Source organism: Oceanicella actignis (genome assembly GCF_008124525.1).
Taxonomy (GTDB): Bacteria; Pseudomonadota; Alphaproteobacteria; order Rhodobacterales; family Rhodobacteraceae; genus Oceanicella; species Oceanicella actignis.
In genome coordinates this window covers 504733-561869 of record NZ_VNHJ01000002.1, presented here as the reverse complement: position 1 = coordinate 561869, position 57137 = coordinate 504733, and the positions used below count along the sequence as shown (strand labels likewise).

The following is a 57137-nucleotide window of genomic DNA, read 5'->3' as shown; positions in this document are numbered from 1 at the left end:
CCCGACACGCCCATCGCCGACGAGCGCCAGGGGCTCGACATGCTCTATTCCTCGGGCACCACCGGGCGGCCCAAGGGCATCAAGTGGCCGTTGCCCGACGTGCCGCCCGGCCGGCGCGACATGCTGATCGACCTGCTGACGGGACTGTTCGGCTATGGCCCCGAGACGCGCTACCTCAACCCCGCGCCGCTCTATCACGCCGCGCCGCTGCGCCATTCGATGGTCGCCATCAAGGCCGGCGGCAGCGTCTTCGTGATGGACCGCTTCGACCCCGAAGAGGCGCTGCGCCTGATCGAGGCCCACCGCATCACCCACAGCCAGTGGGTGCCGACCATGTTCGTGCGGATGCTCAAGCTGCCGCCCGAAACGCGGGCGCGATACGACCTTTCCTCGATGCGCATGGCGGTGCATGCCGCGGCGCCCTGCCCGATCGAGGTCAAGCGGCGCATGATCGAATGGTGGGGCCCGATCATCCACGAATACTATTCGGGCACCGAGAACAACGGCTTCACCGCCATCGACAGCGCCGAGTGGCTCGCCCATCCCGGATCGGTCGGGCGCGCGCGGCTGGGCGTGATCCACATCTGCGACGAAACCGGGCGCGAGCTGCCGGTCGGCGCCGAGGGCGAGGTCTATTTCGAAAGCGGCCAGCCCTTCTCCTATCACAACGACCCCGAGAAGACCGCCGCCAGCCGCAACGCGCAGGGCTGGACGACGCTGGGCGACATCGGGCGGCTGGACGAGGAGGGCTACCTGTACCTCACCGACCGCAAGTCGTTCGTCATCATCTCGGGCGGGGTGAACATCTATCCGCAAGAGATCGAGGATGCGCTGGTCGGCCACCCGGCGGTGATGGACGTCGCCGTCTTCGGCGTGCCGAACGAGGAATTCGGCGAAGAGGTCAAGGCGGTGGTGCAGCCCGCGCCGGGCCACGCGCCGACGCCGGAGCTGGCCGAGGAGCTGATGGACTGGTGCCGGGCCCGGCTGTCGCGGATCAAGCGCCCGCGCAGCATCGAGTTTCGCGAGCGCCTGCCGCGCACGCCCACGGGCAAGCTCTACAAGCGCCTTCTGCGCGACGAATACCTGCGGCGCGGCTGAGCGCGGGGCGGCGCCCGCGATGGCGCGCCCCCGCAAGGCCGCACGTCGAGCGCCGATCGCCGGGCGGCGTCCGGGCGGCGTCGAGGATCGCGCGGGCTTGCCGACGCGCCTCGCGGACCCCGGCGCGCCTCGCGGACCCCGGCGCGGCTCGCGGCCCCCGGCGCCGCCCCGGCGATCGCCCCCGCCGCCGGGCACCGCCGCGCGGCAATCGCCGCCCCCGCCCCGGCGCCGCCGCGCGAAGGGCGCCGCCCGTGCGCCCGTCAGCCCCCGCCACGCCTCGCGCCGCGCGACGGGCGCCGGCCTTGCGCCCGTCAGCGGCAGCCATCCGCCGCCGGGCGCCGGAGCCCTGACGGCCGCCTGTTCGGAGCGATCGCGCGCGGTCCGCGCCGCGGCGGGGGCCTCCTCCGCGCCGGGCTTGCGCTGCGCGCGCGGCGCAGTAGCATGCAGGCCATGCTGGAGGTAAGCCACAACGGTTGGCTCGTCATCGCCGCCTTCGCCGTGGCGCTCATGGCCGGATTCACCGGCCTTTCGCTGACCCGGGGCGCCTCGGCGCTGCCGCCGGGACGGCGCAAGCTGGTTGTGGCGCTTGCCTCGGCGATTCTGGGCGGCGGCATCTGGTCGATGCATTTCGTCGCCATGCTGGGGCTGCAGCTGCCCATCCTGTTCTACTACGACGCGCTGGTCACGCTGATCTCGGCGCTGGTGGCGATCCTGGTCGTCGGGGTGGCGCTGCTGATGCTGCATTTCCTGCCGCGCACGCCGCGGGTGATCCTGGGCGCGGGGGCGCTGGTCGGCCTTGGCATCGTCGCGATGCACTTCATCGGCATGGAGGCGATGCGCATCTGCCGCGCGGTCTACGATGCGTGGGACGTGGCGCTTTCCTCGGCCGTCTCGGTCGCGCTGTCGGCGGCGGCGATCGCGGTCGCCTATGGCGCGCGCACGCAGCGCAACATCCTGCTCGGCGCCGTGTGCTTCGCGGCGGCGGTGGCGGCGATGCACTTCGCCGCGATGTCGCTGACCGATTTCGCGGCGACGGGCAAGGCCGCCGCGGCCGGCCCGGCGCTGTCGAACGAGGCGCTGGCGATGGGCGTGACCCTGGCGGTCTTCGTGATCTGCGGCGGCTTCGTGCTGACCGGGGTCAGCTTTTTCGAGCCCAGAACGCAGAGCGCAGCCCCAGCCGAAAACGCCGCCCCAGCCGCGCAGCCGGGGCAAGCCGGGCAAGCCGCCCCCATCGCCGCGCCCCCCGCCCCATCCGCCGCGCCCCCCGCGCCCGAGGACGAGCCGCCGGCGCCCGCCGCGGACCCGCCCCCGATCCTGCCCGGCGTTCCCTACGAGCGCGAGGGGCGGACCCTGTTCGCCCCGCGCGAGCGCATCGCCGCGGTGCGCGCCGAGGGCCACTACACCATCCTCTACATGGACGGCGAAAAGCTGTTCTGCCCCTGGTCCATCGCCGAGGCCGAGGCGCGCCTGAAGCCCTCGGGCTTTCTGCGCGCCCATCGCAGCTATCTCATCAACCCCGCCCATGTGACCCGCTTCGAGCGGACGCGCGACAAGGGGTTGTGCCATCTGGGGGGCGCGCCGGGGCTCGAACGCGTGCCGGTCAGCCGCTCGCGCCTGCCGATCGTGCGCGAGGCGCTCGGGGTCTGATCCGCAGCTCGTGCGCGCATTGCGCAACTCGTGCAGCCATCCGCGCAGCCCGTTCGGCCGCCGTTGAGCGCGGCGCCGCCTGCGCGCTGGACTCTCGGGCATCGAGTCGCCGCACGGGGCGGCCGATCCAGGGAGGACACGAACATGATACCAGCCGGGTTCGAGTATCACCGGCCGACGGATGTGGCGTCGGCGGTCGCCATCCTCGGCCGGCACGGCGACGAGGCGCGCGTGCTGGCCGGCGGGCACAGCCTGATCCCGATGATGAAGCTCAGAATGGCCGCGCCCGCCCATCTCGTCGACCTGCGGGGCATCGCCGAGCTCGGGCGGATCGAGATCGGCGACGACGCCGTCGTCATCGGCGCCATGGTCGCCCAGCACGATCTGATCGCCCATGAGGGGCTGGCGCAGGCCCTGCCGATCATCCGCGAGGCGGCGCTGCAGATCGCCGACCCGCAGGTGCGCAGCATGGGCACGATCGGCGGCAACCTCGCCAACGGCGATCCGGGCAACGACATGCCCGGGCTGATGCAGTGCCTCGACGCACGCTTCGCGCTGGTCGGCCCCGGCGGCGAGCGCGAGGTCGCGGCGCGCGAGTTCTACGAGTCGGCCTACTTCACCGCGCGCGAGGACGACGAGATCCTGACCCGCGTCATCGTTCCGCGCCCGCCGGCCGGCGCGGGCTGGGCCTATGAGAAGATCAAGCGCAAGATCGGCGACTACGCCACCGCCGCCGCCGCGGTGATGCTGGGCGAGGGCTTCGCCTCGGTCGCCATGACCAACCTCGCCGACACGCCCGTCTGGTGCGAAGCGGCGGGCCGGGCGCTGGCCGCCGGCGACGTCGAGGGCTGCGTCGCCGCCATGCTCGAGGCCATCGACCCCGCCGAGGACAACCGCGGCCCGGTCGCGTTCAAGAAACATGCCGCCGCCGCGGCGCTGCGCCGGGCGATCGCGCGCGCGCAGGCGCGCCGCGCCTGAGGGAGGACCAGATGTCGAAGATGCACGTCAAGCTCAAGGTCAACGGCCGCCAGGTCGAGGGCCTTGCCGAGCCGCGGATGCTGCTCGTCCACTTCCTGCGCGAAGAGCTCGGGATCACCGGCCCTCATATCGGCTGCGAGACCAGCCATTGCGGCGCCTGCACGGTCGACATGGACGGCCGCTCGGTCAAGTCCTGCACCGTCTTCGTCGCCCAGGCCAACGGCGCCGAGATCGTCACGGTCGAGGGGCTGACCAACCCCGACGGCTCGCTCGGCGTCATCCAGGAGAAGTTCCGCGAGCATCACGGCCTGCAATGCGGCTTCTGCACGCCGGGCATGATCACGCGCGCGCACAGGCTCTTGCAGGAGAACCCGAACCCGACCGAAGAGGAGGTCCGCTTCGGCATCGCCGGCAATCTGTGCCGCTGCACCGGATATCAGAACATCGTCAAGGCGATCATGGCGGCGGCGGCCGAGCTCAACGCCGCGAAGGAGGCCGCGCAATGACCGACCAGACCATGACCCCCGAAGAACGCGCCGCCAGCCTCGAAGGCATGGGCTGCCGGCGCAAGCGCGTCGAGGACGTGCGCTTCACCCAGGGCAAGGGCAATTACGTCGACGACGTCAAGCTGCCCGGAATGCTGTTCGGCGCCTTCGTGCGCTCGCCCTACGCCCATGCGCGCGTCAAGAGCATCGACGCCGAGGCGGCCAAGGCCCTGCCCGGCGTGGTCGCGGTGCTGACCGCCGCGGATCTGGCCCCGCTCGGGCTGCACTGGATGCCCACGCTGGCCGGCGACAAGCAGATGGTGCTGGCCGACGGCAAGGTGCTGTTCCAGGGGCAGGAGGTGGCCTTCGTCGTCGCCGAGGACCGCTACCTCGCCGCCGACGCCGTCGAGCTGGTCGAGGTCGAATACGAGGAGCTTCCCGTCGTCACCGACCCGTTCAAGGCGCTCGAGCCCGACGCGCCCGTGCTGCGCGAGGACATCAAGGACCAGAAGGAAGGCGCCCACGGCCCGCGCAGGCACCACAACCACATCTTCACCTGGGAGCAGGGCGACCGCGACGCGACCGAGAAGGTGCTGGCCGAGGCGGACGTGACGGTCGAGGAGATGATCCACTACCACCGCACGCACCCCTGCCCGCTCGAGACCTGCGGCTGCGTCGCCTCGATGGACAAGGCGACGGGCAAGCTCACCGTCTGGGGCACCTTCCAGGCGCCGCATGCGATCCGCACGGTGGTGTCGCTGATCTCGGGCATCGCCGAGCACAACATCCGCATCATCTCGCCCGACATCGGCGGCGGCTTCGGCAACAAGGTGGGCGCCTATCCGGGCTATGTGTGCTCGGTCGTGGCCTCGATCGTCACCGGCCGGCCGGTGAAGTGGATCGAGAACCGGATGGAAAACCTCATGTCCACCGCCTTCGCCCGCGACTACTGGATGAAGGGCAGGATCGCGGCCACGAAAGACGGCCGCATCACCGGGCTGTGGTGCCATGTGACGGCCGATCACGGCGGCTTCGACGCCTGCGCCGATCCGACCAAATTCCCCGCCGGCTTCTTCAACATCTGCACCGGCAGCTACGACATCCCGACGGCCTATCTTTGCGTGGACGGCGTCTACACCAACAAGGCGCCGGGGGGCGTCGCCTATCGCTGCTCGTTCCGCGTCACCGAGGCGGCCTATTTCATCGAGCGCATGGTCGAGCTGCTGGCGATCGAGCTGAACATGGACGCCGCCGAGCTCAGGCGCATCAACTTCATCCGCAAGGAACAGTTCCCCTATGCGTCCGCGCTGGGCTGGGAGTATGACTCGGGCGACTATCACACGGCCTGGGACAAGGCGCTCAAGGCCGTCGACTACGAGGGGCTCCGGCGCGAGCAGGCCCGGCGCATCGAGGACTTCAAGGCCGGCCGGACGCGCAAGCTGCTGGGCATCGGCCTGTCGCATTTCACCGAGATCGTCGGCGCCGGACCGGTCAAGAACTGCGACATTCTCGGCCTTGGCATGTTCGACAGCTGCGAGATCCGCATCCACCCCACCGGCAGCGCCATCGCCCGGCTCGGGACGATCAGCCAGGGACAGGGGCACGCCACGACCTTCGCGCAGATCCTGGCCAGCGAGCTTGGCATCCCCGCCTCGGACATCACGGTCGAGGAAGGCGACACCGACACCGCCCCCTACGGGCTGGGGACCTACGGCTCGCGCTCGACGCCGGTCGCGGGGGCGGCCACGGCCATGGCCGCGCGCAAGATCCGCGCCAAGGCGCAGATGATCGCGGCCTGGCTGCTCGAGGTGCATGACGACGACCTCGAATGGGACGTGGACCGCTTCGTGGTGAAGGGCGCGCCCGAGCGCTTCAAGACCATGAAGGAGATCGCCTTCGCCGCCTACAACCAGGCCATTCCGGGGCTCGAGCCGGGGCTCGAGGCGGTCAGCTACTACGACCCGCCCAACATGACCTACCCCTTCGGGGCCTATGTCTGCGTCATGGAGATCGACGTGGACACGGGCGAGTGGAAGGTGCGCCAGTTCTACGCGCTCGACGACTGCGGCACGCGGATCAATCCCATGATCATCGAGGGGCAGGTGCATGGCGGCCTGACCGAGGCGCTGGCCATCGCCATGGGGCAGGAGATCGCCTATGATGAGATGGGCAACGTGAAGACCGGCACCTTGATGGACTTCTTCATCCCCACCGCGTGGGAGACGCCCAACTACGTCACCGATCACACGGTCACGCCCTCGCCCCATCACCCGATCGGCGCCAAGGGCGTGGGCGAAAGCCCCAATGTCGGCGGGGTTCCGGCCTTCTCGAACGCGGTGCACGACGCCTTCCGCGCCTTCGGGCTGCGCCAGGCGCACATGCCGCACGACCACTGGCGCATCTGGCGCATCGCCGAAAACCTCGGGCTGCACGGCTGATCCCGGCCCGCCGGCCCGGCGCCTGCGCGCCGGGCCGATCCGCCCCGGCGCGCCGCGCAAGGGCAATGGAGGACGACGCAAGTGAGCATCGCGACGCTTCAGACGGCGCTGGCCCGCCAGGGCTACGTCGCCGACGACCGGCTGGCCATGGCGCTGCACCTGGCGCAAAGCCTTGGCCGGCCGCTGCTTCTGGAAGGCCCCGCCGGGGTGGGCAAGACCGAGGTCGCCCGCGCCATGGCCGGGGCGATGGAGACCGAGCTGATCCGGCTTCAGTGCTACGAGGGGCTCGACGCCAGCCACGCCATCTACGAATGGAACTACCAGCGCCAGCTTCTGGCCATCCGCGCCGCCGAGGCGCGCGGCGGCCTCGACGAAGCGGCGCTGTTCTCGGAGGCGTATCTGATGCGCCGCCCCCTGCTCGAGGCCATCAGCCGCGAGAAGCCCCCCGTTCTGCTCATCGACGAGATCGACCGCGCCGACGAGGAATTCGAGGCCTATCTGCTCGAGATCCTCTCCGACTTCCAGATCACCATTCCCGAGATCGGCCCCATCCGCGCCCGCTCGCGGCCCCTGGCGATCCTGACCGCCAACGGCACGCGCGATTTGTCGGACGCGCTGCGCCGGCGCTGCCTTTACACCTTCATCGACTACCCCGACCGCGAGACCGAGCTGGCCATCCTGCGCGCGCGCATGCCGGACATCGAGGCCAGGCTGGCCCGCCAGATCGTCGGCGTGGTGCAGGCGCTGCGGCGCGAAGAGCTGGAAAAGACCCCCGGCGTCGCCGAGATGCTCGACTGGGCCGCGGCCCTTGCGGGGCTTGGCGTCAACGACCTTGCCCGCGCGCGCGAAGAGGTCCAGGCCACCCTCGTCTGCCTGCTCAAGACCGCCGCCGACGCGACCGCCGCCCCGCCCGAGGTGATGGACCGCCTGATCGGAAAGGTGGCCTGATGCGCGCCACCCGCTTTCCCGCCCGCGCCGAGGGGATCGCCGACCGCATGGCCGGCTTCATCGCCCATCTGCGCATGAACGGGCTGTCGCTCGGCCCGCGCGAGACCATCGACGCGCTGGCCGCGCTTGCGGCCGTCGAGGCGACCGACGCGGCCCAGGCGCGCATGGCGCTGGCCGCGCTTCTGGCCGGCGACGCCGAGGAATGGCGCCGCTTCGACCAGTTGTTCGACGCCTACTGGTTCAACGACGGGCGCGCCCGCACGCGCAACGCCCCCGCGCCGCGCCCGCGCGCGCAAGCCGCGCGGCCGAAGCTGTGGCAGCCCCATTTCGAGCAGCGCCAGGACGACGGCGCCGGCGCCGAGCCGGACGAGGCCGACGGCGGCGCGGGCGACGCGCAGGGCGCCGAGGGGCGCCTCGTCGCCACGCGCGCGCAGAACCTTCTGCGCCGCGACCTGCGCGAACTGATGGACGAGGAAAGCCTGGCCCGCGCCGAGGCCGCCGCCCTGGCCCTGGCCCGCGCGATCCGCGACCGGCTGTCGCGCCGCCGCAGGGCCGCCGCGCGGGGTCAGGCGCTGGACATGCGGCGGATCATGCGCAAGAGCCTCGCGCGCGGCGGCGAGCCGCTGGAGCTGCACCGCCGCGCCCGCCCGCCCCGACCCATGCGGATCGTGGCGCTGCTCGACGTTTCCGGCTCGATGAGCGTGCATGCCCGCGTCTTTCTGGCCTTTCTGCGCGGGCTTGTGGGCGCGGCCGACGCCGACGCCTATCTTTTCCACACGCGGCTGATGCGCGTCACCGACGCCCTGCGCGATCACGACACGCTGCGCGCGGCGTCGCGGCTTTCGCTCATGGCCGAGGGCTTCGGCGGCGGCACCGACATTTCCGGCTGTCTCGAGCGCTTCATGCAGGGCCACGGCGCCCGGGCGCTGGGCCGCCGCACGCTGGTGATGATCGTCTCGGACGGCTACTGCACCTCGCCGCCCGAACGCCTCGGCGCGGCGATGGCGCAGCTCAGGCGCAAGGCGCGCCGCGTGGTCTGGCTCAACCCGCTGGGCGGCTGGCGCGAGCACGCCCCCGCAGCGCGCGCCATGGCCGCCGCCCGCCCGCATCTCGATGCCGCGCTGCCCGCCAACACGCTCGAGGCGCTGGCCGCGCTGGAAGACGAATTCTCGCGGCTGTGAGAGGGAGGACCCCATGCCCCGCCAGGACATCTTCGACGAGATCATGGCGCTGCGCCGCAAGGGCGCGCCGTTTTGCGTGGCGACGGTGCTGCGCACCGCCGACGCCACTTCGGCCAAGGCCGGCGCCAAGGCCGCCGTCACCGCCGAGGGCGCGATCATCGGCCATCTCGGCGGGGCCTGCGTGCAGCGCGCGGTCCGCGCCGCCGCGGCCGAGGCGCTCGAGCGCGGCGCGCCCAGGGTGATCCGCGTCAACCCCTCGGACAAGGTCGTGGGCCTGGCCGATCCCGACGGCGTGCAGACCTTCAAGAGCGGCTGCCCCTCGGGCGGGACGGTGGACATTCTCATCGAGCCCTGGCGGCTGCCGCCGCGCCTCATCGTGTTCGGCGACGGGCCGATCGCCGCCGCCCTGCGCGAGCACGCGGCGCTTGCGGGCCTGCGCGCCCTGGGCGGCGAGGCGATCGGCGAGGCCGAGGCGGGCGATTTCGTCGTGGTCGCGACCCAGGGCGCGGGCGACGGCGACGCGCTCAGGGCCGCGCTGGAAAGCCCGGCGGCCCATGTCTCGATGGTGGCGAGCCGGCGAAAGGCCAGGGCGCTGTGCGACAAGCTTGCCGCCGCCGGCATGGAGCGCGCGCGCCTCGAGCGGCTCAAGTCGCCCGCGGGCCTCGACATCGGGGCGGTCGATCCGCACGAGATCGCCGTCTCGATCCTTGCCGAGGTCATCGCCTGGCGCAACGCCGCGGGAAAGGCCGCGGCGCGCGGCGAACGCACGGCCTGACCCGGCGCCGCGCAGGCGCCCGACACGACCGCGCCCACCCTCGCGCAGCCGGCGCCGAACTTCCGACGGCCTTCGGCCTTGAGCGGCCCGCGCCGCCGAAGAAAACGAAAGCCGGATGCGGCTCCCGCCTCGCCGACGCGCGCTCGGGCGCCCATGCCGGCGTCAAGGCTGACGCGGCGCACGCCGCCGTTGAAGTCGTCCGCGGCCGGCGCGATACTGCCGCCGGATCGGAATTTCCGTCGAAAGGCCTGGTCTTGGCGCCGCGCATGCTGTCAGCTCTGAGCCTGCTTCTGACCTGTCAATTGGCGGGAGAGCTGGTCACGCGCGGCGCCGGTCTGCCGATGCCGGGGCCCGTCGTCGGCCTGGCCATGCTGTTGGCCTTGCTGGTCGCGAGGCCTTCGCTGATCGAAACGATCCGGCCGACGGCGGCGATCACTCTTGCGAACCTGTCGCTGTTCTTCGTGCCGGCCGGCGTCGGCGTCGTGGCCAATCTCGACGTTCTGTCGGCGGACTGGCCGGCGATCCTCGCGGTTCTGGCGCTCTCGACCGTGCTTGCGATGCTGGCCGCGGTCGGCGCATTCCTGGCCGCGCTGCGGCTTTTGCGGCGAGACGAGGCATGAGCGGCTCGCCCGCCTTGTGGAGCTACCTGGCCGCGGCGCCGCTGACCTGGCTCACGGTCACGCTTCTTGCCTTTCTGGGCGCTTCGATCCTGTCCCGCGCCCTGCGCCATTCGCCCCTGGCGAACCCCGTGCTCGTCTCGGTGTGCATCATCGCCACGGTTCTGTGGCTTGGCGGAACCGACTACGACAGCTATTTCGAGGGCGCGCAGTTCATCCACTTTCTGCTCGGCCCCGCCACGGTCTCGCTGGCGGCGCCGCTTTTCGACAATCGCGGCACGATCCGCCGCCTCGCGGCGCCGATCCTGCTGGCGCTGATCGTGGGTTCGTCGGTCGCCGTCCTTTCCGCGGTTGCGCTCGCGCAGGCGTTCGGCCTGCCCGAGCCGGTCATCCTGTCGCTGAGCCCCAAATCCACCACCGCCCCGGTTGCGATCGGCATATCCGAGGCGGTGGGCGGCATTCCCGGCCTGACGGCTGTCCTGGTCATCCTGACGGGGGTCATCGGGGCCGTGATCGTCACGCCGCTGATGAACCTGCTGCGCATACGCGACTGGCGGGCGCGCGGATTCGCCGTCGGCGTGGCTGCGCACGGGATCGGCACGGCGCGCGCGTTCCAGGTCAACGAAACGGCCGGGGCCTATGCCGGCGTCGGCATGGCGTTGAACGCGTTGCTGACCAGCCTGCTCGTGCCGCTTTTGGTGTCGTGGCTCATCTGAAACGGTCGCGCGACCACGGCCAGCGCCGCCCCGACATGGGCCAGCCCGCCCGCGCCTTGCGCCGCCCCGCCGCTTGCGCAAGCGCGCGCAAGATGCGCCGCAGGAAATCCGCGCCGGCTGCCCCGCATCGCCTTGCGCGGCGACGGGCATCGCCCAGCGCCCCGGTCGCCGGAACCAGCTTTCCTGCGAGGCGTCTTGCGCCGATGGGCCTGACGGGCCGAGATGAACCGGCCTGGCGCCAAAATTGACGCACAGACAAGTAATCAATTAAAATTATATTTTATAGTTCTTTTTGCTTGCCATGCACCGGCTTTCTTTCTGCATCGAAATCAGGGAGACGGTCGGATGTTTGGGCTCAAGGGAAACAAGAAGCGCAATTATCGCAGCAATTTGACCGCCGGAAATGCCATGGGTCGCTGGCTTCGGCCAGGCCTGGCGGCGGCGGTCTTCGCGGCCGGCGCCTTCGGCGCGCTCGGCCCCAGGAGCGCGGCCAATGCGCAAGAGCTGAACGACCTGCTGCGAGGCGGCGTCGGGATCATTCTTCAGGAGATCGATCGCCAGCAAAGGATCAATCGCCGACAACAGACCGAGAAGCCGGCGCCCAGAGCCAGAAAGGCGCAAGAGCAGCGCCAGCCGGACGCCGCGCGCTCCGGCGCGGATCGCGCCACGGTGGCGCGAATCCAGGCGCAGCTTGCCGAACTGGGATACGATCCCGGTCCTGTCGACGGCGCGATGGGTCCAAGGACCCGCAGGGCCATCATCGCGTTTCAGCGAGACAATGGGCTTGCCCGGACGGGCGCCGCGAACAAGGCGACCGCAGCGGCCGTGCAGACGGCTTACAATCTCGCATCGCGCGCCGGCAAGCCTTCGGCGGGCGCTGCGGCGCTTGGCCCGAGCTTCGATTGCACGCGCGCGGCCACGCTGTCCGAACGCGCCATATGCGCCGATCCCCGCCTTGCCGCGCGCGACCTTGAACTGACGCGCCTTTACGGCGATGCGATCGCCGGCGCCGGGGCCGCCCGCGCGGGCGCCCTTCGCGCCGAGCAGCAGGCGTGGCTGACGCGACGCGACCGGTGCGGCGCCGACGCTTCGTGCATCGGCATGCGGATGGAAGAGCGGATTGCGACGCTGGCCGCGACGGCCGGCGTCGGCGCGCAGGCGTCGCGGCCAGGCGGCGCATCATCGACGGCCCTGACCGCGCGCGGCGCGTCGGCCGTTGGCTCCGATGCGAACGCCGAACAACCTTTCGCCGCCTCCAGCGACTACGCAGCCGCCGTGGCGCTCGCTCTTCAGGACCACGCTCGGGCTTACCTTGATCTCGGGCCCGCCGCGGTCATCGACCACAAGCTGGCGACCGCGGACCCGGCGACCTGCGCCTCGCTCGCCCGAGAGATCGAGGCCATGGCCGCCGACGCCTTCCTTGCGCGCGCCACGCTCGATCGCTGGACGCCGGAGTTCCGGTCGGCGCTCGCCGCCGCTTCGGCCAAGCCGAAGAGGGCGACGCATGTCCTTCATGTGAGAAGTTCTCTCGGGCCCTACGATTTCGCGTCGTCGGGATTTCCGATCAACAATGCGCCCTTCCTGGGGGCCGCAGACACCAGGTTGCGCGCCGTCAGGATGCGCCTTGCCGAGCGTGACGCCGAGGCGCCGCCCTGCACCAAGGCCGGCAGTTACGCGATCGGCCGGATCCTGCAATCTCTCGGAGAATCAGGCGCGAGGCTGAACAGAACCCGCCTTCCCTACCTCGAAGCCAGCATCGAGCCGCTTGACGCGAAAGCGTTTCTTCCGATGGCGCCTGCGCAGGCGCAGGCCCTTGTCGAACGATACCGGGCCAGTTCGGCGGCGCCGTTCGTCAACATCGCGTTGGCGGTCGAGCTTGCGGGACCCGTCAATCCCTTCGCCGCCTTGCCCGCCAGGGTTCTGGCCGTGCGGATCCACGACGGCCAGACCGGCGCCCTGCTGCACGAGGCGTCCCCCGAGCCGCCCGCTCCGCAAGACGGCGTGGCGGAGGGCACGATCCGCGATTACGCGTTGATCGCATTCCGCTCCGATCTCGACGCATACCGTCGCGCGCCGGAGTTGAACGGCCTCGTGCTCGAAGCCGCCGACAACGACGAGGAGACATGCCGGCGAACGCGGGGCATCATCAGATCCAACGACCAGTTCGCGATCCGCGACCACCTTGCGCAGGCGGCCAGGCGTTTCGAGGCGGCCTTGCCCGAGATCGAAGCGGCGAACGGTCCCTTTGAACGGGAGTTCGCGATCGAACGCCCAATGCCGCTCGGCCAATACGACTTCGCGCGGCAGGCCTTCACGTTCGAATGGTCGAGCTGGATCCAGGGCGTCGTCGAGCCAGGCGCGTTTGCGCTTGCGGGCGACGTCGTCACCGGCTGCAAGATGAACCTGCTCGGCATCACGACGCTGGCGGCGCGCCACCTGGCGCGGCTGAACGGCGGCGGCGGGGGCGGGCAATGGCTGAACCTGGACGGGCTGCATGTCCGCCACGACGGCGCGCCCTGGGCCGCGACGCTGCCGATCGCCGAGGACAAGGCGCGCGCGATCCTGGCCGCCGGCGTGCGCAGCGTCGCCGTCGTCGCGCGGGTCAGGTTCGGGCCGCGCGAGACTCAGGGCCCCGGCCCCCTTCCCGGCAAGATCGTGTCGGTCGAATTCCGCAGCGCCGAAAGCGGCGAGACGCTTGGCGTCGTCCGGCGCCCTGACTCCACGCCGCAAGAGGATGCCGCCGTCCCGGCGCAAGGCGGCGTCCAACCGCTGACGCCGGAGCTTGCGACACGCATGGTCCTGCCGCTGATCTCCCGGATCGATGACGAGGCGCGCGTCTATCAAAGGCTCGAACACGCCGTAAGACAGGCGCAATCCTTGATCGCCTCGGGGCGGCCGCCGTCCGACCTGCCGCTCCCGCTTTCCGAGATCCGCGACCGCCCCCCTGCGGTCGTCGTGTCGCGGCATCGCGACGCCCTGCTGGCGGCGCTCGGCAAGGCGAGCCTGCGCCTGCCCATGCAGGTCTCGCTCCGCTCGACGACCTCGGCTCATTACACCGCGCATGACGGCAAGCTGAAGGTCCACTACGGACCGCCGGCGGCCTGGCAATCGCAGTCGGGCGCGAAGGACGGCAGGATCTTCGTTCCGGCGATGCTCGATTTCGGCGCCCGACGCGCCGCCCAAGATCGGCCGCCCCTCTTCGGCGCGTTCGTCGCGGACGGGCTGTTCCAGACCGCATTCCTTCTCGACAAGACGCTGCGCGAAGACGTCCTCGACCTGCCCGTGGAAGAGGCGGTCCGCCGCGGCTTCGGAGGCGGCGCACGCAGGGACGAGATCGAGGCGGAGGTCATCCTCGACGTCGCCGATGTGCGGCTTGCGGAGGCCGGCGTCGCCATCATCGAAGCCGATCTCAAGCGGGTCGTGCTCCGCTGGAAGTCGGACGGCGCGGTCCTTGCCGACTTCGATTTCTCGACGCGGCCGACCCAGGCCGAAGAGCAAGCCGCCAGCGCGCCTCGTTCGGCGGCCGAGCTGCCGCTGTCGCCACCGCCGCCCGGCGCGCCGATGACCGCCGAGATCACCGACCTTCTGCACGTCAGGATGCTGCCCGAGAGTCTCGATGATCGTCACTACACACGGATGATGCTGTCGCGGCATTCCTATGAACGCCGGCTGTCCCAGCGCGGGCAGGAGCCGGAATGGGGCAGGTTCTTCGTCGCGGCCGACGACCGGCTCGACGCCGATGCGGTCGCGGCCCAACTGCCGACCTTCAAGGCATGGACCATGGCGCGGGCCAAGGCCGTTCCGACCCGCCTGACCGTCAATCTGCCTCTGCATGCCGGGATTTCGAGCTTCATCCGGCGTGGAGATTCCGGCGCGCAGCTGAAATCTGCGTGCCGCAACATGGCGCGGAGCCATCAGGCCGGAACCCGCAAGGCCGTGGCCGGCGCCATGCTGTGCGATTACCTGCGCAAGGCGTGGAACGTTCCGGACGATCACCTCTTTCTCGAAGCCGACGCCCCCTTCGCGGGCGCGCGGACGCCGTCTCGGCCGCGCGGCCCCCGCGGCGCGTGCGGCGGCGATTTCTATTGCAGGAACATGGCGGACGCGATGAAGTTCGCCGGCCTCGTGGAAACCGACGCATACGGACAGGTCATCATGCCGACCGATCTCGTCCGGCTTGACCGGACGCCGCGGATCGATCCGCAGCGCCACGGGACCCTGCCCGGCGCTTCGCTGTCCATCGAGCTGGAGATCACCGGCGTCGAACAGCTCGAGACCTGGCCCGACACCGCATGGCAAGCCGCCATTCGCGCCGCAAGGCCCTTCGCCATGAACGCCGGCATCGACCGAGGCTTTCGCGGCCTCTTCGCCGAAGGCGAGCGCCCCCGCGCGCCGACGGGAGCCCTGCGCTGGGAGGCGAAGGCCCTGTCGGCGCGGATCATCGACCGGAGCGGCGCGCTGGTCGAGGAGCTTGCGCTGGCGCCGCCTCCGCCATTGCCCCTCGACGCGCTGAAGGAGGCCGAGCCGCCCCGGGCCGATGCCTGGGACGTCGTCGGGCTGACGCTGGGGATGCCATTTTCCGAAGCCGAGGCGGCCATTCGGAAAAGGTTGCCCTCGGGCGAGGTTCTGACGGCGGATCGCGCGATGCAGACGAAGGCGATCGCCGGCGCGCCCGAGCCGTATTCCTCGGGCAAGCTTTTCGTCTCGGACGACGAGACCGAGTTGATCGCCATCTACAACGAGCCGCCCGCGGCCCCCGACCGGGTCATGGCGATCTGGCGGATGCTGCGCCTGCCGGCGGGAACGATCGACGCCGCTTCGTTGAAGACCCAGCTCGAGGGGAAATACGGCGCGCCCGTCGAGACAAAGGCCAACGGCCACGGCCGCATATCGTTCATCTGGTCGGCCTTCAAGCCGGAGGGCGGCTGTCTCGACATTTCCATGAGTCATCAGACCGGGATCTGGGCCTTCGAAAGCGGCGCGTCCCAAAGGGGGGCGTTCGTCGAGAACCGCTATTTCCCGGGTCCGGGATCGTATCGGCTCTCGAGTTTGGGCGAGCAGGCCGCCACGAACGGCGCAGCTGCGTTAAGCCAGCTGGAGTCGGAGCTGCGCGGCGCGTGCGGTCCCGGCCTCACCGTCGAGATGCGGACCCGCCCCGCCTCAGGACCGACCTCAAGACCCGAGGATGTCGGAATCGAGATCATCTTCGTCCTGCAGGACCCGAAGACCTACGGCCACGCCTATCTCAAGACCCTCCGCGCAAAACCGCAAGGCGCCGCGCCGCCAGCGGAAGGGGAAGGACGTTCGAAGATCGAGCTTTGAACGACCCGCAGCAGGACGGACGCCTATCGAGAGCGAGTGCGAGAAGGGGGTTTTCCTCGCTCGGGGGCGAGCGAGTCACGGGGCGTCGACCTCCAGCCCCCCGGATCGACGCCTTGCCCCGGCGCCGCGCAGGACAGCGACGGGGCCCAGGGGCGGCCGTCGCGCCGCCAGGCGGTCAACCCTCTGATCGTGGAGGAAGCGGCGTGAGCCGCTGGCGCGCCATGGCCGAGCGCGCGATTGGGCGCTCGGGGGAAGGCGACGGGGTTTTTGGGGTTTTTGGGGGTTTTGAACATCGGGGAAGGCGCCGCCAGCCGCGCGCCCGATCGCGCCTGGGGGGGGTGAAATCCTGCAAGCCTTGCCCGAGAAACCAGCGCCCCAAGCCGCCTTCGCATGAACGGCGATATTTCGCTCGCTCCTTGCCCCGCCCGCAAAGCGCCTCGGACCTCCCATCCATGGCGGCGCCCCAAGGCCGATTTGGGCCGCGACCCCTCGCCGGCGCTGCTTCGAGGCGCAGCAAATTGCGGAAACGCTTGTGGGAACGGTGCTCGAAGATTCCGCGTACGCTATTGATTTGGTGAAAAATTTTCGGCGCTGCGGCGGTGGGTTGGGGACTGAAAACGAAAATTCGTTACCAATCAGATACATGGACTGTGTATGTGGCGGTCCGGCTCGGCCCCGGCGCGGACGCCCTCCAACCCTTGGCGGGCGCGCATCATCTCGGCCGCGGAGGCTTCGCCTTGGGGGCCGCCGCCGGCGAAGAAATCGGCGGCGGCGAGCACGATTTCGAAACCGTCGCCCTGGTCAATGCAGGCCAGATAACGGCGCAATGCGGAAGGATCCGGGAAGCGCATAACATGCCTCTCGATTGAAATAAATGCTATGACAGTATAACATGATCTTCTGTATCTTGTATTTCGCAGAACGTTCAATTTATATTCATAAGTAGGCTCTTCGAGGCAAGGATTGCATGAAACCCTCAAGTCGCCGACAGAACGAACTCCGGCGAGTTTTGAAACGCGCTCGCGCCGCGCCGCTCGGGCGCGGGCCCGCGCCCGAAGCGATGTTCGAGTCGGCCGCGGTCGGCCCGCGCCCCCCGCCCGTGGACGAGGATTTCGCCCGCGCCTCGCTCGAGGTCGCCGAGGCGGCGATGCAGGCCGACGACGGCATCGACCCGGCCGACCGCGCCGCGGCGCTGGACGCGGCGCGCCGCGCCTACCGGCGCATCGCCGTGGAGGGGGCCGCGCCCGCCGGGCCCGACATCAGCGCGCTGGAGGCGATCCAGATGTTCGACGGCTCGCGCCCCGCCATCGCGCTGGACGGCGACGAGATCCCGCTCGACGATCCCGCGCTCGGCGACTGGCAGGGGGCGGCGGTGATTCACGGCGCCGAGATCGCCCGGCTCGCCGCGGCGGCCTGCCTGATCTCGTCCGGGGACGAGGCGCTGGGGTCGGGATTTCTCGTCGCCGACGGGCTGATCATGACCAACCGCCACGTCCTGGAGGCCACAGCCGAGGAAACCGCCGGAGGCTGGCGCTTCGCGCGCGAAACGACGGCCGCGTTCTCGTCGGCGGACCAGCGCGCGGTGACGGCGGTGGAGATGGCCGGCCCGAAGCCGATCGGCATCGGCATCGACTTCTCGCGCCTCGACATGGCCCTGCTGCGCCTGGCGCCGCGGGCCGCCGGCCTGGCCGATCCGCCGCCGGCGCCGCCGACGCTGGACGTCTCGGGGGCCTTCGGCGCGCCGCCGGCGCTGGCCATGGACGCGCGGGTGTGCACGGTCGGCTTCCCGATCGCCATCCGCGATCTTTCGGTCGAGGCGCAGAGCCTGAAGCTGTTCCGCGGCAAGCTCGGCCGCAAGTGCTGGGCGCCCGGGCTGATCGACGCGATGCCCGTCACGATGCCCACCGACCGGCGCAAGGAATGGATCTTCGGCTACGACGCCTCGACGCTGCCGGGCAATTCGGGGTCCTGCGTGGCGGACCTGGAGCGCGCGCCGCGGCTGGCGCTCGGCCTGCATATCGGCGGCGTCACGCAGGCGGGCAACTTCGCCCATTCGATCGCCGCCGCCCAGAACCACCTGCGCGCGCACGGCCTGCGCTTCGACGCCGGGGAGCCGGGCGGATGAGCCCCGACGGCGGCGCCGCGACGACGGTCGGTCCGACGGACGCGGACTGGCCGGCGCTGCGCGGCAGTCTGGTGGCGGGCGTCAGCCCCGACCAGCCGGCCGGCGCGCTTGAACGGCTGTTCCGCGACGCCCAGACCGAACGCGAGGGCGGCGCGCCGAGCCTGTCGCTGACGGTGCTGCGCGCGGGCCGCCCGACCGACGAGCCGGTCGCCGCGCGGATCGGCTTCGCGCTGGACCAGGCGCGCGCGCTGGGCTTTCTCAACGCTTTCGTGTTCGAGCTCAGCCAGCGGGTCAGCGTCTCGCCCGCGTTCTTCGAGATCGCCCGCCAGCTCAACGATACCGGCCGGCCCGAGGACCGCTTGCGGCTCGAGGCGCTCTCGGACGTGTTCGTCGGCTTCGACGAGCCCGACCAGATCATCCGCGGGATGCAGCTGGGGCGCACCAACACCTGCCTGATCGAGGTCCGCGGCGACGCCGGCGCGAAGCGCGGCACCGGCATCCTGATCGCGCCGAACCTGGTGCTGACGACCTTCCACACCTTCGCCGGCTCGGGCTGCCTGATGAGCGTGCCGAACCCGGACGGCGGCCCGCCCGGCTGGAAGGCGGCGCCGGGCGCGCGCGCCAACGTGACGGCGACCTTCAACCACTCGCGCGACTTCCGCTACGGCGCCCCCTCGATCCGCAACGGCCGCAAGGTTCCGCTGGCCGAGGACTGGCTGGTGTCGGCCAGCGGCTCGGACGGGATGGACCCCGATCACCTGGACTACGCGATCCTGCGGCTCGAACAGGCGCCGCCGGCCTTCCCGCGCGGCTTCGAAACCGCCCGGCGCGGCTTTCCCCGGACGGAGGCGGACCGCGCCCGCATCCACCTGTTCCAGCATCCCGAGGGCGCGCCGCTGCGGGTCGCCGCCGGCTCGGCCTCGCGCGTCGTGGACGAGCTGGCGCGCATCGGCCACAACGCCAACTCGCTGCCGGGCGCCTCGGGCGGGGCCTGCACGGACCGCGAGTTCCGCGTATTCGCCATCCATCAGGGCGCCGTCGACGACGCGCCCGGCGGCGAGCAGGCGTTCAGCGCGGCGCTGGGCAACAGCGTCAACGTCGCGGTCCCGATCCACGCCATCCTCGATCACGCCGGGGAGCTGCCGCGCGGCGCCGTGGCCGCCTCCGAGGCGCTGTTCGTGGCGACCCCCGAAGGCCGCCGCCCGCTGATCGGCCGGGCCGTCACCAAGGACTGGATCGGCGACGCGCTGCGCCCGGAGGGCAAGCGGATCCTGGTGGTGACCGGCGAGACAGGCGTCGGCAAGAGCTTCACGGCGCGCATCCTCGAGGCGATGCTGCCCGACGAGGATCACGAGATCCGGGTGCTGCGCGAGAACGACCGCTTCCACGTCATGGACCCGATCGCGCTGGCCGGCCTGCTGCTGCGCGACGAGGCCGCCGCCGCCGCGCTGCCGCGCCATGCCGACAGCGGGATGACCGTCTCGCAATGGGCGCGCGGCCCGCTGATGGAGGCGTTCTCGCGCGCCATGCGCGCGCGGCTGGGCCGGCCGCCGAGCGCCGGCGGGCGGCCGCTGTGGCTCGTGCTCGACGATCTGGACAAGGCCACCATCGCCGAGACCGGCGGGCTGCGCGATTTCCTCTACGCGCTCTACCGCGAGGCGGCGCAGGGCGACGACGACTGGTTGCGCGTGGCGCTGCTGGGCTTTCGCGGGGATTTCGGCGCGCTGCCCTCGCAGGGCCTCGAGTGGGAGGAGGTCACCGAGGTCGCCCAGCCGGACATCGTTCACTGGCTGCGCACGCTCGACCTCGCGCTCGGCCATGAGGACGACGCGGCCCGCCGCAGCGGGCGCAACAAGCTGGCCCGGATGATGATGCAGCTCGCCCGGTCGATCCCGCCGGGGTTGAGCCGGATCGCGCATGTGGCCGAATTCCTAGGCGTGTCGGTGCTCAGCTACGCCGATATCGACGGGACGGGAGGATGATCGCGTGTCGAATGTGAAGGCGTTCCAGAGCGCGTTTCAGTCGCTGATTTCCGAGCTTGCCAAGGGCAAGATCGGCGCCGGCGCCGTGGCCGCGCGCATCGCCTCGCTGGCCGCGGCCGCCCCCGATGCCGGGGCCGATGCCGGGGCCGAGCCCGAGGCCGGGGCGTCATCCGAGGTGCCGGCCGGGGCTGCGGCCGCCCCCCGCAAGACGCGGCGCGAGGACGCCGCGCCGCGCGCCGCGCCCCCGCTCGCCGACGGCGGCGCCCGGCGCAAGGCCGCGCCACCCAGACACGGCCGCGCGCGCAAGGCCGCCGCCCCGCCCGACGCGGCGCCCGGCTCCGAGCCCGGCCCGCTGATGCGCGCGGCGGCGCTGAGCGGCGCGTTTCTGCCCGAGGATCTGCGCCCGCTCGGCGGCGCGCGCGCCGATCCGGCAGAGGAGATCGCCCTGCGCTCCGCCTGCGCCGCGGTCAGCGCGGGCGGAGAGATCCGGCTGATCCTGCCGCCCGACCGGCGCATGGCCGTGCTCGCCGCGCTGCGCGACGCGGGAACGCTCGCACAGGCGGTTCGCGCCGCGCGCAGGCGGCGCGAGGCGGACCCGGAGCGCGACCCGCTCGGGCGCGAGCTGCTCGCCTTTCTCTCCAGCCACCCGCCGGTCGCACGCAAGGCCGCGGCGCCCGAGTTCCCCGCCGACGACGACCGGCTCGCGCGCCGGCTCGAGGTCGCCGAGTGGTTCGAGACGGCAGATGGCGGCTGGCCCGACAGCATGAGCACCGAGTCCGAGGCGCTGCGCATCGAGGCCGCCCGGCGGGCCGAGCGCGCCTCGCTCGAGGCGCTGGCCGAAGGGTTCCGCGGCCGCCGCAGCGACCAGCTCAAGCTCGCCGGCTTCCTTCGCCGGCGCGTCGCGGTCAACGCGCCGCCGCCGCCCATCCTGGCCGTCACCGGCGGGCCGGGGAGCGGCAAGTCGGCCCTGCTGGCGAAATTCGCGCTCAACCTCGCCGAGCGGCCGCGCGCCGAGGACTGGGCCGTCATCCGGATGGATCTCGACGATCCCGCGCTCCAGTCGGCCGACATCTCGGCGATGAGCTTCGAGCTGACCCGCCAGCTGGGCCATGCCCGCCCGGCGCTGGAGGCGGACCTGTCCGCGCTGCGCCGCGACGCGCGGGCCGAGCTGGGCGCCTTCGTTTTTGCCGACGCGGCCCAGCGCACCCTCGGCCGCGCCGCCGCCTACCGCGTGTGCGGCCGCCTCATGCGGGCGCTGTCCGACGCGCTGACCGCCTGCGGGGCGGCCGGGGCGAACAGCCCGCCGGTGCTGCTGCTGCTCGACTCGCTCGACGCCGCGCTGCGCGGCTCCGCCCCGTCGGAGCAGGACCTGCGCGCCGGGCGGGAGCTGCGCCGCTGGCTGACCGATTTGACCGAAGCCGCCGGCCTCGAGCGGCTGCGGGTGGTGATGTTCGGCGCCGGGCTCGACCATGCCGCCGAACCGCCCCTCCTCGCCGCCGAGGTGATGCGCCTCGCCCCGCTCGACGCGGAGGACGCCGCCGCGGTGATCCGCGAGGAGGCGCAGCTGCCCGAGGCCAAGGTGCGCGAGCTGGTCGCCCAGCTTCCCGGCCGCGCCGACGCGCTGAGGCTGGGCGCGCGGCTGGCGGCCGGGGTCGCGGCCCGCGCGAAGAACGCCGGCCCCGACGGCGCCCCCGACGCCGCCGCGCCGGAGGTTCCCGACGGGCCCGCCGCGGCCTATGACCTGCAGATCGTGAGCCTGCCGGGGCGCGAGCTGCGCGCGCTGGCCGCGCTGGCGCCGGCGCTGCGCCGGGTCTGGCCGGGGGTCCTGCGCAGCGCGCTGGCGCCCGCGGCCGGGCTGGGCATGCCCGACGACGCGCGCGCCGCGGAGCTGTGCGCGCGTCTGGCCGACGAGGACTGGCTGATCGCCGGTCCGGCGCCCGGCGGCGGGCTGGCGCTCAGGCGCGACCTGCGGCGGCTGGCGCTGCCGGTGCTCGAGGCGGACCCGGCCCGAGCCGAGCGGATGCGCATGATCCATGAAAGCGCGATGGCGCTCTACGAGGCCGGCCCCGAGGAGATCGCCCCCGAGGACGCCGAGGCCGAAGCCCTCTACCACCGGCTGATGGCCCGCCCGCTCGACGCGGAGACCCGCGCGGCGCTGCGGCGCGGCAGCGGCCGGCTGATCCGCGACGCCGACGACCTGCCCGACCCGGCGCGCGCGGCGCTGCTGCTCGCCGCCGGCCGGCCGATGAGCAACCGGCTGGCGCGGGCGCTGACTGGACGCAACCGCGCGCGCTTTCTCGACGCGCGCGGCTGGGAGCTGGTGAACGAGGACCGTCCCGGCGACGCGCTGGAGCTGCTCGCCGACGGCGAGCGCGCGGCGCCGGCCATCGCGCGCGGCTGGATCGGGCAGGCGCGGCTCGACCTGGGCGACTGGGACCCGGCCGCCGACGCCGACGAGGTGCGCGAGGCGGACCTGGCGGCCATGCGCGGGGCGGAGCCGCCGATGCTGTTCCGCGAGGGCGCGCCGCTTGTCCGCCGCCTGATCCTGGGCGGCGCGCCGGAGGCCCCCGAGCGCGCGCTGGAGCTGCTGCGCCGTCTGCTCGACCAGCCCGAGGCGCGCTTCGCCTCGCCGGCGGCGCGGGCGCGGCTGACCGGCGCGCTGCGGCTCGCCCTGGTGGCGCGCGGCGGCGCCCCGATCCCGACCGACGGCCCCGAGAAGGCGCTGGTGAGCGCCGCGCTCGCCGTCTCCAACCTCGCGCGGCCGGGCTCGGACGGCGCCTCCTCGGCGGCGGTGGTCGAGGCCGGCCAGACGCTGCTGCTGCTGATCGCCGCCGGGGCGCAGGGCCTGCTGCATCCGCTCCACGCCCGCGCCTATGCCGAGCCGGACGGCCCGCCGGCGCTGCGCGCCGCGCTCGCGCCCGGGCAATTCTCTCCCGACCCGGCCTGGATCTCGGGCGTCGGCGCCATGGGCGGCCCGGTGGACTGGAAGCGGCTCAAGCAGGACCCCGCCCCCGAGACCGGAGAGCTGCTCGGGCCGATCGCCCGCCGCTGGGCGCGGCGCGCGCGCGGCGCGCCGATCGTCATCGACGCCGCGGCGCTCAACCCGGGGCAGGCCCATGCGCTGCTGCGCGCCTCCTCGCCCGAACTGCACGCGCCGGCCCGCCACGCGATGGCGGCGGCGACGCCCGACCGGGCCGCCTACGCCGCGCTCGCCGACGCGATGGCGCCGCGCTGGCCGGTCGCGCCCGCCGATCTGGCGCCCTCGGTCTTCGCGGCCGCCGCGGCGCGCGCGCCTCTGCGCGGCCTGTCGGCGATGGTCGAATACGCGGACCGGTCGAACATGCTGCCGCAGCTTCTGGAGGAGGCCGCGCGCCAGGCCGACGCGCGCGGCGCGCGCGGCCCGGCCGCGGCGCTGCGCAAGACGCTGGCCGCGCTCGAGCGGTGGAGCGCGCCCTTCGGCCCGCCGGACCGGCCGGCCTCCGATCCCCTCTCCGCCCCGACGCAGGGCGCCTCCGAAAGGTACCTGACATGAAAACGGTCGTCTTCGTCCCCGGCATCATGGGCAGCAAGCTGTTCTTGGGGGCCGAACAACTCTGGCCCCCGACGGTTCTCGAAACCCAGTTCGGCTACAAGCGCGTGGACAGGCTTCTCGACCCGGCCGTGCGCCACGGAAAGATCATCCGCAAGGTCTGCATCGTCGATTTCTACGGCTCGATCCTGAGCTTCATCGAGGGGCTCGGCTACACCGCGAACGGCGCGGACAAGCGGCTGATCCGCTTCCCCTACGACTGGCGTCTGGACCTCGAAGACCTGGCCGAGCAGCTCGCCGACCGGCTCGACCGGGCCCATGCCGACGGCGCGGGCGAGATCCTCCTCGTCGCCCATTCCATGGGCGGCCTCATCGCCCGGCTGGTGTTGGAGACGGGCCGCTACGCCGGCCGGCCCTGGTTCCGCGACGTCTCGCTGTTCGCCGCCCTGGCGACCCCGCACCAGGGCGCGCCGCTGGCTCTCGCCCGGGTGCTGGGCATCGACAGCACGCTGGGCATCTCGGCCGCCGATTTCCGCCGGATCGCCTCGGACCGGCGCTACCCGTCGGGCTACCAGCTTCTGCCGGCGCCGGGCGAGGCGGCCTGCTGGGACCAGTCGGACCCCGAGCTGCGCCCCGTCGACATCTACGACCCGCGCAACGCGCGGCGCCTGAACCTGGATCCGGCGCTGCTGGGCCGGGCGCGGTTCGTCCATGACAGCCTGAACGCGGGCGCCCCGCCGGCCCATGTGCGCTACTTCTACTTCGCCGGCACCGGGCACCGGACGCCGACGCGGGTGAACGTGCGCAGCCAGCCCGACGGCGCGATCCCGCACGGGTCCATCGTCATGACCCGCACCGAGGACGCCGGCGACGGCACCGTCCCGGACTGGAGCGCCCTGCCCCGCGCCGGGCAGCGTCAGACCGTGGTCGGGGAGCATGCCTCGGTGTTCACCGGCACGCCGTTCCTCAACGTGTTCTCGCGCCTGCTGGGCGGTCCGCCGGTCTCGGCGCTGGAGGCCGCTCCGGGCGTCGTGCCGGCCACGCTGTCGGTGGACATGCCGGTGCAGAACGCCTTCGTGCCGGTGGACCTGGTGGTCTCCGCGCCGGGCGGGCTGCGCGTGCTGAACGGCGCCATCACGGCAACGCCGCTGGACGACGAGGGCGCGCCCAAGGGCCCCGCCGAACAGATCGCGGCGCTGCGCTACGAGGGGCCGAGGGTGACGCGGCTGCGCCTGTCGCTGCCCGGCTTCGAGGATCGCGGCGTCTACCGCGTGGAGCTGACCGGCGACGGCATCGAGGCGGCCCCGGTGACCTTCGCGGTCGCCCGGATCGAGGAGCCGGCGACAGCCCCGCCCGACGCGAACTGACGCGATCTGACGCGATCTGACCGGGCCGCCCCTTTCGCCCCCGTCCCCGGCCCCGGCGGCGCCTCCCCGGCGCGCCGCCGGGGCCGGGCCGCCCTGCGGCGGCGCGAACGTCACGCGAGGCTTGCGCCGGGCCGCGCCGATCCCTTTGTGTGAGGGCGCGGCCGACTCGACGCTCCGGCCGCGTCGGCACGGAATGGGCGCGGCGCATGACGCGGCACGAGAACAAGGTCGATGACGCCCGAACCGGGCCCGATTCAGGGACTGATTCCCGGGCCGATTCCGGGGCCGCATCCGCGGCCGCGGCCGCCGAACCCGGCTCCGGGACCGCGGGCGGCTGGCTGCGCGAGGCGCGCCGTCGGCCTCGCCCGCCAGATGCGCTGGTCGTTCCTGCCGCCGCTCATGGTCTTTTTCGCCGCCGGCGTCTCGGGGCTGACCGCGGTCGTCGGCGCCTTCTTCGTCAAGGAGCAGCTCGACCTTTCGGCCGCCTTCCTGGCCGAGATCGCGTTCCGGGCCGGGCCGCCCTTGGCGCTGAAGATGCCGCTGGGCCACCTGGTGGACGTGTTCTGGCGGCGCTCGTGTTCCTCGGCGCCGGGCTGATCGCCGCCGCGCTGGCGACCATGCATCAGCTGAACGTCGACATCGACGCCATGGAGGCGATCGCCCCGGCCGGCGCATGGTACGTGCTGGCCGCGCTGCTCTCGCCGATCGGCTACGTCATTCAGGACACCGTCGCCGACGCCATGACCGTGGCGGCGGCGCCCGTCGTGGACGCCGGCGACCGCCCCCTGCCCGAGGCGCAGATCAAGGTCCAGCACAGCACGATGCAGACGCTGGGGCGCGCCGCGATCATCTTCGGCCCGGCCGTCGTCGCGCTGCTCAACATCGCCGTGTTCGACGGGGTCGAGACGATGAGCGCCGCGCAGAAGACCGCCGCCTATGCGCGCATCTAAGCGATGGCGATCCCGGTCATTTCGGTCAAGGGCGTCGTGCTGGGCTGGGCGCTGACGCGCCGCCGGATCGCCGCGCTGCGCGCCCGGGGCGTCCCTGCCGACGAGGCGGAGCGGCGCGTCAACCCCGCCGCGGCCGCCGGCAAGGCCGACTGGCGGATCCTCGCCGGCGGCCTCGGCTTCGCCGCCTTCACGGCGACCGCGGTCCTGAGCGACCCGCCCTAGAGCGGAAGCCGACCTGATTGAATCGCAGGGGATTCCTTTCGGGAGATGGGTCTGTTTCAACTCGGGGGCTGGGTCTGATTCAAGATGTCCGCCGGGCGAGGAGGCCGGCGGACATGTCAAAAGCCCTTTCTCTTGATTTGCGAATCCGCGTCCTGAACGCCGGGACCGATGGCGCCAGCCACCGTGAAGCCGCCGCCCGGTTCGGCGTCAGCCCGGCTAGCGTGAGCCGATGGCGGACGCTCGAACGCCGCCAGGGCGACGCCCTCCCCGGCCCTCTGGGCGCCGCCCGCCGTTCCGCCCGCGTCGAGGCGCAAGCCCATCTGATCAAGACGCTGCTGGTCGCGCCGCCGGACATCACCGTGGAGGAGCTGCGCGCCATGCTGGCCGAGCACGGCCACGCCTTCAGCTACGGCAGCACGCTGCAGCGGTTCTTCCGCCGCCACGGCATCACGCGCAAAAAAGACGGCGCACGCCGCCGAGCAGGAGCGGTCCGATGTCCTGAAACGCGGGCAGGCGTGGTTCGACGGCCAGCTCGACCGCGATCCCGACCACCTCGTCTTCATCGACGAGAGCAAGCCATCGGAACGCCATCGGTCCGAGCCCGATGGCGAGCGGCCAAGAACGAACATGGCCCGCACACACGGCCGCTGCCGGCGCGGCGAGCGCCTGCGCATGAGAGTCCCCCACGGACACTGGAAGACGACCACCATCGTCGCCGGCCTGACCCGCCGGGGCATGGTTGCGCCCTTCGTGATCGGCGGCCCGATCAACCGCGACGCCTTCGAAACCTACGTCGCACGCGTGCTGGTTCCCGAACTGCGGCTCGGCGACGTCGTCGTCATGGACAACCTCTCCAGCCACAAAGGAGCTCGGGTCCGCGCCCTGATCGAGGCCGCCGGCGCCGAGCTGCGCTTCCTCCCGCCCTACAGCCCGGATTTCAACCCGATCGAGAACGCCTTCGCCAAGCTCAAGGCGCTTTTGCGCAAGGCTGCCGAGCACAACGTCAAGAACCTCTGGACCGCCATCTGCCGCATCGCCGACGCCTTCACACCAGACGATTGCGCCAACTGCTTCAGCGCATGTGGCTACGATCCAGACTGGTAGGATTCCGCTCTAGCCGCGCTCAACGCGCTCTGGCAGGGCGAGCCGATCCGGCGCACGCGGGCCAGTGATGATCACGCAACGCTCCATGGCAGGCGGCTGGCCATCCACCTGATGGTTCAGCCGCGCGTGGCGCGCAGCTTCATGGCCGATCCGCTGACTTCTGAATCGGGCTTCCTGCCGCGGTTCCTGATCAGCGAGCCGCCTTCCACCATCGGCGCGCGCATGCACGCGAACGCGCGCCATGACCGGGCGGCGATCGAAGCCTTCAACCGGCGGCTGGCGGAAATCCTCGAACGGCCCTTGCCGATGGACCCGGAAACACGGGAACTTGAGCCGCGCACCCTGGCGCTCACGCCCGAGGCGCGGGCGCTGCTGATCCGCTTCTCGGACGCCGTAGAAGCGGCGCAGGCGCCCGGCGGCGATCTGGCGAACGTCACGGGCTACGCTTCCAAGGCGGCGGAACAGGCGGCGCGGATTGCCGGCGTGCTGACCTTGTGGCGCGACCTCGATGCCGAGGCGGTGACGCTGGCCGACATGGCCAACGGCATTGCGCTGGCGAAATTCTACCTCGGCGAGGCCACGCGGCTGTCGGAGGCTGCGCTGGTTTCCCGGGAAATCGACCATGCCGAGGCGCTGCGGCGCTGGCTTCTCGAAAGCTGGGCCGAGCCTGAAGTGATGGTGCGCGACGTGGTGCAGTTCGGGCCGGGCAAGCTGCGCGAAAGCCAGAAGGCGCGCAAGGCGCTCACGCTGCTGGCCGGGCACGGCTGGCTCGTCCCGCCAAAGCCGGGAACCGTGGTGCGCGGCGCCGCTCGCAAGCAAGCGTGGCGCATCGTGAGGGCTGGGGGCGATGTGGTTTGACGTGACCGCCGCGCTTGCCGAAATCGCAGGCCGACCCCCTGCTACACTTGCTACTTCTGCTACACCGGCCCGTTTTGTAGCAGGTGTAGCAGATGTAGCAGGGTGGCAGGCGCGGAAACGGGAGCCCGCTGATAGGGCCGCGCCTGACATCGTCCACGATCCGTTCGACGAACGAGCGGCGGTGCGCGAATTCGACGGCGGTCTGAGCCGCGAAGATGCCGAGGCGCTGGCGGCGGAGGATGCCGCCCGCGCCCCAAGCCCGCCCGTGGATCAGCTGCGCGCGGCGGCGATGCCCGAGACGCCCGCGCTTGACCCCGAGGGCCTGCCCTTCGCGGCCTGCTCGGCCTGCGGCGGCGGCGAATGATGGAAGCCCGCCGCGCGCCCGGCCCAGGGGCCCGGCTGGCGCTGCGCGTCCTGCGACCCGCCCAGCCCCGGGCGGACGCGCCGCGCCTGTTCGGTTCCCACGCGCAACGGGCCGCCAAAGCCCGCTCCTTGCCCCCGCCCGCAAAGCGCCTCGGACCTTCCACCCATGGCAGCGCCCCAAGCCGACATGGGCTGAGACCCCTCGCCGGCGCTGGGTCGAGGCGCCGCAAATTGTGGGAACGGTTGCGGGAAGGGCTCTCGGGAATTCCGTTTAATTTATTGATTTCAAGACGTATTTTTTAAAGTTGTGGCGGAAGGGGTGGGATTCGAACCCACGGATGCTTGCGCATCAACGGTTTTCAAGACCGCCGCATTCGACCGCTCTGCCACCCTTCCTGAGCCGGCAGGATTTAGGCCTTGCCGGCTTGCGCGTCAATCGACCAGCGCCCAGCGGCCGTGCACGCGCACGCTCAGCGTGCGCTCGCCGGGCATGACGGGCGCGGCGCCGTCGGCCATGGCCGCCTGCATGCGCATCATCGGACGCGGCTCGCCGCTTTCGGAAAGCTCCTGCACCGGGCCAAGCCGCGCGCCGGCGCTTGCGGCCATGATCTCGGCGCGGCGACGGGCGTCCTCGACGGCCAGGGCCAAGGCTCGGCGCCGCGCGTCTTCGGCCTCGGAACTGTCGAAGGCGACGCTCGAGATCGCGTTGCCGCCCGCCGCGGCCGCCGCCCCGACCGCTTGGCCCAGGCGGCTCAGATCCGTCACGTTGACCCGCAGCATGTTGCGCGCGCGATAGCCGACCACGCGCGCGGGCTCGTCCGCGGCCGGCGCGCGCCGCATCACCGGTCCCAGCGAGATGTCCATGGTCGCGATGTCGGCCGCGGGCACGCCGACATGCCGCAGCGCCGCGATCACGCCGGCCGCGGCGGCCGAAACGGCCTCCATCGCCTCGGCGGCGGTGTCGCGCATTTCCTCCACGCCGATCATGATCGAGGCGCGGTCAGGCGCAAGCGACACGACGCCCACGCCCTCGGCGCTGACCGAGCGCATCGCGGGCTCGGCCGCGGCGGGCGCGGCAAGCGCAAGCGCCGCCGAAACGGCAAGGCCGCCCAGCGCGGCGGAAAACGGGACGAGAGAGCGGCGCGGACTGGACATCGGACCTCCTTGCGGCGAGCGGATCGGCCGAGGCGGCGCCCCGGCGCGCGCAGTGTGCCGCGATCGGCGCCGCGCGGGCAAGAGGGCTGGGCCGCGGCGCCTGCGCCAAAGCGCGCTTCGCCGCGTGGGCGGCGCCTTCGGATGGCGCGCGGGATGCGCCGCCCGAGGGCCGGCGCGCCGCAAGCAGCCCTGACGCCCGCCCCCCTCCGGCGACAGCCAAGAAACGGCGCCGGCGAAGCGCGGAGCGACTCGGTTGCGCACACCTCGCGCGGGAGAAACGCGCCCCGGAATCAACGCCGATGCGCCCGGACGCCCGGCGCGCCCCGCAGGCTGGTCCGCCCTGAGCTTCGCACGCATGGGCCGCAAACTGCCCCGACCCGCCGACAATGCGAAGGAGCGGCGCCTCGGCGCGCACAAAGGCGGCAGCCATCGGCGCGCCTGGTGGCCGGGCGAGGCGCGTCTTGTCCCGCGCGGGGCGATCGCGCACGGCCCTGCCCCGCGCGCCCCGGCCGGGCGGAGCGGCGCAAGAGCGGCGGCCATCGGCGCGCCTTGTCTTGCGCGGGGCGATCGCGAATGATCCGACCCTGCTCCGCGCCCCCCGATCAGGCGCCCCAGGCCGTGCGCAGCGCCTCGCGCCGCATGGCCAGCCAGAGCAGCGAAACCAGCGCCGGGCCGCTGTCGACGCCGCCGGCGCGCACCAGCGCCATGGCCTCGTCGAAGGGCATCGTCATGGCGCGGATGTCCTCGCCCTCTTCGGCCAGACCGTGCACGCCGCCGGCCCCGCCCAGATCCGCCTGACCGACGAACGAAGTCACCTTCTCGGCCAAGACGCCGGGCGAGGGGTAATAGGCGCCGACCCGCTCGAGCGCGCCCAGCTCCAGCCCCGCCTCCTCGCGCGCCTCGCGACGCGCCACGTCCTCGTCGCGCTCGTCGCGATCCACGCGGCCGGCCACGACCTCGAGCGGCCAGGGGTCGCGGTCGCCGCGCAGATGCGGGCCGGGGCGCCACTGGCTGACCAGCAGCACCAGGTCGCGCCGCGCGTCATAGGGCAGGACCGTCACCGCATCGCCCGAGCTGACCGCCGCGCGGCGCAGCGGCGCCGACATGCCGCCGCCATGGGTGGGATGCGCGATCTCGAGCTCCTCGACCGCGATGTAGGAAGCGTAGGGGATGCGCCGCGACAGGACCCGCACGCGATCGCGGCCCAATCCGGCGGGCCTTGGGGCGCCCTTCTCGCGCGCCGCGCGCACGCGCGCCAGCGCGCGGTTGCGGATGCCGGGCCAAAGGGCGGGATCCGACCAGTCGGCGCCGCGCTCGTGCAGCTGCATGATCTCGCGCGCGCATTCCAGCAGCGCGGGCCGCGGACCGTCGCGCCAGGCCTCGAAGGACCAGGTCCCGGCGGGGGTCAGGGCCTCGCGCGGGAAGCAGGTCAGCGCGGGGCGCGTCCCGCCCGGAGCGGCGGTCAGCTCGACCTCGACCTCGCGCAGCACGAACTCGTCGTCATCCTCGAAGAAGCGGATGCGCGCGATCTCGTCCGCGTCGAGCCCATCCAGGAACACGCCCGGCACGCGCGCGCCCGCGCGCGGCAGGGCGATGGGGAAATCCTCGCCCTTGACGGCGCGCAGCTCGTGATCGGCGAGCGCGGCGGGGATCAGCTCTTCCTCGGCGACGGTTCGGCCGAGCACGACCGACAAGAGCTCGGCGTCGCGAAGCGAGCCGTAGAAGAACATGGCGAAGCGCGGTGCGGTCATGGGCGGCTCCATCCTTGCCGGGGGGCGACGCCGGGCGGGGCGGCAGCGCGCCGCTTAGCACGCGCGCGCGGCGCTGCAAACCCGTCAGAGCATGGGCGCCAGCAGCCGCGCCAGGGGCGCGCCGGCCCGCACCCAGGCGGGCATCGACGCCAGCCCCTGATCGAAGGGCATGCAGCGCGCCATGTCCTGTTCCAGCATGCGGGCCGCCGCGCGCGCCGCATCGGCGTCGAACAGGATCGCCGTGACCTCGAAATTCAACCGGCACGAGCGGTTGTCGAGGTTGATCGAGCCGATCGAGGCGAAGGATTCGTCCACCACCGCCACCTTCTGATGCATGAAGCCCTCGCGCCAGCGCAGGATGCGCACGCCCGCGGCGCGGGCCTCGTCGAAGAAGGCGAAGGCCGCCAGCCAGGGCAGCCAGTGATCGGGATTGGCCGGCGCGATGACGCGCACATCCACCCCGCGCAGCGCCGCCAGCTGAAGCGCGCTCAGCACCGCCTCGTCCGGCACGAAATAGGGCGTGGCCAGCCACACGCGCTCGCGCGCCGCCTCGATGGCGTTGCAGAAATAGAGGCTGCCGGTGTCGAGCGGGTCGGCCGGCCCCGCGGGCAGGATCAGCGCATCGGCGCCGTCGGGGTCGGGGGCGGCGCGCCAGTCGAGCTCGAGCGTCTCGCCCGTCGCCCATGCCCAGTCCTCGGCGAAGACCAGCTGCAGCTGCGCCGCCGCCGGCCCGCGCAGTTCAAGATGCGTGTCGCGCCAGGGGCTGAGCGGCGGGCGGCGGCCCAGATAGGCGTCGCTCACGTTCAGCCCGCCCAGAAAGCCGACGCGCCCGTCGGTCACGACGATCTTGCGGTGGTTGCGGAAGTTGATCTGCCAGCGCGTGGGCAGCGGATGCAGCGCGTTGAAATCGGCGAAGCGCACCCCCGCCGCGCGCAGCTCGGCCAGGTAGCCCGCGCCCAGCCCCGAGCTGCCGATGGCGTCGTAGAGCAGATGCACGCGCACGCCCTGGCGGGCCTTGCGCGCCAGAAGATCGCGGAAGGCGCGGCCGATCTCGTCGTCCTCGATGGTGTAGAAGGCCGCCAGAACCACCTCGCGCGCGTCCTCGATGGCGCGGAACATGGCGGCGAAGGTCTCTTCGCCGTCGCGCAGGATGCGCCAGGCGTTGCCGTAGGTGACGGGCATGCCGGCCAGGCGCTCGAAGGCGGCGGCGTGATCGCCCGCGCGGCGCGGATCGCGCCAGAGCGCGGCGCGCGGGCCGGCCTGGCGGGCGCTTTCCTCGTCCACATGGCGGCGCGCGGCGCGGCGCAGGCGCGCATATCCGCTCATGCGCCGCCGGCCCAGCACCATGTAGGCCGGAACCGCCGGCACCGGCGCCAGGATCAGGAACAGCACCCAGCCCACCGCCCCCTGCGGCGTGCGGGCCGTGCGTACGGCCGAGATCGCGCACAGCCCCGCCGCGCACCACAATAGCGCCAGACCCAGCAGCGCAAGAGCGGTCTCGCTCATGTCCCGCCCCCGGCCACGGGCGACGCGGCGTGGCGCGCGCCTTCGGCGGCCGCCTCGTGCGCGCTTTCGTCGTCGTCCTCCGGGGCGTCTTCGAACGCGACGTCGGCCCACACCGGCAGATGGTCCGAGGCGCGCAGCGCCGCGGCCGAGCGGTGCACCCCATGCGCGGCAAGCCGCAGCCCCCGCCCCAGCAGCACGCGGTCGAGCGGCGCGATGGGGGCCGAGGCGTGAAAGCTGGGCAGCGGCGGCGCCGGGCGCAGGCGGCGCTCGAGCACCGTCAGGCAGCCGCCGGCGGCGCGCCATTCGTTCAGGTCGCCCATCAGCGCCTCGGCCGATCCGTCGGCCCGGGACTCGAGCTGCGCCAGAAGCGCCGCCGCCTGCCGGCGCCGATCGGCCGGGCGCAGGCCCAGATGCGCGGCGGCCAGGCGCAGCCGTCGCCCCTCGACCAGGGCGTCGACGATCAGCGCGCCGCGCGGCTCGAGCGAGGGCAGCGCCGTCGGCGCGACGTTCAGCGCCTGCGCGCGCGCGCTCAGCAGCACGACGTTGCCGTGCCAGCCCAGCCCCGCGCCGCCTTCGTCGACGCGCACCGGCGCCAGCCCCGTCTGTTCGGCCAGCGCGTCGGGATCGAGCACCGCCGCGCGTTCGCCGAAGCGGCGGTCGGCCTCCTGCAAGGCGACGATGTCGGGGCGCAGCTCGGCCAGCACCTGGACGATGCGTTCGGGCCGCCGGCGCCAGTCAAGGCCCACGCCCTTGCGGATGTTGTAGGTCGCGAGGCGGATCATGCTGCTCCTGCATCGCCGCGCGCCGCGGCCCCGTGCGATCCTAGCGCGCGGCCGCATGCGGGCCAAGCGCGCGAAAAGGCCCCGCCGGCTGGGCCGGCGGGGCCGTTCGGGATCGGGCCGGGGCGACGCCCCGCCGCGCGGCTCAGGCCAGCGCCGCCTTGGCCTTGGCGACGACGGCGCCGAAGGCCTCGGGCTCGTGAATCGCCAGATCGGAGAGCACCTTGCGGTCCACCTCGATGCCCGACTTGGTCAGACCGGCGATGAAGCGCGAGTAGGTCATCTCGGGATCGACGGCGCGCACGCCGGCGTTGATGCGCTGGATCCACAGGGAGCGGAAGTTGCGCTTGCGCGTCTTGCGGTCGCGCGTCTGATACTGAAGCGCCTTGTCCACCGCCTGCTTGGCGACGCGGACGACGTTCTTGCGGCGGCCGGAGTAACCCTTGGCGGCCTTGCGGATCTTGGCGTGGCGGGCGTGGGTGGTGACGCCGCGTTTCACTCGGGACATGTTCTCGCCTCCTCAGATCAGCGCGCGTAGGGCAGGAAGCCCTTGACGATCTTCGCGTCCGGCTCGCTCAGCACGGCGGTGCCGCGGGCGTTGCGGATGAACTTGTTGGTGCGCTTGATCATGCCGTGGCGCTTGCCGGCCTGGGCGGCGACCACCTTGCCGGTGGCGGTGACCTTGAAGCGCTTCTTCGCGCTCGCCTTGGTCTTCAGCTTGGGCATTTCGCTCTCCGTCGTCAGAGTGATTCCAAAGGCGACACGGCAGCCCATTCCGGCCGGCCGCCCCGTTCGGAAGCGCAGTGTTTATCCGCTATCGCCGGCGAAGGCAAGGGCGCCTCACGCCCCGCCCGCCGGCGCCGTCAGGGCGCGGAGGGCGGCCTCGAGCGCGGCGGCCAGCCGATCGGCCCCGACGCCCGCGGGCGAGAGGGCCTCGGCCCACAGCAACAGCGCCGCGCCCGCCAGGGCCAGCGCCGCGCCGCCCGCCGAGAACCCGCCCTCGCGCGCCATCGCCAGGTGCCGCCCCGCGCCCAGCGCGACCAGAAGAAGCCCCACGACCGCCAGGACCGACCATGCGCTCATCGCCTTCCTCCCGCGGGGACGGCGGCCGCCGTCACTCGGGCTCGCCCTCGTAGATCAGCTTCTCGCGCACGGGGGCGACGCGCAGGATGTTGGTCGAGCCGGGCGTGTTGAACGGGATGCCGGCGATGACCACGATGCGGTCGTCGTCCGAGGCGAAGCCGCCCGCCCGCGCCGCGCGCGCGGCCGAGACCACCGCCAGCTTGAAGCGCTCGACCTCGTGCGTGTGCACGCAGTGCAGCCCCCACACCAGGCTCAGCCGGCGCGCGGTCGCGAAGAAGGGCGTGAGCACGATGATCGGCACGCGCGGGCGCTCGCGCGCGGCCAGCAGCGCGGTCGTGCCCGAATGGGTGAAGCAGCAGATGGCCTTGACCGAGACGGTCTCGGCCACCTCGCGCGCGGCGGCGGTGATGGCGTCGGCCACGCGGGTGCGCGCCTTGGGGCGGCCGGCCTCCATGGCCTTGCGGTGATAGGGGTCGCGCTCGACCTCTTCGGCGATGGCGTTCATGGTCGCCACGGCCTCGACCGGGAACTCGCCCGCCGCCGATTCGGCCGAAAGCATGACCGCGTCGGCGCCCTCGTAGATGGCGTTCGAGACGTCGGTCACCTCGGCGCGCGTGGGCACGGGCGAGTGGATCATGCTTTCGAGCATCTGCGTGGCGACGATCACCGGCTTGCCGGCAAGGCGCGCGGTCTCGATCAGGCGCTTCTGGATGCCGGGCACCTTGGTCAGCGGCAGCTCGACGCCCAGATCGCCGCGCGCGACCATGATGCCGTCGGCCTCGGCGATGATGCCGTCGATGGCCTCGACGGCGGCGGGCTTCTCGATCTTGGCGATGATGCCCGCGCGACCGCCCAGCAGGGCCTTGCCCTCGACGATGTCCTCGGGGCGCTGGACGAAGCTCATCGCCACCCAGTCGACGCCCAGCCGGCAGGCGAACTCCAGATCCTTGCGGTCCTTGTCCGTCAGCGCCGCCAGCGGCAGCACCACGTCGGGCACGTTGACCCCCTTGCGGTCCGAGATGACGCCGCCCTGCTCGACGATCATGTCGGCCGAGCTTTCGTCGCAGCGCTCGACGCGCAGGCGGATGGCGCCGTCATTGACCAGAAGCGTCGCGCCGGGCTTGAGCGCGGCGAAGATCTCGGGATGCGGCAGGCGCACGCGCGCGGCGTCGCCGGGCCGGTCGTCAAGGTCGAAGCGGAATTGCGCGCCGTCCTCGAGCGTGACGGGCCCGTCGGCGAAGGTTCCGCAGCGCAGCTTGGGCCCCTGGAGATCGGCCAGGATGGCGATGGGGCGGTCCAGCTCGTGCTCGATCTCGCGGATCAGGCGGTGGCGCTGGGCGATTTCCTCGTGGGCGCCGTGGCTCATGTTCAGCCGGAACACGTCGGCGCCGGCCAGGAACAGCTCGCGTATGGTCTCGCGGTCCGACGAGGCCGGTCCGAGGGTGGCGACGATCTTGACGTTTCTGCGACGGCGCATGGAGAACGCTCTTTCCTTGATGTCTGCGGGTGGGCGGCGAACCTACATCTAACCAAGGGCGCCGCGGAAGTCTCGGCTTGCGAAAGCAATTTCGTTGCGATCTGCACGCCGGGCGGCTCAGATGCTTGCCCTTGCGTCGGGCCCGCCGCGGGCGGCGCATTGAAACCCCGCCCCCGCCCGGCTATGAACGGCCCGCGCCCCGCCGGCGCCGCGAGCGGAGCCCCCATGCCCACCGACCCGGCCTTCGAAATCGCCAATCCCGACGGACGCCCGGACGTCCTGCTTCTGTGCGACCACGCGTCGAACCGCGTCCCGCCCGAAGTGTGCGGCGGCGATCTGGGCCTGCCGCCCGAGGACATGGCCCGCCACATCGCCTATGACGTGGGCGCGCGCGGCGTGACGCTGGAGCTGGCGCGGCTGCTGGACGCGCCGGCGGTGCTGTCGACCTTCTCGCGGCTGGTCATCGACCCCAATCGCGGCGAGGACGACCCGACGCTGATCATGAAGCTTTACGACGGCTCGGTCATTCCCGGGAACCGGCATGTGGACGGAACCGAGACCGCCCGCCGCCTGAGCGACTGGCACCGCACCTATCACGACGCGATCCGCGCGCGCATCGCCCGCGCCGAGGCGGCGGGCGCGCGGCCGGCGCTGATCTCGATCCACTCCTTCACGCCGCAGCTGCGCGGGCGGGCGCCGCGCCCGTGGCATGTGGGCGTGCTGTGGGACCGCGATTCGCGGCTGGCGGCGCCGCTGCTCGAGCTGCTGCGCGCCGAGCCCGACCTGTGCGTGGGCGACAACGAGCCCTATTCGGGCCAGCTTCAGGGCGACTGCATGTGGACCCATGGCACGCGCCGCGGCCTGCCCCACGCGCTGATCGAGATCCGCAACGACCTGATCGCCGACCCCGAGGGCGAGCGCGCCTGGGCGCGGCGCCTTGCGCCCATCCTGCGCCGCGCGCTGGACCGCGCCGCCGCTCCGGCATAGCCTGCGGCCGCGGCCCCGCCGCCCCCCCGAGCCGGCCCCGAGCCGGCCCCGAGCCGGCCCCGCGCCGGCCCCGCGCCGCCCGAACCAAGGAGACCGCCGATGGACAACCAGACGCGCACCGAGCTTGAAGCCGCCGCCTTCCGCCGACTCGTGCAGCACCTGCGCGAGCGTTCGGACGTGCAGAACATCGACCTGATGAACCTGGCGGGCTTTTGCCGCAACTGCCTGAGCCGCTGGTATCAGGAGGCCGCCGAGGCCCGCGGGCTGGCGATGACCAAGGACGAGGCGCGCGAGATCATCTACGGCATGCCCTATGAAGAGTGGCGCGCGCGCCATCAGACCGAGGCCGGCGCCGACAAGCTGGCCGCCTTCGAGCGCAACCGCCCGCGCGACCACTGAGGCGCCCGCCCCGGCCGGTCGTCCGGTCCGCGACGCCCCCGCGCGCCGTTGCCGCGCCCGCCGCGCGGCGCTATGGTCCGCGCCATTTTCGCGTCCACGCCCCAATCGGAGCATGCCATGATCGAGAACATCGACGACGACAACTTCTCGCGCACCACCGTCGCCGCGGACCAGCTGCGCGCGATCGTCGAGCGCATCGAGCGCCTCGAGGACGAGAAGAAGGAGGTCGCCGCCCAGATCAAGGAGGTCTACGCCGAGGCCAAGGCCAACGGCTTCGACACCAAGACCCTGCGCAAGGTAGTGTCGCTGCGCAAGAAGCGGCCCGAAGAGCGCTCGGAGGAAGAGGCGATGCTGGACCTCTACCTGTCGGCGCTGGGCATGCTGCCGGGCTGAGGGCGGCGGCGGCGCATCGGGGCGCGAGCCGGCGGCGCCTGAACGCGCGCATCGGCGCGGCGTGAAGCGCGCCGCAAGCGCCGGCGGCCCGGCGCGCGGCCCGAACATTCCCCGAAAATCCCGCCGCGCGGCCCACGGGCGCCGCCGACCGCCCCCACCCCCGTGAACGCGGCCGGGCGCAAGGGGCCGCGCAAGCCCGACCGCGCAAGCCCGATCACGCAGGGCCGATCACGCGGGGCGGACCCGGGGCGCCCGGCGACGCGAATCGGCGGCGCGCTTGCCCGCGGGGCTGATTCGCGATATGGGGCGCGATCCCGGAACGGCGGCCGCCCCGCAGGCGGCGCAGATGGAGAACGCAGATGCAGCGCGGCATGATCCTTGGCGCGGCGGCCATGACGCTGATCGTGGTCGCCTCGAACATCCTGGTCCAGCACCTGTTCAACGACTGGCTGACCTGGGGCGCCTTCACCTATCCCTTCGCCTTCCTCGTCACCGACCTGACGAACAAGACCCTTGGCGCGGCCACCGCCCGGCGCGTGGTGCTGGCGGGGTTCGTCGCGGGGGTGGCGTGCTCGTTCGTCGCGGCCGGCTTCGACGCGACCACCTTCCGCATCGCGCTCGGCTCGGGGCTGGCGTTCCTGAGCGCCCAGCTGCTCGACGTGTCGGTCTTCGACCGGCTGCGGGCGGGCTCGTGGTGGCGCGCGCCGCTGGTCTCGTCGCTGTTCGGCTCGGCGGTGGACACGCTGATCTTCTTCTCGGTCGCCTTCTCGAGCGCGTTCGCGTTCCTCGACCCCGCCGACAACGTGTCCTGGGCCAACGCGGCCACGCCGCTTCTGGGAGCGGGCCCCGAGGCGCCGCTGTGGGCCTCGCTGGCCGCGGCTGATTTCGGCGTCAAGCTGGCGCTCGCGCTGGTGGCGCTGGTTCCCTTCCGCCTGGCGCTGGGGCTGCTGCGCGCCGCGCGCGCCTGACCACGCGCCGCCGCCCTCGCGCCCCGGCGGCCGAGGGCGGCGCGCCCGCGCCATGATCCGCGTCACCGACCATATCTCGATCGCCGAGTGGGAGCTGACCGAAAGCTTCGCGCGCAGTTCGGGCCCCGGCGGGCAGAACGTCAACAAGGTCGAGACGGCGGTCGAGCTGCGCTTCGAGGCCCAGCGCTCGCCCCATCTGCCGCCCGACGTCAAGGCCCGCCTGCGCCGCCTGGCCGGCAGCCGCTGGACGAAGGAGGGCGCGCTGATCATCCGCGCCCAGACGCACCGCTCGCAGGCGCGCAACCGCGAAGAGGCGCTGGCCCGCCTGATCGCGCTGATCGCCGCCGCGGCCGAGCGCCCCAAGCGCCGCCGCCCGACCCGGCCCACGCTGGGCTCGAAGCGGCGGCGGCTGGACTCGAAGACCCGGCGCGGCCAGGTCAAGGCCCTGCGGACCCGCCCCGACGCCGAGGACTGACCCCCGTCAGACCAGATCCTTGGGCCGCGCGAAATGCGCCAGCCGCGCGCCGCCAAGGCGCAGATCGCGCCAGCGCGGGGCCTCCAGCTCCAGCGCCGCGACGGCGGCGGTGGGAAAACTGTCGAGCGCGCGCGCCGCGCCGCCCGCAGGCCGCTGCGCCAGCATCAGCCGCAAGAAGGCGCCCAGCCCCGGCTCATGCGCAAGAAGTAGCGCGCGCCCCGCCGCGTCGGGCAGCCCCTGCGCGGCGCTCAGCAGCGCCTGCGGGGCGGCGTGATAAAGCTCGGGCATGACCTCGGGCGCGGGCGGGGCGGGCAGCTCGCGCGCAAGCCCCTCCCAGGTCTCGCGCACGCGGCGGGCGTCCGAGATGCGCGCCGCCTCGGGCGCCAGCCCCGTCTCGCGCAGCCACGCCCCCATCAGCGCCGAGGCCAGCCTGCCGCGCAGCGCCAGGGGGCGGGCGTGGTCCTCGAGCGTCGGGTCGTCCCAGCCGGATTTTCCGTGGCGCATCAGGATCAGCAGTCTCATGCGCGTCTCCGCATCAGGAATGGGTCCGGCGACCAGCCAAGCACGGCCGGACCGGCAAGCCAAGCGCCGCGGCGCTCAGCGCATGGGGGCGCGCGCGCAGGAAGGCGGCCATGTGAAAGGCGGCCTGCTCGGCGCCCGGCGCGCGCGCGCGGCCCACGGGACAGGCGCGGCGCGCAAGACAGCCCCCCGCGCGGCAGGCCCCGCCTTCGGGGCCGGCGACGTGGCGCGCGCAGGCCTCGGCGTCGTAGCCGCCCGCCCCGAAGGCGCCGACCGGGCAGGCGCGCAGGCAGGGCCGGGCGCAGTCGTCGCAGGGGCGCGCGCCGCGCCGGGCGGGCGGCGCGCCAAGCGGCGCACCGAACAGCAGCGCGCCGCGCCACGAGGCCCAGAGCCCCTCTTGCGCATGCACCAGCATCCCCAGCGCCGAGGGCCACGCCGGCTCGGCCAGCAGGGCCCAGCGCAGGAAGGGCGGATGGGGCGGCCCGTCGGATGGCCCCGCCGCGCGCGCGCCAAAGCGCGCGGCCAGTTCGGCGACGATCCGCGCCGACCAGCGGTCGAGGGGATCGGGGGCGCCGTCGGCCCATTCGGGCGCGGCGCGAAAGGCTTCCCACATGCGCGGCCCGTCCGCGCGCAGCAGGGCCACCGCCCGCGCGCCGCGCCAAGGCTGGTCGGCGGGCGGATCGGCGGCGGGCGGATCGGCGGCGGGCAGATCGGCGGCGGCGACGGCCAGCCCATGCCCGCCCGCCGCGCGCCCCAGCGCCGCCAGCAGCCCGGCCGCGTTCATCGCCGCAGGAAGGGAAAGAGCAACGTCCAGCCGAGCCGCGCCGGATCGCGCGTCTGCCAGTCGGGCAGGCCCAGCCGCAGCGCGCCGCGCGCCCGCGCGCGATAGGTGCCGAACAGCCGGTCCCACCAGGACAGGTTGAAGCCGTAATTGCTGTCGGTTTCCTCGCGCCGGACCGAGTGATGGATGCGGTGCATGTCCGGCGTCACCAGCACCCAGCGCAGCGCCGCCTCGATGCGCGCGGGCAGGCTGATGTTGGCGTGGTTGAACATGGCGCAGCCGTTGAGGAGGATCTCGAACAGGATCACCGCCAGCGCCGGCGCGCCCAGCGCATAGACAAGCCCGATCTTGAACAGCATCGACAGCGCGATCTCGATCGGGTGAAAGCGGATGGCCGTGGTCACGTCCACGTCCCGGTCGGCGTGGTGCACGCGATGCACGCGCCAAAGGATCGGGATCTTGTGGCTGAGCAGGTGCTGGAACCAGATCGCGAAATCCAGCGCCGCGATGCAGATCAGCGCCTCGAGCCACGGCGCCCAGTCGAGCGCGTTGAACAGCCCCCAGCCCATGGCCTGCGCGTCCCAGGCCGCGCCCGCCGCGGCGGCGGGAAACAGCAGCCGCACCAGCGCCGCGTCCAGCGCCGCGACGGCCCAGTTCACCCCCCAGCGCGGCCAGCGCCCCAGCGCCAGGGCGCGCGCGGGGCGCAGCGCCTCCCAGCCCGCCATCAGGCAGAAGACGCCGGCGAAGACGGCCAGGCGGATCAGGGGCTCGTTGCTCATGCGCCCAACATGCGCCGCGCGCGGCGCGGGTCAAGGCGCGCCGGCGCGGCCGCGCTCATCCCGCGCGGATCAGCGTGCCCGCGCCATGGGCCGTGAACAGCTCGAGCAGGCAGGCATGCGGCGCGCGCCCGTCCAGGATCACCACCGCGCCCACGCCCTGCGCGATGGCGTCGAGGGCGGTGCGTGTCTTGGGGATCATGCCGCCCGAGATGACGCCCGCCTCGGTCAGCTCCTCGACATCGGCGGGGGTCATGTCGGTCAGCACCTCGCCGGCGGCGTTCTTGACGCCGGCGACGTCGGTCAGCAGCAGCAGCCGCTCGGCCTTGAGCGCGCCGGCGATGGCGCCCGCGGCAGTGTCGCCGTTGACGTTGAAGGTCTCGCCGTTGCGGCCGGCGCCGACGGGGGCGATGACGGGGATCAGGTCGCTCTGGATGAAGGTGCGCAGCACGTCGGGGTTCACCTTGACCGGGTGGCCGACGAAGCCCAGGTCCAGCGCCTGCTCGATGTTGCTGTCGGGGTCGCGCCGGGTCTTGAGCGCCTTCTCGCAGATCATCAGGTTGGCGTCCTTGCCCGACAGGCCCACCGCCTTGCCGCCCTGCGCGTTGATGGCCGAGACGATGGCCTTGTTGATGCGCCCGGCCAGGACCATCTCGACCACCTCGACCGTGGCCTGATCGGTGACGCGCAGACCATCGACGAAGGTCGATTCGATGGCCAGGCGCTTGAGCATCTGCTGGATCTGCGGCCCGCCCCCATGCACCACCACCGGATGCACGTTGCACTGCTTCATCAGCACGATGTCGCGGGCGAAGCGGGTCATGGCCTCGTCGTCGCCCATGGCATGGCCGCCGAACTTCACGACCACGCACGCGCCGTCATAGCGTTGCAGGTAGGGCAGCGCCTCGCTGAGGGTGCGGGCGGTGGCGATCCAATCGCGTTTCATGGCGGCGGACTTCTCCATGGGGCTGGCTCCCGAAACATGCGCCCGCCCTCTTTAGCGCCGCCGGCGCGCGCACGCCAGATGGCGCCGCGGTCAGCCCTGCTCGACCAGGCTCATCGCGGCCGCGCGCACGCCCTCGAGCCCGCGCCCCTTGGCCGAGGAGGTGACGAGGATCTCGGGGAACACGGTCACATGCCGCGCCAGCTCGGCCTGGGCGGCGTCGAGCGTGCGGCGCAGATGCGCGTCGCCGACCTTGTCGGCCTTGGTCATGACGATCTGGCAACTGACCGCCGCGCGGTCGAGAAGGTCGAGGATCTCGTGATCCGCCTTCTTCACCCCGTGGCGCGAGTCGATCAGCACGAAGACCCGCCGCAGCGTCGGCCGCCCGGCCAGGTAGTCGCGCAGCAGCCGCTGCCAGCGCGCCACCGTCTTGACCGGCGCCTCGGCGAAGCCATAGCCGGGCACGTCGACCATCCAGGCGGCGCCGCCCAGGTCGAAGAAGTTCAGCTCCTGCGTGCGGCCCGGCGTGTTCGAGGTGCGCGCCAGCGAGTTGCGCTGCGTCAGCGCGTTGATGAGCGAGGACTTGCCCACGTTCGAGCGCCCGGCGAAGCAGAATTCCGGCCGGTCGGCGGGCGGCAGGCCGTCCATCGCCACCACGCCCTTGACGAAGGCGACCGGCCCCAGGAACAGCTTGCGCCCGCGCTCGGCAAGGGCGGGATCGGGCGCGGGATCGACGGCGAAGCGCATCTGCATCGGGGCGTCTCCTTGCGCGCGGGCAAGGGGCCGGCGCGCGGCCGGCCCCCGCCCTCAGCCGCGCTTGCGGCGCTTGAAGCTGCGCTTGACGTTGCCCAGAACGTCCACCTCGACGCCCTGGCTGCGCATGATCACGTATTGCTGGATGAAGGTGATCATGTTGTTCGCGATCCAGTAAAGCACCAGGCCCGACGCGAACTGCCCGAGCATGAACATGAAGATCCACGGCATCCAGGCGAAGATCATCTTCTGCGTCGGGTCGGCGGGCTCGGGGTTGAGCTTCTGCTGCAGCCACATCGAGATGCCCAGCAGGATCGGCAGCACCCCGATCGAGAAGATGCCCAGCAGGCTGTCATGCCCCGGCGCATCCCACGGCAGCAGCCCGAACAGGTTCAGGATCGAGCTGGGGTCGGGCGCCGACAGGTCGCGGATCCAGCCGAAGAAGGGCGCGTGGCGCATCTCGATGGTGACGAACAGCACCTTGTAGAGCGAGAAGAAGATCGGGATCTGCAGCAGGATCGGCAGGCAGCCCGCGGCGGGGTTGGCCTTCTCCTTGCGGTAAAGGGCCATGATCTCCTGCTGGAGCTTGACCTTGTCGTCGCCGCAGCGCTCCTTGATCTTCTCGATCTCGGGCTGAAGCATCTTCATCTTCGACATGGCCACGTAGGACTTGTAGGCCAGCGGGAACAGCGCCGCCTTGACGATCAGCGTCAGCAGGATGATCGCCACGCCCATGTTGCCGACCAGGCCCTTGATGAACAGCAGCAGCTGAAGGATCGGCTTGGTCAGGAAAAAGAACCAGCCCCAGTCGATGGCGTCGGTGAAGCGCTCGATGCCCTGGCGCTCGTATTCGCGGATGGTGGCGTATTCCTTGGCGCCGGCGAAGGCGCGGGTGCTGGCCGAGGCGGTCGCGCCGGGCGCGACGGTGACGACGGGCAGGATCGACTCGGCGCGGTATTCCTGGTCGATCTCGCCGCGCGCGCCGCGGCGATAGCGGAACACGGCCTCGAAGCCCTCGTCATGGGGCGGGGCCAGCGTGGCCATCCAGTATTTGTCGGTGAAGCCCAGCCAGCCGTTGCGCTCGACCGGGATCTTGCGCTGCACGACGCCGGGGCCGCCGTCGCCCTCAAGCTCCTTGAGCTCGTCGTAGTCGAGCTCGACCAGCGTGCCGTCGAACACGCCAAGGCCGCCTTCGTGCAGGATGTAGAAGTTGACCGTCTCGGGCTGGCCGCGGCGGGCGACGTAGCCATAGGGCGCCAGGGCGACCGGGCGCTCGCCGGCGTTGGTCACGGTCTGCTCGACGGTGAACATGTAGTTCTCGTCCACCGAGATCTTGCGCCGGAAGGTCAGCCCCTGGCCGTTGTCCCAGACCAGCGTCACGGGCTTGTCCACGCCCAGCTCGTCGCCCGACTCGACCCGCCACTCGGTGTTCGGACCCGGCGTCGGGATCGGCGCGGCGCCGGGCGCGTCGGCGACCGGCAGCCAGCCATGGACGATGAAGAACGGATGCTCGGTCCCCACCGGCGACAGCAGCGTGACCGTGTCGCTGTCGGGCTCGATGGTCTCGCGGTAGTCGAGCAGATGCAGATCGTCGAGCCGCGCCCCGCGCAGCGCGATCGAGCCCGAGAGGCGCGGCGTGCGCACCGGCACGCGCGGCGAGCGGGCCAGGGCCTCTTCGCGCGTCATCAGCGCCGGCGCGCCGGCGGCCGTGGCGGCGTCGCCGGCCGCGGGCGCGCCGGCCGTTCCGGCGCCGACGGCCGAGACGGCGGGCTGCTCGGCCGGGACCGGCTGCGGCGGCTCGGGCGGGAAAAGGATGAACCAGAGCGCGATGACCGCGAAGCTGAGCACCGCGGCCGTGAGCATGTTCTTCTGTTCGTCCATGACGGCTCCGAGGGGACTATCGGGATTTGACGGGGGTTGAATAGGCCCCGGGCGGCGAGGTCAAGGGGTTTCCGCGCCGCGCCGGCCTCGGGCGGGGGCCCGCCAGGCGCGCCCGCGACCGGCCTCGCCCGATCCGCCGGGGCCGCGCGGCGAGGCGGGCCCATGGGCGGCCAACCGCCTGCGGCGCCCCCATCCGGCCTGACCGGGGCCGCGCGCCGGCCGGCGCGGGAGGCCTTGCGCCACACGAGGCGCCGCGCCCCCATCCGGCCCGCCCGAGCCGCGCCCGGCCGCGCCGCGGGCGGGTCACGATGGACGCGCCGCGCGATGCCCGGACCGCGCAGGCGGGCGCGCGCCCCCGCAAAGGCGCTCCGCCGCAGAGCGCAAGCGGATTCTCGCTGCGGGCCGGCCGGCGCCCCCAAGCGGCCCGGACGCGCCGCCGCGGACGATCAGAAGATCCCGTCGCGTCAGGGCAAGGGCTCGCGCGCCGCGGGGGCGGGCGCGCTTGCGCGCGGGGCGGGGGCGGGCGCGCTTGCGCGCGGGGCGCGCGGGTCTATACTCGGCCCCGAGGCGGGCTTGCGCCTTGACCGGCGCGCGGCGCCCGACGACATCCGGCGGCATGACCCAGACGTCCGATCCCCAGGCTCCCGGCGCAGGCGGCGCCGATGCGGGCGCGCCCCCGCGCCCGGGGCAGGCGCGCGCGCTGCGCTTCGGCTGGACCACCGGGGCCTGCGCCTGCGCCGCCGCGCTGGGGGCGGCGCGCGCGCTGCTGACGGGCCGCGCCGACGAGGGGCCGGTGCAGATCCGGCTTCCACGCGGGGGAACGGCGCGCTTCGATCTGGCCGAGCTGACGCTGGCCGAGGGCTGGGCGCGCGCGGGCGTCGTCAAGGATGCGGGCGACGATCCCGACGTGACGCATGGCGCGCTGGTGCGCGCGCGCGTCAGCCAGGCCGCGCCCGGAACGGGCGTGCGCTTTGCGGCCGGCGAGGGCGTGGGCGTCGTCACCCTGCCAGGCCTGCCCCTGCCGCCGGGCGAGCCGGCCATCAACCCCACCCCGCGCGCGATGATCAAGGGCGCGCTGCGCGAGCTGGCGCAGGAGCTTGGCGCGCCGGCGGATTTCGAGGTCGAGATCTCGATCCCCGGCGGCGAGGCCCTGGCCGCCCGCACATGGAACCCGCGCCTTGGCATCGTCGGCGGGCTGTCGATCCTTGGCACCACGGGCATCGTGCGCCCCTTCTCCTGCGCGGCCTGGATCGCCTCGATCCATCGCGGCGTGGACGTGGCGCGCGCGACGGGCCTGACGCACGCCGTCGCCGCCACCGGCGCGACATCCGAGCGCGCCGCCGCGCGGCTCTATCCCGCGCTGCCGCCCGCCGCCTTTCTCGACATGGGCGACTTCGCGGGCGGCCTGCTGAAATACCTGCGCCGCCACCCGCTGCCGCGGCTGACCATCGCCGGCGGCTTCGCCAAGCTGACCAAGCTGGCGCAGGGGGCGCTCGACCTGCATTCGTCGCGCAGCCAGGTGGACATGGCGCGCCTGGCCGCGCTGGCCGAGGCGCTGGGCGCGGACGGCGCGCGCATCCGCGCCGCGAACACCGCGCTCGAGGCGCTGACCATCGCCGGGCCGCGCCTGGCCGAGGCGGTGGCGCGCGACGCGGCGGCGGCGGCGCTGGCGATCCTGAACGGCGCGCCGGTCGAGATCGAGGCGATCGTGGTCGGGCGCGACGGCGCGGTGCTGGCGCGCACCCCCTTCGCGGGCCCCGGCGCCGCGCGCACGCCATGACGATCCTGGTCCTGGCCGGCTCGGCCGAGGCGCGCGCCGTCATCGCCGCGCTGCGCGAGGCGGGCGCGCCGACCATCGCCTCGCTGGCCGGGGTCACCCGCCGCCCGGCGCCGCTGGGCGTTCCGACCTGGCGCGGCGGCTTCGGCGGCGCCGAGCCCATGGCCCGACGCCTGCGCGAGGCGGGCGTGCGCGTCGTCGTCGATGCGACCCACCCCTTCGCCCGCCGCATCAGCGCGCGCACGGCCGAAATCTGCGATCGGCTGGGCGTTGCGCGCATCGCGCTGGTGCGCCCGCCCTGGCGCGAACCCGAGCCGGGCGCGTGGCGGCGCTTCGCCACGCTCGAGGCCGCGCTCGAGGCCCTGCCCGCGGGCGCGCGCGTGCTGGCGGCGCTGGGCGCCGGCGCGACGGCGCGGCTGGGCGCGCGGCCCGATCTGCGCTTCCTCGCCCGCGTGGCCGAGGCGCCCGCCCCCGACGCGCCGCCCCCGCCGCCGAATGTCGAGCTCATCGCCCGCCGCCCGCCGCTGAGCGAGTCGGACGAGCGCGCGCTGATGCGCGAGGCCGGCATCGACATCCTGCTGACCCGCAATTCCGGCGGGCCGGCCGACGCCAAGCTGGCGGCCGCGCGGGCGCTGGGCGTCGAGATCGCGATGATCGACCGCCCGCCGCCGCCCCCGCCCCCCCACGCGCGCGACGCCGCCGAGGCCGCCGCCTGGGCGCTGGCGCGCTGGCGCGAGCGGGCGGCGCCTTCGGCTTGACAGAGGCGGCCCCAGCGCCGAAAACGGGCGATGTGCATGGTTCCGCATGTCGCGCCCAAGGCGCGCCGGGATTAATAGGGAATGCGGACAGGGCCGACCCAAACCGGGGGCCCGAAGCCGCAGCCGCCCCCGCGACTGTAGGCGGAGCGCGCCGTCCACACGCCACTGGCCCCGGGCCGGGAAGGCGGACGGCGCAGGGGACGATCCCCGCTCCGCAAGCCAGGAGACCTGCCATGCATCGTGCAACCCAATCCCGTCGGGTGTGACGGGCAGGAGTGAGAGACATGCAGAACACGACCCTTCGCCACGCGGCCCGCGTCGACGCCGGCCTCGTTTCCATCGTCGGCGCCGCCGCGCTGGGCCTGACGCTGGTCTTCTTCGCGGGCTTTGCGAACGTCACCCATGACGTCGCGCATGATTCGCGCCACGCCATCGCCTTCCCCTGCCACTGACCCGGCGCGAAACGATGGGAAGAAGACTGCTGGCCAGCGCGCTGTTCGCGGGCCTGCTGGCGGGGCTCGTCTCGGCGGCCCTGCAGCACTGGATGACGACGCCGCTCATTCTTCAGGCCGAGCTCTATGAATCGGGCGAGATGGTCCATGGCGCCGCGCATGCGCATGACGGCGCCCATGCCCATGAGGGCGGGCACGACCACGGCGCCGCCGGCGCGGCCGCGAGCGGCCATGCGCACCATCACGACCATGGCGACGAGGTCGGCCTGACCGAGCGCGCCGCGAACACCTTCATGATGACCCTGGTCGCCATGGCGGGCTTCGGCCTGCTGCTGACCGCCGGCTTCGCGCTGGCAGAGCGCCTGGGCGCCGGCCGCGTCGGCCTGCGCGAGGGGCTGATGTGGGGCGCGGCGGGCTTCGCCTGCACGCAGCTGCTCACCGGCGCGGGGCTGCCGCCCGAACTGCCCGGATCGGCCGCGGCGCCGCTGCTCGAGCGGCAGATCTGGTGGACGCTGGCGGCGCTGCTGTCGGCCGCCGGGCTGGCGGTCCTGGCCTGGGCGCCGAACCCGGCGCGCTGGCTCGGGCTGGCGCTGCTGGCGCTGCCGCACGCGATCGGCGCTCCCCACCCCGACGAGCTCTGGGGCGGCGCGCCGCCCGAGCTGGCCGGCCTGTTCGTCGCGCGCTCGCTGCTCATCGGCGCCGTGGGATGGACCGTTCTCGGCGCCGCGGCGGGCTGGCTCTGGTCGGACGAGCGCAGGGCCGCCTGAGCGGCGCGGCGCGCGCCGCCGCAGACAACCGGCGCCGCCGGCCCCCGGCGGCGCCCCTCATCGCAAGGACCATCGAACGATGACCACCGCCAGCCTTCGCAAGATCCCCGCCACCGTCGTCACCGGCTTTCTGGGCGCGGGCAAGACGACGCTCATCCGCAACCTGCTGGCGCGCGCGGACGGGCGCCGCATCGCGCTCATCGTCAACGAGTTCGGCGACATGGGCGTGGACGGCGAGCTTCTGCGCGGCTGCGGCGACGCCGCCTGCGCCGACGAGGACGTGGTCGAGCTGAGCAACGGCTGCATCTGCTGCACCGTGGCCGACGACTTCATCCCCACGCTGGAAATGCTCCTCTCGCGCCCGACGCCGCCCGATCACATCGTCATCGAGACCTCGGGCCTGGCGCTGCCGCAACCGCTGGTGCGCGCCTTCAACTGGCCGCAGATCCGCAACCGCGTGACCGTGGACGGCGTGGTGACGGTGGTCGACGGCCCCGCCGTGGCCGCCGGCCGCTTCGCCCATGACGAAGGCGCCGTCGCCGCCCAGCGCGCCGCCGACGACAATCTCGACCACGAAACCCCGCTGGCCGAGCTGTTCGACGACCAGCTGGCCTGCGCCGACCTGGTCGTGGTGTCGAAATCCGACCTCCTGGACGAAGAGCAGGCCAACGCCCTGTTCGAGGTCGTCTGCGCCAAGGCCCGCCAGGGCGTGCGCATCGTGCGCTCGGACGCCGGCGGCCTGTCGCCGCGCGTGCTGCTGGGCATGGGCGTGGGGGCCGAGAACGACCTCGACTCGCGCGCCGAGATCCATCACCGCCACCATGACGACGATCATGACCATGATCACGACCATGATCACGACCGCCATCACGAGGACGCGCATGGGCATGACGAGTTCGAAAGCTTCGCGCTGACCCTGCCCGAGATCCGCGACCCCGCCGCCTTCCGCGCCCGCGTCGAGGCCGCGATCCGCGATCACGACATCCTGCGCCTGAAGGGTTTCGCGGCCGTCGCGGGCAAGCCCATGCGCCAGGTGGTGCAGGCGGTGGGGCCGCGGCTCGAGACCTATTTCGACCGCCCCTTCGGCGACGAGCCGCGCGTCACGCGGCTGGTGGTGATCGGGCTGGCGGGCATGGACCGCGCCGCCATCGAGGCCGCGCTGGCCGAGCCCGCCCCCGCCATGGCCTGAGCCGCCGGGGCGCAAGCCCGCGCCCCGGCCCTGCGCTCCGGCGCCCGCTTCGGCCCGCGCTCGGGCCGCGTCGGGTCCGCCGCGAGCGCGCCAGCGCAGCGCCCCGCGCGCAAGGGAGACGCCATGCACCTGCTTCTGGCCCAGCCGGGCGAGGTCTCGGACGGCTCCGAGGCCGTGGATCTGGGACAGGACCCCGGCGACATCGTCATCATCTCGGCCGCCGACACCGAGCTGGCGGCCCTGTCCGAGGCGCGCGCGCAGGCCATTCCGGGGCTGCGGCTGCGCCTGGCCTCGCTGCTGCACCTGCAGCACCCCATGTCGGCGGACCTGCATCTGGACCGGACCGCCGCGCGCTCGCGCCTGGTGGTGGTGCGCGCGCTGGGGGGCAAGGGCTACTGGTCCTACGGGCTTGAGCAATACGCCCTTCGGCTGCGCGAGGCGGGCGCGCTGTTCGCCGCGCTGCCCGGAGACGACAAGCCCGACGAGGAGCTGCGCCGCCTGTCCACCGTCGCCCCCGAGGACTGGGACCGCCTGTGGGCCTATTTCGTCGAGGGCGGCCCGCGCAACATGGCCAACCTGCTGCGCCATTGCGCGCACATGCTGGGCGAGGCCGAGGCGCCCCCCGCCCCGGCGCCGCTCTTGCGCGCGGGCGTCTACTGGCCCGGAGCGGGGGTGGCGGATCTGGACGCGGCGCGCGCCGCATGGCGGCCGGGCGCGCCGGTCGCGGCGCTGGTCTTCTATCGCGCGCTGGTGCAGGGGGCGGGGCTGCACCCGGTCAACCGGCTGACCAAGGCGCTGGCCGCGCAGGGGCTCAACCCGCTGCCGATCTTCGTCGCCTCGCTCAAGGACCCGGTTTCGGCCGCCACGCTCGAGACCCTGTTCGCCGAGGCGCCGCCCGACGTGGTCGTCAACGCCACCAGCTTCGCCGTCTCGTCGCCGCAAGCGGGCGCGCATGAGGGCACGCCGCTCGACCGGCCCGGCGCGCCGGTGCTGCAGGCGATCTTCGCCGGCGGAACCGAGCAGGCCTGGGAGGCGGGCGCCAACGGCCTGTCGGCGCGCGACATCGCCATGAACGTCGCCCTGCCCGAGGTGGACGGGCGCATCGTCACGCGCGCCGTCAGCTTCAAGGGCGAGGCCTATTTCGACGAACAGGCCCAGGCCCCCATCGCCGCCTATCGCGCCCAGGGCGACCGGGTCGATTTCGTCGCCCGGCTGGCCGCCGCCTGGGCGCGGCTGCGCGCCCTGCCCAACGGGCGCAAGCGCGTCGCGCTGATCCTGGCCAACTATCCCAACCGCGACGGGCGGCTGGCGAACGGCGTCGGGCTGGACGCCCCCGCCTCGACCGTCGCGGCGCTGCGCGCGCTGGCCGAAGCGGGCTACGACGTGGCCGACGCGCCCGCCGATTCGGCCGAGCTCATGGCCCGCATCATGGCCGGGCCGACCAACTGGCTGCCCGACCGCGCCGCGCGCCAGGGCGGGCAGACGCTGACGCTGAGCGCCTATCTGCGCGCCTACCGGGCCCTGCCCTACGAGCTTCGCCAGCAGGTCGAGGAACGCTGGGGCCCGCCCGAGGGCGACCCCTTCTTCCTGCCCGAGGGGAACGGGCTCGAGGGGCGCTTCGCCCTGTCCATCCACCGCTTCGGGTCGGTCGCGGTGGGCGTGCAGCCCGCGCGCGGCTACAACATCGACCCCAAGCAGACCTACCACGCGCCCGACCTGGTTCCGCCGCACAACTACCTGGCCTTCCACTTCTGGCTGCGCGACGAGTTCGGCGCCCACGCCTTCGTCCACATGGGCAAGCACGGCAATCTGGAATGGCTGCCGGGCAAGTCCGTGGCCCTGTCGCGGCAGTGCTTTCCCGAGGCGGCGCTGGGCCCGACCCCCAATCTCTACCCCTTCATCGTCAACGACCCCGGCGAGGGCGCGCAGGCCAAGCGCCGCGCCGCGGCGGTGGTGATCGACCACCTGACCCCGCCCATGACCCGCGCCGAAACCTACGGGCCGCTGAAGGATCTCGAGGCGCTGGTGGACGAGTATTACGAGGCCTCGGGCGTCGATGCGCGCCGCGCGGCGCATCTGCGGCGCGAGATCATGACCCTGACCGCCGCCGCCGGGCTGGACGCCGACGCCGGCATCGCGCCGGACATGCCCGAGGACGAGGTGCTGGCGCGGCTGGACGAGTATCTGTGCGACATCAAGGAATCGCAGATCCGCGACGGGCTGCACGTGTTCGGCGCCGCGCCCGAGGGCGTGCAGGAGCGCGACCTTCTTGTGGCGCTGGCGCGGGTTCCGCGCGCCGCCGCCGCGCGCCCCGCGCCGGGCGACGCCTCGCTGATCCGCGCCATCGCGCAGGATCTGGGCCTAGACCCGGCCGAGTTCGATCCGCTCGACTGCGCCATGGCGGCCCCCTGGCGCGGTCCGCGGCCCGAGCCGCTGGCGCGAATCCTGCCCGGCCCCTGGCGGACCAATGGCGACGCCGTCGAGCGCATCGAGGCGCTGGCCGCCGCGCTGGTCGACGGCGCCCCCCTGCCCGAGGGCATGGAGCGCACGCGCGCCGTGCTCGACTGGATCGAGGGCGTCATGCGTCCGGCGCTGCGCGCCAGCGGCCCGGCCGAGATGCGCGCGCTGCTCGACGGGCTTGCGGGGCGCTTCGTGCCGCCCGGCCCCTCGGGCGCGCCCACGCGCGGGCGCCCAGACGTTCTGCCCACGGGGCGCAACTTCTACTCGGTCGACAGCCGCGCCGTGCCCACCCCGGCGGCGTGGACGCTGGGCTGGCGCTCGGCGCAGGCGCTGGTCGAGCGCCACGCGCAGGAAGAGGGCGACTGGCCGCGCGCCCTGCTGCTGACGGCCTGGGGCACCTCGAACATGCGCACCGGCGGCGACGACGTGGCCCAGGCCATGGCGCTGATCGGCGCGCGCCCGACCTGGGACGCGGCCTCGCGCCGCGTGACGGGGTTCGAGATCCTGCCCCTCTCGGCGCTGGGCCGCCCGCGCGTGGACGTGACGCTGCGCGTCTCGGGGTTCTTCCGCGACGCCTTCCCCGCCCAGATCGAGCTGTTCGACAGCGCCGCGCGCGCCGTCATGGCGCTGGACGAACCCGAGCACGACAACCCCCTGGCCGCGCGCTTCCGGGCCGAGCGCGCGCGCCTGCGCGCCGAGGGCGCCTCCGAGGGCGAGGCCGAGCTGCGCGCGGGCTATCGCGTGTTCGGCTCCAAGCCCGGCGCCTACGGGGCCGGCCTTCAGGCCCTGATCGACGAGCGCCTGTGGGACCGGCGCGAGGATCTGGCCGACAGCTACCTTGAATGGGGCGGCTACGCCTATGGCCGCCAGGCCGAGGGCGCGCGCGCGCGCGATCTGTTCGAGGCGCGGCTGGCGCGCGCCGACGCGGTGGTCCAGAACCAGGACAACCGCGAGCATGACCTGCTCGACAGCGACGACTACTACCAGTTCGAGGGCGGCGCCGCCGCCGCGGTCGCGCATCTGTCGGGGCGCGAGCCGCGCATCTGGCACAACGACCACTCGCGCCCCGAACGGCCGGTGGTGCGCTCGCTGGACGAAGAGATCGGCCGCGTGGTGCGCGCGCGCGTGGTCAACCCCAAATGGATCGCGGGGGTCAAGCGCCACGGCTACAAGGGCGCCTTCGAGATCGCCGCCACGGTCGATTACCTGTTCGCCTTCGCGGCCACGACGCGGGCGGTGCGCTCGCACCATTTCGACCTGGTCGAGCAGGCCTTCCTGGCCGACGACGACACCCGCGCCTTCATCGCGCAGGCCAACCCCGCCGCGCTGCGCGAGATCGCCCAGCGCCTGGCCGAAGCCCAGGACCGGGGCCTCTGGCGCCCGCGCTCGAACTCGGCGCGCGCGCGCATCGAGGCCATCATCGCCGCCCACCCGCAGGCGCAGGGCGGCGAACCCGCCCCGACCGAACGCAGGAGAGAGCCATGACCGACGCCCCCAAGCCCGAGGATCTGGAGCGCCACGCCCAGAAGATGGCCAAGAAGAAGGCCGCGCGCGAGAAGATCATGGCCGGCAAGACCGGCGAGAAGGGGCTCATCATCGTCCACACCGGCAAGGGCAAGGGCAAGACGACCGCCGCCTTCGGCATGATCTTCCGCTGCATCGCCCATGGCATGCCCTGCGCGGTGGTGCAGTTCATCAAGGGCGGCATGTCCACCGGAGAGCGCGACCTGATCCTGTCGCGCTTCTCGGACGTCTGCCAGTTCCACACCATGGGCGAAGGCTTCACCTGGGAGACCCAGGACAAGGCGCGCGACATGGCCATGGCCCGCGCCGCCTGGGAAAAGGCCAAGGAGCTGATCCGCGACCCCGAGATCCGCATGGTTCTGCTGGACGAGATCAACATCGCCCTGCGCTACGACTATCTCGACATCGACGAGGTGCTGCGCTTCCTGCGCGAGGAAAAGCCGCCCATGACCCATGTCGTGCTGACGGGGCGCAACGCCAAGCCCGAGCTGATCGAGGCCGCCGACCTGGTCACCGAGATGGAGCTGGTCAAGCATCCCTTCCGCGCCGGGGTGAAGGCGCAGATCGGCGTCGAATACTGACCCCTGCGCGCCGGGCGGCCCCGGCCCCCGCAAGGCCAGACGCCCCGCCCGGGCCGGCGCGCATGATCCGCTGGCCGCCCGATTGCGCGGCCGCGGCCCGACGCCCCGCGCCGGCGGCGCGCCCGGCCCGAAGCCCGCGCACGCGGCGGCAGGTCTGCGCCCCGGGCCCCCGCCGCGCCCCATATCCGCCGCGCCGGGCGCCCCCGTGCGAAGGCCCCGACCGGCCGACGGAGGGCAGGGTTGGGGAACGCACGCGCCCACAACCCGCGACGCCCTGCGCGACGGCAACCAGCCACCTCGCCCGCCACATGGCCGCCGGCCGACGGACCGGCGACGGGTCAGAGAATGGCCGCGCCCGAAACCCGCGCCCCTTCGGCCCGCCACGCGGCTTCGCGTCGGCAGCCGCGGCCGGCGGACAGGCGACGGGTCATCGACTGCATGAGCCCGCATCGCGGGCCGCCCCCGCCACATGGAAACCAGTCGGCGGATGGGGGGCGGGTCACCGAACGGATGAGCCCGCATCCCGCGCCGCCCCTGCGCGCCATTGGCAGAAGCCCCGGCTCCGCCATGTGCGAACCGGTCGGCCGACAGGGGACCGGTCATGAGAAGGATGAGCCCGCATCCGCGCGCCACCTCGCGTCATTGGCCGAAGCCCCGGCTCCGCCACATGGAAACCGGCCGGCCAACCGGGGGCCGGTCATGAGACGGATGGGCGCGCCTCCCGGGCGCCCCCGCATCTTCGGCCGAAGCCGCCCCGCCGCATGGAAACCGGTCGGCCGACAGGGGGGCGCGAAGAACCGACGAACTCGCGCCACGCGCCGCCCCGCGCGTCGTCGCGCGGCCATCGGGCTCCGCCGCGCCGGAGCCGGCCGGCCGCCCTGGGGCGGGGCATGGGCGAGCGCGGGGCATCGGCGAGCGCTCTGCGCGCGCTTTGGGTCGGGGCCCCGCCCCGCCGCGTCAGAAGCGATCGAGCAGGCGGCGCAGATATTCCAGCTCGTCCTCGGGGCGCAGCCGGTCTCCGGCCCGGCGGCGGATCTCTTCGAGCAGTTCGCGCGCGCGCTTGAGCTCGGCCGCGTCGGGCACATGCGTGTCGCCCCCGTCCAGCGCGCCGTCGGGCGCGGCGCTGCGGCCCAGCGGGTCGACCTGCGGCCCCTCGCCCGATGCGGCGCCGGCCTGCCCCTGCCCCTCGCGCGCGGCGCGGCGCAGCGCCTCGCCCAGGCGGCGCGAGCCTTCGCGCAGCGCCTCTAGCGCGCGCGCCTGATCGTCCAGCGCCGCATCGGGCGCGCCCTGGGCCAGCGAGTCGCGCGCGCGGCCCATGGCGCGCTCGGCCTCGCGCAGGGCCTCTTCCGCCTCGGGCGACAGGCCGCCCGGCAAACCGCCCCGCAGCCCCTCGAGCGCGCGGCGCAGGGCCTCTTGCCGCCGGGCCAGCGCCGCCGCGCCGCCCCCCTGCCGGCTCCCGTCGCCCAGCGTGGCCCCGTCGCCCCGCCCGCTCTCGCCGCGCGGCCCGAGCCCCTGCGCGCCGCCCTGCCCCCGCCGGCCCGGCTCGGCGCCCTGGCCCAGGCCCTGCCCGGCCGCGCCGTCGCGCCCCGCGCCGCCCTCGGCGTCGCCCTGTCGGGCCCCGCCCGGCGCCTGCCCTGCGCCGCCTTGCCCGCCCTGGCCGCCGCTGCGGGTCTGGCCAAAGGTCTCGTCGGCCAGCTCCTGCTGGCGGCCCAGAAGATCGCCCAGCCGCTCCATGGCGCCGGCGCCCGGCTCGCCCTGGCCCTGCGCGCCCTCGCGGGCGGTCATGCGCAGGTTCTCGAGCATGCGGCTCAGCTGCTCGAGCATCCGCCGCGCGGCGTCGGTCTGGCCGGCGCGCGCCATCTCTTCGAGCTGGTCGAGCATGTCGCGCAGATCCTGCGCCGCCATCTCGCGCCCCTCGCCGCCCTCTTCGAGCTGGTCGAGGTTCTGCAGCGCCTGACGCGCCATTTCGGCCAGGTAGTCCTCCATCGCGGCGCGGAGCTCTTCGGTCAGGGCGGCGATCTCGTCGGGCGGCGCGCCGTTCTCGAGCGCCTCGGACAGCCGATCGCGCGCGCGGCGCAGGCGCTCGGCCGCGTCGGCCATGTCGCCGTCCTCGATCAGCAGCGCCGCGCGCCAGAGCAGCTCGAGCACCGAGGGCGCCGCCGCCTCGACCCGCCCCAGCGCCAGCGCATGGTCCAGCCGCCGGATGGCCGTGCGCACCGCCAGATAGGGGCGCAGCGCGCCGCCGAACCAGTCCTCGGGATAGAGCGTGACGGCCTTGAGCCGCCGCGCCACGTCGCG

48 protein-coding genes, 1 tRNA gene, 1 pseudogene and 1 riboswitch (2 of these 51 only partly in view) are annotated in these 57137 nt (G+C 73.1%); of the genes and pseudogenes, 33 read left to right on the top strand and 17 right to left on the bottom strand.

Annotated features, from left to right (window positions below):
• From LY05_RS05245 to LY05_RS05195, 11 genes are all read left to right on the top strand, one after another.
• On the top strand, window positions 1–1098 hold the 3' portion of the coding sequence (locus LY05_RS05245) for an acyl-CoA synthetase (protein ID WP_148922347.1). 450 nt of this gene lie to the left of the window's left edge; only the last 1098 of its 1548 coding nucleotides appear in the window; the start codon falls outside the window, past its left edge; the stop codon is at window positions 1096–1098.
• A 450-nt stretch (window positions 1099–1548) separates the two neighbouring features.
• Window positions 1549–2745: an MHYT domain-containing protein gene (locus LY05_RS05240; protein WP_148922346.1), complete on the top strand. Its 1197-nt coding sequence runs from the start codon at window positions 1549–1551 to the stop codon at window positions 2743–2745.
• Between the two features lie 144 nt (window positions 2746–2889).
• Window positions 2890–3723, top strand: a complete 834-nt coding sequence (locus LY05_RS05235; protein WP_072747241.1) for an FAD binding domain-containing protein — start codon at window positions 2890–2892, stop codon at window positions 3721–3723.
• Window positions 3724–3734: 11 nt separating this feature from the next.
• Window positions 3735–4229 carry a (2Fe-2S)-binding protein gene (locus tag LY05_RS05230; protein ID WP_148922345.1) on the top strand — a complete coding sequence of 165 codons (495 nt, stop codon included), beginning with the start codon at window positions 3735–3737 and terminating at the stop codon, window positions 4227–4229.
• Window positions 4226–6646, top strand: a complete 2421-nt coding sequence (locus tag LY05_RS05225; protein WP_148922344.1) for an aerobic carbon-monoxide dehydrogenase large subunit — start codon at window positions 4226–4228, stop codon at window positions 6644–6646. The genes LY05_RS05230 and LY05_RS05225 overlap by 4 nt, the downstream gene beginning before the upstream one ends.
• Window positions 6647–6727: 81 nt before the next feature.
• Window positions 6728–7594: an AAA family ATPase gene (locus LY05_RS05220; RefSeq protein WP_148922343.1), complete on the top strand. Its 867-nt coding sequence runs from the start codon at window positions 6728–6730 to the stop codon at window positions 7592–7594.
• On the top strand, window positions 7594–8775 hold the full coding sequence (locus LY05_RS05215) for a vWA domain-containing protein (RefSeq protein ID WP_211356279.1): 1182 nt from the start codon (window positions 7594–7596) through the stop codon (window positions 8773–8775). Before LY05_RS05220 ends, LY05_RS05215 begins: the two co-directional genes overlap by 1 nt.
• 13 nt (window positions 8776–8788) lie before the next feature.
• Window positions 8789–9550 carry an XdhC family protein gene (locus LY05_RS05210; RefSeq protein WP_148922342.1) on the top strand — a complete coding sequence of 254 codons (762 nt, stop codon included), beginning with the start codon at window positions 8789–8791 and terminating at the stop codon, window positions 9548–9550.
• A 266-nt stretch (window positions 9551–9816) separates the two neighbouring features.
• A complete protein-coding gene (locus tag LY05_RS05205) occupies window positions 9817–10170 on the top strand; it encodes a CidA/LrgA family protein (protein WP_148922341.1) in 354 nt (117 codons plus the stop codon).
• The gene (locus LY05_RS05200) at window positions 10167–10883 is read left to right on the top strand and encodes an LrgB family protein (protein ID WP_148922340.1); all 717 of its coding nucleotides are present in this window, start codon (window positions 10167–10169) and stop codon (window positions 10881–10883) included. The genes LY05_RS05205 and LY05_RS05200 overlap by 4 nt, the downstream gene beginning before the upstream one ends.
• A gap of 345 nt (window positions 10884–11228) precedes the next feature.
• Window positions 11229–16205: a peptidoglycan-binding protein gene (locus tag LY05_RS05195; protein ID WP_148922339.1), complete on the top strand. Its 4977-nt coding sequence runs from the start codon at window positions 11229–11231 to the stop codon at window positions 16203–16205.
• A gap of 635 nt (window positions 16206–16840) precedes the next feature.
• Here the strand turns inward: LY05_RS05195 and LY05_RS05190 are convergent.
• Entirely contained in the window at window positions 16841–17056 is a 216-nt protein-coding gene (locus LY05_RS05190) for a hypothetical protein (RefSeq protein WP_148922338.1), read from the bottom strand.
• Window positions 17057–17265: 209 nt separating this feature from the next.
• Here LY05_RS05190 and LY05_RS05185 point away from each other — a divergent pair, with 209 nt between their 5' ends.
• From LY05_RS05185 to LY05_RS05135, 10 genes and pseudogenes are all read left to right on the top strand, one after another.
• Window positions 17266–18330 (top strand): trypsin-like serine peptidase, encoded by a 1065-nt coding sequence (locus LY05_RS05185; RefSeq protein ID WP_148922337.1) that lies wholly within the window; start codon window positions 17266–17268, stop codon window positions 18328–18330.
• The gene (locus tag LY05_RS05180) at window positions 18327–20312 is read left to right on the top strand and encodes a trypsin-like peptidase domain-containing protein (protein WP_170258843.1); all 1986 of its coding nucleotides are present in this window, start codon (window positions 18327–18329) and stop codon (window positions 20310–20312) included. The genes LY05_RS05185 and LY05_RS05180 overlap by 4 nt, the downstream gene beginning before the upstream one ends.
• A 4-nt stretch (window positions 20313–20316) precedes the next feature.
• The gene (locus LY05_RS05170; RefSeq protein ID WP_170258841.1) at window positions 20317–23844 is read left to right on the top strand and encodes an AAA family ATPase; all 3528 of its coding nucleotides are present in this window, start codon (window positions 20317–20319) and stop codon (window positions 23842–23844) included.
• Window positions 23841–25208, top strand: coding sequence for a lipase family alpha/beta hydrolase (locus LY05_RS05165; RefSeq protein ID WP_148922333.1), 1368 nt, complete (start codon window positions 23841–23843; stop codon window positions 25206–25208). Before LY05_RS05170 ends, LY05_RS05165 begins: the two co-directional genes overlap by 4 nt.
• Before the next feature lie 372 nt (window positions 25209–25580).
• Complete coding sequence (locus LY05_RS05160; RefSeq protein WP_148922332.1) at window positions 25581–25805, top strand: hypothetical protein; 225 nt, start codon at window positions 25581–25583, stop codon at window positions 25803–25805.
• Window positions 25784–26158 carry a hypothetical protein gene (locus LY05_RS05155; protein WP_148922331.1) on the top strand — a complete coding sequence of 125 codons (375 nt, stop codon included), beginning with the start codon at window positions 25784–25786 and terminating at the stop codon, window positions 26156–26158. Before LY05_RS05160 ends, LY05_RS05155 begins: the two co-directional genes overlap by 22 nt.
• Window positions 26159–26161: 3 nt before the next feature.
• Complete coding sequence (locus LY05_RS05150) at window positions 26162–26380, top strand: hypothetical protein (protein ID WP_148922330.1); 219 nt, start codon at window positions 26162–26164, stop codon at window positions 26378–26380.
• 113 nt (window positions 26381–26493) lie between these two features.
• Window positions 26494–27484, top strand: a protein-coding gene (locus tag LY05_RS05145; RefSeq protein ID WP_148922329.1) for an IS630 family transposase whose coding sequence is annotated in 2 segments (ribosomal slippage) — window positions 26494–26834 and window positions 26833–27484 — 993 coding nt in all. Because the reading frame shifts where the segments join, the coding sequence is not laid out codon by codon here.
• A gap of 18 nt (window positions 27485–27502) precedes the next feature.
• Window positions 27503–28342: pseudogene (locus tag LY05_RS05140) on the top strand (DUF3987 domain-containing protein); the annotation flags it as partial.
• A gap of 181 nt (window positions 28343–28523) precedes the next feature.
• Window positions 28524–28706: a hypothetical protein gene (locus LY05_RS05135; protein WP_148922327.1), complete on the top strand. Its 183-nt coding sequence runs from the start codon at window positions 28524–28526 to the stop codon at window positions 28704–28706.
• Between the two features lie 307 nt (window positions 28707–29013).
• Here LY05_RS05135 and LY05_RS05130 read toward each other — a convergent pair.
• The 9 genes from LY05_RS05130 to pyk all read right to left on the bottom strand — a co-directional run bounded on the left by LY05_RS05130 (window position 29014) and on the right by pyk (window position 36456).
• Window positions 29014–29101: transfer RNA gene (locus tag LY05_RS05130), tRNA-Ser, on the bottom strand.
• A 36-nt stretch (window positions 29102–29137) separates the two neighbouring features.
• A complete protein-coding gene (locus LY05_RS15100; RefSeq protein ID WP_170258839.1) occupies window positions 29138–29860 on the bottom strand; it encodes an SIMPL domain-containing protein in 723 nt (240 codons plus the stop codon).
• A 602-nt stretch (window positions 29861–30462) separates the two neighbouring features.
• Window positions 30463–31611, bottom strand: coding sequence for an NUDIX domain-containing protein (locus tag LY05_RS05120; RefSeq protein ID WP_170258837.1), 1149 nt, complete (start codon window positions 31609–31611; stop codon window positions 30463–30465).
• Between the two features lie 84 nt (window positions 31612–31695).
• Complete coding sequence (cls, locus tag LY05_RS05115; RefSeq protein ID WP_148922324.1) at window positions 31696–33117, bottom strand: cardiolipin synthase; 1422 nt, start codon at window positions 33115–33117, stop codon at window positions 31696–31698.
• Window positions 33114–33899, bottom strand: coding sequence for an endonuclease/exonuclease/phosphatase family protein (locus LY05_RS05110; protein WP_170258835.1), 786 nt, complete (start codon window positions 33897–33899; stop codon window positions 33114–33116). The genes cls and LY05_RS05110 overlap by 4 nt, the downstream gene beginning before the upstream one ends.
• Window positions 33900–34041: 142 nt before the next feature.
• Window positions 34042–34404: a 50S ribosomal protein L20 gene (gene rplT / locus LY05_RS05105; protein WP_072746627.1), complete on the bottom strand. Its 363-nt coding sequence runs from the start codon at window positions 34402–34404 to the stop codon at window positions 34042–34044.
• A gap of 17 nt (window positions 34405–34421) precedes the next feature.
• Window positions 34422–34622, bottom strand: coding sequence for a 50S ribosomal protein L35 (gene rpmI / locus LY05_RS05100; protein ID WP_148922322.1), 201 nt, complete (start codon window positions 34620–34622; stop codon window positions 34422–34424).
• Window positions 34623–34736: 114 nt separating this feature from the next.
• A complete protein-coding gene (locus LY05_RS15095; RefSeq protein ID WP_170258833.1) occupies window positions 34737–34979 on the bottom strand; it encodes a hypothetical protein in 243 nt (80 codons plus the stop codon).
• Window positions 34980–35010: 31 nt separating this feature from the next.
• Window positions 35011–36456, bottom strand: coding sequence for a pyruvate kinase (pyk, locus tag LY05_RS05090; protein WP_148922320.1), 1446 nt, complete (start codon window positions 36454–36456; stop codon window positions 35011–35013).
• Window positions 36457–36681: 225 nt separating this feature from the next.
• Here pyk and LY05_RS05085 point away from each other — a divergent pair, with 225 nt between their 5' ends.
• The 5 genes from LY05_RS05085 to arfB all read left to right on the top strand — a co-directional run bounded on the left by LY05_RS05085 (window position 36682) and on the right by arfB (window position 39678).
• Window positions 36682–37443, top strand: coding sequence for an N-formylglutamate amidohydrolase (locus LY05_RS05085; RefSeq protein ID WP_148922319.1), 762 nt, complete (start codon window positions 36682–36684; stop codon window positions 37441–37443).
• A gap of 99 nt (window positions 37444–37542) precedes the next feature.
• Window positions 37543–37842: a DUF1244 domain-containing protein gene (locus tag LY05_RS05080; protein WP_072746632.1), complete on the top strand. Its 300-nt coding sequence runs from the start codon at window positions 37543–37545 to the stop codon at window positions 37840–37842.
• A gap of 117 nt (window positions 37843–37959) precedes the next feature.
• The gene (locus LY05_RS05075) at window positions 37960–38235 is read left to right on the top strand and encodes a DUF2312 domain-containing protein (RefSeq protein ID WP_072746633.1); all 276 of its coding nucleotides are present in this window, start codon (window positions 37960–37962) and stop codon (window positions 38233–38235) included.
• Between the two features lie 359 nt (window positions 38236–38594).
• On the top strand, window positions 38595–39203 hold the full coding sequence (locus LY05_RS05070) for a VUT family protein (protein WP_148922318.1): 609 nt from the start codon (window positions 38595–38597) through the stop codon (window positions 39201–39203).
• Between the two features lie 52 nt (window positions 39204–39255).
• Entirely contained in the window at window positions 39256–39678 is a 423-nt protein-coding gene (gene arfB, locus LY05_RS05065; protein WP_148922317.1) for an alternative ribosome rescue aminoacyl-tRNA hydrolase ArfB, read from the top strand.
• 6 nt (window positions 39679–39684) lie between these two features.
• Here arfB and LY05_RS05060 read toward each other — a convergent pair whose 3' ends face one another.
• From LY05_RS05060 to yidC, 6 genes are all read right to left on the bottom strand, one after another.
• A complete protein-coding gene (locus LY05_RS05060) occupies window positions 39685–40200 on the bottom strand; it encodes a SixA phosphatase family protein (RefSeq protein ID WP_148922316.1) in 516 nt (171 codons plus the stop codon).
• Between the two features lie 13 nt (window positions 40201–40213).
• Complete coding sequence (locus LY05_RS05055) at window positions 40214–40981, bottom strand: ferredoxin (protein ID WP_211356278.1); 768 nt, start codon at window positions 40979–40981, stop codon at window positions 40214–40216.
• Window positions 40978–41757, bottom strand: a complete 780-nt coding sequence (locus tag LY05_RS05050) for a sterol desaturase family protein (RefSeq protein WP_148922315.1) — start codon at window positions 41755–41757, stop codon at window positions 40978–40980. The genes LY05_RS05055 and LY05_RS05050 overlap by 4 nt, the downstream gene beginning before the upstream one ends.
• Before the next feature lie 55 nt (window positions 41758–41812).
• Window positions 41813–42700: an acetylglutamate kinase gene (gene argB / locus LY05_RS05045; RefSeq protein ID WP_083581229.1), complete on the bottom strand. Its 888-nt coding sequence runs from the start codon at window positions 42698–42700 to the stop codon at window positions 41813–41815.
• Between the two features lie 90 nt (window positions 42701–42790).
• Window positions 42791–43450 (bottom strand): ribosome biogenesis GTP-binding protein YihA/YsxC, encoded by a 660-nt coding sequence (yihA, locus tag LY05_RS05040; protein ID WP_148922314.1) that lies wholly within the window; start codon window positions 43448–43450, stop codon window positions 42791–42793.
• Between the two features lie 54 nt (window positions 43451–43504).
• Window positions 43505–45331, bottom strand: coding sequence for a membrane protein insertase YidC (gene yidC, locus LY05_RS05035; protein WP_148922313.1), 1827 nt, complete (start codon window positions 45329–45331; stop codon window positions 43505–43507).
• 616 nt (window positions 45332–45947) lie between these two features.
• Here yidC and LY05_RS05030 point away from each other — a divergent pair.
• The 7 genes from LY05_RS05030 (at window position 45948) to cobO (ending at window position 54839) form a co-directional block, all read left to right on the top strand.
• On the top strand, window positions 45948–47111 hold the full coding sequence (locus LY05_RS05030) for a cobalt-precorrin-5B (C(1))-methyltransferase (RefSeq protein WP_148922312.1): 1164 nt from the start codon (window positions 45948–45950) through the stop codon (window positions 47109–47111).
• Window positions 47108–47866 (top strand): precorrin-6A/cobalt-precorrin-6A reductase, encoded by a 759-nt coding sequence (locus tag LY05_RS05025; protein WP_148922311.1) that lies wholly within the window; start codon window positions 47108–47110, stop codon window positions 47864–47866. Before LY05_RS05030 ends, LY05_RS05025 begins: the two co-directional genes overlap by 4 nt.
• A gap of 20 nt (window positions 47867–47886) precedes the next feature.
• Window positions 47887–48116, top strand: a riboswitch (cobalamin riboswitch).
• A 34-nt stretch (window positions 48117–48150) separates the two neighbouring features.
• Entirely contained in the window at window positions 48151–48318 is a 168-nt protein-coding gene (locus LY05_RS05020; protein ID WP_072746642.1) for a CbtB domain-containing protein, read from the top strand.
• A gap of 14 nt (window positions 48319–48332) precedes the next feature.
• Entirely contained in the window at window positions 48333–49085 is a 753-nt protein-coding gene (locus LY05_RS05015) for a CbtA family protein (RefSeq protein WP_148922310.1), read from the top strand.
• A gap of 79 nt (window positions 49086–49164) precedes the next feature.
• Window positions 49165–50274 (top strand): cobalamin biosynthesis protein CobW, encoded by a 1110-nt coding sequence (cobW, locus tag LY05_RS05010; RefSeq protein WP_072746644.1) that lies wholly within the window; start codon window positions 49165–49167, stop codon window positions 50272–50274.
• 123 nt (window positions 50275–50397) lie between these two features.
• Window positions 50398–54219, top strand: a complete 3822-nt coding sequence (gene cobN, locus LY05_RS05005) for a cobaltochelatase subunit CobN (protein ID WP_148922309.1) — start codon at window positions 50398–50400, stop codon at window positions 54217–54219.
• Entirely contained in the window at window positions 54216–54839 is a 624-nt protein-coding gene (gene cobO, locus LY05_RS05000) for a cob(I)yrinic acid a,c-diamide adenosyltransferase (protein ID WP_072746646.1), read from the top strand. The genes cobN and cobO overlap by 4 nt, the downstream gene beginning before the upstream one ends.
• A 957-nt stretch (window positions 54840–55796) precedes the next feature.
• On the opposite strand, the gene LY05_RS04995 is transcribed toward cobO, so the two are convergent.
• Window positions 55797–57137, bottom strand: the 3' end of a protein-coding gene (locus tag LY05_RS04995; protein WP_170258831.1) for a TIGR02302 family protein. The gene runs 1353 nt beyond the window's last position; 1341 of the gene's 2694 nt are visible here — the last part of the coding sequence; its start codon lies off the right edge, out of view; the stop codon is at window positions 55797–55799.

Coding starts and splice junctions, on each gene's coding strand:
- LY05_RS05240 (WP_148922346.1), top strand. CDS start 1,549: ATGCTGGAGGTAAGCCACAACGGTTGGCTCGTCATCGCCGCCTTCGCC.
- LY05_RS05235 (WP_072747241.1), top strand. CDS start 2,890: ATGATACCAGCCGGGTTCGAGTATCACCGGCCGACGGATGTGGCGTCG.
- LY05_RS05230 (WP_148922345.1), top strand. CDS start 3,735: ATGTCGAAGATGCACGTCAAGCTCAAGGTCAACGGCCGCCAGGTCGAG.
- LY05_RS05225 (WP_148922344.1), top strand. CDS start 4,226: ATGACCGACCAGACCATGACCCCCGAAGAACGCGCCGCCAGCCTCGAA.
- LY05_RS05215 (WP_211356279.1), top strand. CDS start 7,594: ATGCGCGCCACCCGCTTTCCCGCCCGCGCCGAGGGGATCGCCGACCGC.
- LY05_RS05210 (WP_148922342.1), top strand. CDS start 8,789: ATGCCCCGCCAGGACATCTTCGACGAGATCATGGCGCTGCGCCGCAAG.
- LY05_RS05205 (WP_148922341.1), top strand. CDS start 9,817: ATGCTGTCAGCTCTGAGCCTGCTTCTGACCTGTCAATTGGCGGGAGAG.
- LY05_RS05200 (WP_148922340.1), top strand. CDS start 10,167: ATGAGCGGCTCGCCCGCCTTGTGGAGCTACCTGGCCGCGGCGCCGCTG.
- LY05_RS05195 (WP_148922339.1), top strand. CDS start 11,229: ATGTTTGGGCTCAAGGGAAACAAGAAGCGCAATTATCGCAGCAATTTG.
- LY05_RS05190 (WP_148922338.1), bottom strand. CDS start 17,056: ATGCGCTTCCCGGATCCTTCCGCATTGCGCCGTTATCTGGCCTGCATT.
- LY05_RS05185 (WP_148922337.1), top strand. CDS start 17,266: ATGTTCGAGTCGGCCGCGGTCGGCCCGCGCCCCCCGCCCGTGGACGAG.
- LY05_RS05180 (WP_170258843.1), top strand. CDS start 18,327: ATGAGCCCCGACGGCGGCGCCGCGACGACGGTCGGTCCGACGGACGCG.
- LY05_RS05165 (WP_148922333.1), top strand. CDS start 23,841: ATGAAAACGGTCGTCTTCGTCCCCGGCATCATGGGCAGCAAGCTGTTC.
- LY05_RS05160 (WP_148922332.1), top strand. CDS start 25,581: ATGCGCTGGTCGTTCCTGCCGCCGCTCATGGTCTTTTTCGCCGCCGGC.
- LY05_RS05150 (WP_148922330.1), top strand. CDS start 26,162: ATGGCGATCCCGGTCATTTCGGTCAAGGGCGTCGTGCTGGGCTGGGCG.
- LY05_RS15100 (WP_170258839.1), bottom strand. CDS start 29,860: ATGTCCAGTCCGCGCCGCTCTCTCGTCCCGTTTTCCGCCGCGCTGGGC.
- LY05_RS05120 (WP_170258837.1), bottom strand. CDS start 31,611: ATGACCGCACCGCGCTTCGCCATGTTCTTCTACGGCTCGCTTCGCGAC.
- cls (WP_148922324.1), bottom strand. CDS start 33,117: ATGAGCGAGACCGCTCTTGCGCTGCTGGGTCTGGCGCTATTGTGGTGC.
- LY05_RS05110 (WP_170258835.1), bottom strand. CDS start 33,899: ATGATCCGCCTCGCGACCTACAACATCCGCAAGGGCGTGGGCCTTGAC.
- rplT (WP_072746627.1), bottom strand. CDS start 34,404: ATGTCCCGAGTGAAACGCGGCGTCACCACCCACGCCCGCCACGCCAAG.
- rpmI (WP_148922322.1), bottom strand. CDS start 34,622: ATGCCCAAGCTGAAGACCAAGGCGAGCGCGAAGAAGCGCTTCAAGGTC.
- LY05_RS15095 (WP_170258833.1), bottom strand. CDS start 34,979: ATGAGCGCATGGTCGGTCCTGGCGGTCGTGGGGCTTCTTCTGGTCGCG.
- pyk (WP_148922320.1), bottom strand. CDS start 36,456: ATGCGCCGTCGCAGAAACGTCAAGATCGTCGCCACCCTCGGACCGGCC.
- LY05_RS05085 (WP_148922319.1), top strand. CDS start 36,682: ATGCCCACCGACCCGGCCTTCGAAATCGCCAATCCCGACGGACGCCCG.
- LY05_RS05080 (WP_072746632.1), top strand. CDS start 37,543: ATGGACAACCAGACGCGCACCGAGCTTGAAGCCGCCGCCTTCCGCCGA.
- LY05_RS05075 (WP_072746633.1), top strand. CDS start 37,960: ATGATCGAGAACATCGACGACGACAACTTCTCGCGCACCACCGTCGCC.
- LY05_RS05070 (WP_148922318.1), top strand. CDS start 38,595: ATGCAGCGCGGCATGATCCTTGGCGCGGCGGCCATGACGCTGATCGTG.
- arfB (WP_148922317.1), top strand. CDS start 39,256: ATGATCCGCGTCACCGACCATATCTCGATCGCCGAGTGGGAGCTGACC.
- LY05_RS05060 (WP_148922316.1), bottom strand. CDS start 40,200: ATGAGACTGCTGATCCTGATGCGCCACGGAAAATCCGGCTGGGACGAC.
- LY05_RS05055 (WP_211356278.1), bottom strand. CDS start 40,981: ATGAACGCGGCCGGGCTGCTGGCGGCGCTGGGGCGCGCGGCGGGCGGG.
- LY05_RS05050 (WP_148922315.1), bottom strand. CDS start 41,757: ATGAGCAACGAGCCCCTGATCCGCCTGGCCGTCTTCGCCGGCGTCTTC.
- argB (WP_083581229.1), bottom strand. CDS start 42,700: ATGAAACGCGATTGGATCGCCACCGCCCGCACCCTCAGCGAGGCGCTG.
- yihA (WP_148922314.1), bottom strand. CDS start 43,450: ATGCAGATGCGCTTCGCCGTCGATCCCGCGCCCGATCCCGCCCTTGCC.
- yidC (WP_148922313.1), bottom strand. CDS start 45,331: ATGGACGAACAGAAGAACATGCTCACGGCCGCGGTGCTCAGCTTCGCG.
- LY05_RS05030 (WP_148922312.1), top strand. CDS start 45,948: ATGACCCAGACGTCCGATCCCCAGGCTCCCGGCGCAGGCGGCGCCGAT.
- LY05_RS05025 (WP_148922311.1), top strand. CDS start 47,108: ATGACGATCCTGGTCCTGGCCGGCTCGGCCGAGGCGCGCGCCGTCATC.
- LY05_RS05020 (WP_072746642.1), top strand. CDS start 48,151: ATGCAGAACACGACCCTTCGCCACGCGGCCCGCGTCGACGCCGGCCTC.
- LY05_RS05015 (WP_148922310.1), top strand. CDS start 48,333: ATGGGAAGAAGACTGCTGGCCAGCGCGCTGTTCGCGGGCCTGCTGGCG.
- cobW (WP_072746644.1), top strand. CDS start 49,165: ATGACCACCGCCAGCCTTCGCAAGATCCCCGCCACCGTCGTCACCGGC.
- cobN (WP_148922309.1), top strand. CDS start 50,398: ATGCACCTGCTTCTGGCCCAGCCGGGCGAGGTCTCGGACGGCTCCGAG.
- cobO (WP_072746646.1), top strand. CDS start 54,216: ATGACCGACGCCCCCAAGCCCGAGGATCTGGAGCGCCACGCCCAGAAG.